Origin of the sequence: Rhizobium sp. BK591, from assembly GCF_014195045.1 — a bacterium.
Lineage (GTDB): Bacteria > Pseudomonadota > Alphaproteobacteria > Rhizobiales > Rhizobiaceae > Rhizobium > Rhizobium anhuiense.
The window spans coordinates 400,623-458,293 of sequence record NZ_JACIAZ010000002.1 but is presented as its reverse complement, the minus strand read 5'-3'; the positions used below and the strand labels follow the sequence as shown (position 1 = coordinate 458,293).

General features: G+C 62.0%; 50 protein-coding genes and 1 riboswitch (2 of these 51 cut by a window edge). Of the genes, 17 read left to right on the top strand and 33 right to left on the bottom strand.

Annotation, left to right across the window (positions count from 1 at the left end; translation table 11 throughout):
- The 6 genes in view from FHX10_RS09225 to atzF are tightly spaced (at most 12 nt apart) and all read left to right on the top strand, a layout consistent with a single transcriptional unit that may run on beyond the window.
- On the top strand, positions 1-616 hold the 3' portion of the coding sequence (locus FHX10_RS09225) for an ABC transporter permease (RefSeq protein WP_097544042.1). The gene continues 203 nt to the left of window position 1, outside the view; only the last 616 of its 819 coding nucleotides appear in the window; its start codon lies off the left edge, out of view; it ends in the stop codon at positions 614-616.
- A complete protein-coding gene (locus FHX10_RS09220) occupies positions 613-1,437 on the top strand; it encodes an ABC transporter ATP-binding protein (RefSeq protein WP_097594811.1) in 825 nt (274 codons plus the stop codon). Before FHX10_RS09225 ends, FHX10_RS09220 begins: the two co-directional genes overlap by 4 nt.
- A gap of 2 nt (positions 1,438-1,439) precedes the next feature.
- Positions 1,440-2,261 carry an urea amidolyase associated protein UAAP1 gene (locus FHX10_RS09215; protein WP_097594812.1) on the top strand — a complete coding sequence of 274 codons (822 nt, stop codon included), beginning with the start codon at positions 1,440-1,442 and terminating at the stop codon, positions 2,259-2,261.
- 12 nt (positions 2,262-2,273) lie between these two features.
- The gene (locus FHX10_RS09210) at positions 2,274-2,924 is read left to right on the top strand and encodes an urea amidolyase associated protein UAAP2 (RefSeq protein WP_063476078.1); all 651 of its coding nucleotides are present in this window, start codon (positions 2,274-2,276) and stop codon (positions 2,922-2,924) included.
- Positions 2,925-2,927: 3 nt separating this feature from the next.
- Complete coding sequence (uca, locus tag FHX10_RS09205; protein ID WP_097594813.1) at positions 2,928-6,467, top strand: urea carboxylase; 3,540 nt, start codon at positions 2,928-2,930, stop codon at positions 6,465-6,467.
- Position 6,468: 1 nt separating this feature from the next.
- On the top strand, positions 6,469-8,268 hold the full coding sequence (gene atzF / locus FHX10_RS09200) for an allophanate hydrolase (protein WP_097594814.1): 1,800 nt from the start codon (positions 6,469-6,471) through the stop codon (positions 8,266-8,268).
- A gap of 97 nt (positions 8,269-8,365) precedes the next feature.
- Here atzF and FHX10_RS09195 read toward each other — a convergent pair whose 3' ends face one another.
- The 4 genes from FHX10_RS09195 to FHX10_RS34855 form a co-directional block, all read right to left on the bottom strand.
- Complete coding sequence (locus FHX10_RS09195) at positions 8,366-8,776, bottom strand: VOC family protein (RefSeq protein ID WP_047613059.1); 411 nt, start codon at positions 8,774-8,776, stop codon at positions 8,366-8,368.
- A gap of 18 nt (positions 8,777-8,794) precedes the next feature.
- A complete protein-coding gene (locus tag FHX10_RS09190) occupies positions 8,795-9,892 on the bottom strand; it encodes a Gfo/Idh/MocA family protein (RefSeq protein ID WP_047613058.1) in 1,098 nt (365 codons plus the stop codon).
- Between the two features lie 10 nt (positions 9,893-9,902).
- Positions 9,903-10,913, bottom strand: coding sequence for a Gfo/Idh/MocA family protein (locus FHX10_RS09185; RefSeq protein WP_097594815.1), 1,011 nt, complete (start codon positions 10,911-10,913; stop codon positions 9,903-9,905).
- Between the two features lie 133 nt (positions 10,914-11,046).
- Positions 11,047-11,262, bottom strand: a complete 216-nt coding sequence (locus FHX10_RS34855; RefSeq protein WP_127430059.1) for a hypothetical protein — start codon at positions 11,260-11,262, stop codon at positions 11,047-11,049.
- Between the two features lie 17 nt (positions 11,263-11,279).
- Here FHX10_RS34855 and FHX10_RS09180 point away from each other — a divergent pair, with 17 nt between their 5' ends.
- The gene (locus FHX10_RS09180; RefSeq protein WP_097594816.1) at positions 11,280-12,440 is read left to right on the top strand and encodes a fumarylacetoacetate hydrolase family protein; all 1,161 of its coding nucleotides are present in this window, start codon (positions 11,280-11,282) and stop codon (positions 12,438-12,440) included.
- A 1-nt stretch (position 12,441) separates the two neighbouring features.
- Here the strand turns inward: FHX10_RS09180 and scpA are convergent, their stop codons facing one another.
- A complete protein-coding gene (scpA, locus tag FHX10_RS09175; RefSeq protein ID WP_097594817.1) occupies positions 12,442-14,580 on the bottom strand; it encodes a methylmalonyl-CoA mutase in 2,139 nt (712 codons plus the stop codon).
- A gap of 233 nt (positions 14,581-14,813) precedes the next feature.
- Here scpA and FHX10_RS09170 point away from each other — a divergent pair, with 233 nt between their 5' ends.
- Positions 14,814-16,172: an LLM class flavin-dependent oxidoreductase gene (locus FHX10_RS09170; protein WP_097594818.1), complete on the top strand. Its 1,359-nt coding sequence runs from the start codon at positions 14,814-14,816 to the stop codon at positions 16,170-16,172.
- On the opposite strand, the gene FHX10_RS09165 is transcribed toward FHX10_RS09170, so the two are convergent.
- The 5 genes from FHX10_RS09165 to FHX10_RS09145 all read right to left on the bottom strand — a co-directional run bounded on the left by FHX10_RS09165 (position 16,173) and on the right by FHX10_RS09145 (position 20,997).
- Complete coding sequence (locus FHX10_RS09165) at positions 16,173-16,826, bottom strand: methionine ABC transporter permease (RefSeq protein WP_097594819.1); 654 nt, start codon at positions 16,824-16,826, stop codon at positions 16,173-16,175.
- The gene (locus tag FHX10_RS09160) at positions 16,807-17,892 is read right to left on the bottom strand and encodes a methionine ABC transporter ATP-binding protein (RefSeq protein WP_184389263.1); all 1,086 of its coding nucleotides are present in this window, start codon (positions 17,890-17,892) and stop codon (positions 16,807-16,809) included. The genes FHX10_RS09165 and FHX10_RS09160 overlap by 20 nt, the downstream gene beginning before the upstream one ends.
- A gap of 90 nt (positions 17,893-17,982) precedes the next feature.
- A complete protein-coding gene (locus FHX10_RS09155; RefSeq protein WP_047613490.1) occupies positions 17,983-18,816 on the bottom strand; it encodes a MetQ/NlpA family lipoprotein in 834 nt (277 codons plus the stop codon).
- A gap of 243 nt (positions 18,817-19,059) precedes the next feature.
- Entirely contained in the window at positions 19,060-19,620 is a 561-nt protein-coding gene (gene msuE / locus FHX10_RS09150; RefSeq protein ID WP_047613488.1) for an FMN reductase, read from the bottom strand.
- Positions 19,621-19,794: 174 nt separating this feature from the next.
- Complete coding sequence (locus FHX10_RS09145) at positions 19,795-20,997, bottom strand: MFS transporter (protein ID WP_047614933.1); 1,203 nt, start codon at positions 20,995-20,997, stop codon at positions 19,795-19,797.
- A gap of 353 nt (positions 20,998-21,350) precedes the next feature.
- On the opposite strand from FHX10_RS09145, the gene FHX10_RS09140 reads away from it, so the two are divergent.
- Positions 21,351-21,809 (top strand): helix-turn-helix domain-containing protein, encoded by a 459-nt coding sequence (locus tag FHX10_RS09140; RefSeq protein WP_047613041.1) that lies wholly within the window; start codon positions 21,351-21,353, stop codon positions 21,807-21,809.
- A 40-nt stretch (positions 21,810-21,849) separates the two neighbouring features.
- Here FHX10_RS09140 and FHX10_RS09135 read toward each other — a convergent pair whose 3' ends face one another.
- Both FHX10_RS09135 and FHX10_RS09130 read right to left on the bottom strand, forming a co-directional pair.
- Complete coding sequence (locus tag FHX10_RS09135; RefSeq protein ID WP_047613040.1) at positions 21,850-22,290, bottom strand: DMT family transporter; 441 nt, start codon at positions 22,288-22,290, stop codon at positions 21,850-21,852.
- A complete protein-coding gene (locus FHX10_RS09130) occupies positions 22,287-22,772 on the bottom strand; it encodes a DMT family transporter (protein WP_063476070.1) in 486 nt (161 codons plus the stop codon). The genes FHX10_RS09135 and FHX10_RS09130 overlap by 4 nt, the downstream gene beginning before the upstream one ends.
- 181 nt (positions 22,773-22,953) lie before the next feature.
- Between FHX10_RS09130 and mug the strand changes: the two genes are divergently transcribed.
- The 3 genes from mug (at position 22,954) to FHX10_RS09115 (ending at position 24,723) form a co-directional block, all read left to right on the top strand.
- On the top strand, positions 22,954-23,517 hold the full coding sequence (gene mug, locus FHX10_RS09125; protein ID WP_047613036.1) for a G/U mismatch-specific DNA glycosylase: 564 nt from the start codon (positions 22,954-22,956) through the stop codon (positions 23,515-23,517).
- Positions 23,518-23,598: 81 nt separating this feature from the next.
- Positions 23,599-24,444: a pirin family protein gene (locus FHX10_RS09120; protein WP_047613487.1), complete on the top strand. Its 846-nt coding sequence runs from the start codon at positions 23,599-23,601 to the stop codon at positions 24,442-24,444.
- A 60-nt stretch (positions 24,445-24,504) separates the two neighbouring features.
- Complete coding sequence (locus tag FHX10_RS09115) at positions 24,505-24,723, top strand: hypothetical protein (RefSeq protein ID WP_047613034.1); 219 nt, start codon at positions 24,505-24,507, stop codon at positions 24,721-24,723.
- A 12-nt stretch (positions 24,724-24,735) separates the two neighbouring features.
- Here the strand turns inward: FHX10_RS09115 and FHX10_RS09110 are convergent, their stop codons facing one another.
- From FHX10_RS09110 to FHX10_RS09085, 6 genes are all read right to left on the bottom strand, one after another.
- Positions 24,736-25,872: an NAD(P)/FAD-dependent oxidoreductase gene (locus tag FHX10_RS09110; RefSeq protein WP_097594822.1), complete on the bottom strand. Its 1,137-nt coding sequence runs from the start codon at positions 25,870-25,872 to the stop codon at positions 24,736-24,738.
- Positions 25,865-27,361, bottom strand: a complete 1,497-nt coding sequence (locus FHX10_RS09105; RefSeq protein ID WP_097594823.1) for a M81 family metallopeptidase — start codon at positions 27,359-27,361, stop codon at positions 25,865-25,867. Before FHX10_RS09105 ends, FHX10_RS09110 begins: the two co-directional genes overlap by 8 nt.
- A gap of 1 nt (position 27,362) precedes the next feature.
- On the bottom strand, positions 27,363-28,328 hold the full coding sequence (gene speB / locus FHX10_RS09100) for an agmatinase (protein WP_097594824.1): 966 nt from the start codon (positions 28,326-28,328) through the stop codon (positions 27,363-27,365).
- Position 28,329: 1 nt separating this feature from the next.
- A complete protein-coding gene (locus tag FHX10_RS09095; RefSeq protein WP_047613028.1) occupies positions 28,330-29,019 on the bottom strand; it encodes an ABC transporter permease in 690 nt (229 codons plus the stop codon).
- Positions 29,020-29,022: 3 nt separating this feature from the next.
- Positions 29,023-29,733, bottom strand: a complete 711-nt coding sequence (locus FHX10_RS09090) for an ABC transporter permease (RefSeq protein WP_047613026.1) — start codon at positions 29,731-29,733, stop codon at positions 29,023-29,025.
- 71 nt (positions 29,734-29,804) lie between these two features.
- On the bottom strand, positions 29,805-30,593 hold the full coding sequence (locus FHX10_RS09085; RefSeq protein WP_047613024.1) for a transporter substrate-binding domain-containing protein: 789 nt from the start codon (positions 30,591-30,593) through the stop codon (positions 29,805-29,807).
- Positions 30,594-30,718: 125 nt separating this feature from the next.
- On the opposite strand from FHX10_RS09085, the gene FHX10_RS09080 reads away from it, so the two are divergent.
- The gene (locus tag FHX10_RS09080; protein ID WP_049809800.1) at positions 30,719-31,636 is read left to right on the top strand and encodes a LysR family transcriptional regulator; all 918 of its coding nucleotides are present in this window, start codon (positions 30,719-30,721) and stop codon (positions 31,634-31,636) included.
- A 102-nt stretch (positions 31,637-31,738) separates the two neighbouring features.
- Here the strand turns inward: FHX10_RS09080 and FHX10_RS09075 are convergent, their stop codons facing one another.
- From FHX10_RS09075 to FHX10_RS09040, 8 genes are all read right to left on the bottom strand, one after another.
- Positions 31,739-32,272: a GNAT family N-acetyltransferase gene (locus tag FHX10_RS09075; RefSeq protein WP_025554435.1), complete on the bottom strand. Its 534-nt coding sequence runs from the start codon at positions 32,270-32,272 to the stop codon at positions 31,739-31,741.
- Between the two features lie 19 nt (positions 32,273-32,291).
- Entirely contained in the window at positions 32,292-33,110 is an 819-nt protein-coding gene (locus FHX10_RS09070; RefSeq protein WP_025554437.1) for a bifunctional allantoicase/(S)-ureidoglycine aminohydrolase, read from the bottom strand.
- 124 nt (positions 33,111-33,234) lie between these two features.
- Positions 33,235-35,070, bottom strand: coding sequence for an ABC transporter ATP-binding protein (locus tag FHX10_RS09065; RefSeq protein WP_184389260.1), 1,836 nt, complete (start codon positions 35,068-35,070; stop codon positions 33,235-33,237).
- Between the two features lie 17 nt (positions 35,071-35,087).
- Positions 35,088-36,284, bottom strand: a complete 1,197-nt coding sequence (locus tag FHX10_RS09060; RefSeq protein WP_025554439.1) for an aminotransferase class V-fold PLP-dependent enzyme — start codon at positions 36,282-36,284, stop codon at positions 35,088-35,090.
- 70 nt (positions 36,285-36,354) lie between these two features.
- Complete coding sequence (locus FHX10_RS09055; RefSeq protein WP_029723068.1) at positions 36,355-36,867, bottom strand: RidA family protein; 513 nt, start codon at positions 36,865-36,867, stop codon at positions 36,355-36,357.
- 49 nt (positions 36,868-36,916) lie between these two features.
- Positions 36,917-37,789 (bottom strand): ABC transporter permease, encoded by an 873-nt coding sequence (locus FHX10_RS09050; protein ID WP_184389257.1) that lies wholly within the window; start codon positions 37,787-37,789, stop codon positions 36,917-36,919.
- A complete protein-coding gene (locus tag FHX10_RS09045; protein WP_025554445.1) occupies positions 37,789-38,730 on the bottom strand; it encodes an ABC transporter permease in 942 nt (313 codons plus the stop codon). Before FHX10_RS09045 ends, FHX10_RS09050 begins: the two co-directional genes overlap by 1 nt.
- Before the next feature lie 83 nt (positions 38,731-38,813).
- Complete coding sequence (locus FHX10_RS09040) at positions 38,814-40,340, bottom strand: ABC transporter substrate-binding protein (protein ID WP_025554447.1); 1,527 nt, start codon at positions 40,338-40,340, stop codon at positions 38,814-38,816.
- A gap of 229 nt (positions 40,341-40,569) precedes the next feature.
- On the opposite strand from FHX10_RS09040, the gene FHX10_RS09035 reads away from it, so the two are divergent.
- Positions 40,570-41,154 carry a DUF1349 domain-containing protein gene (locus tag FHX10_RS09035; protein WP_025554449.1) on the top strand — a complete coding sequence of 195 codons (585 nt, stop codon included), beginning with the start codon at positions 40,570-40,572 and terminating at the stop codon, positions 41,152-41,154.
- 34 nt (positions 41,155-41,188) lie between these two features.
- Here the strand turns inward: FHX10_RS09035 and FHX10_RS09030 are convergent, their stop codons facing one another.
- The 7 genes from FHX10_RS09030 to FHX10_RS09000 all read right to left on the bottom strand — a co-directional run bounded on the left by FHX10_RS09030 (position 41,189) and on the right by FHX10_RS09000 (position 55,548).
- Entirely contained in the window at positions 41,189-41,989 is an 801-nt protein-coding gene (locus tag FHX10_RS09030; protein WP_025554451.1) for a hypothetical protein, read from the bottom strand.
- On the bottom strand, positions 41,989-51,366 hold the full coding sequence (locus FHX10_RS09025; protein ID WP_246781218.1) for a hemagglutinin repeat-containing protein: 9,378 nt from the start codon (positions 51,364-51,366) through the stop codon (positions 41,989-41,991). The genes FHX10_RS09030 and FHX10_RS09025 overlap by 1 nt, the downstream gene beginning before the upstream one ends.
- A 98-nt stretch (positions 51,367-51,464) precedes the next feature.
- Positions 51,465-52,016 (bottom strand): hypothetical protein, encoded by a 552-nt coding sequence (locus FHX10_RS09020; RefSeq protein ID WP_063476049.1) that lies wholly within the window; start codon positions 52,014-52,016, stop codon positions 51,465-51,467.
- 45 nt (positions 52,017-52,061) lie between these two features.
- Positions 52,062-52,529: a hypothetical protein gene (locus tag FHX10_RS09015; protein WP_029868271.1), complete on the bottom strand. Its 468-nt coding sequence runs from the start codon at positions 52,527-52,529 to the stop codon at positions 52,062-52,064.
- Between the two features lie 13 nt (positions 52,530-52,542).
- Positions 52,543-54,264, bottom strand: a complete 1,722-nt coding sequence (locus tag FHX10_RS09010; RefSeq protein WP_097594827.1) for a ShlB/FhaC/HecB family hemolysin secretion/activation protein — start codon at positions 54,262-54,264, stop codon at positions 52,543-52,545.
- A 12-nt stretch (positions 54,265-54,276) separates the two neighbouring features.
- Positions 54,277-54,915: an invasion associated locus B family protein gene (locus tag FHX10_RS09005; RefSeq protein ID WP_184389254.1), complete on the bottom strand. Its 639-nt coding sequence runs from the start codon at positions 54,913-54,915 to the stop codon at positions 54,277-54,279.
- Between the two features lie 255 nt (positions 54,916-55,170).
- On the bottom strand, positions 55,171-55,548 hold the full coding sequence (locus FHX10_RS09000; protein WP_184389250.1) for a hypothetical protein: 378 nt from the start codon (positions 55,546-55,548) through the stop codon (positions 55,171-55,173).
- Positions 55,549-55,620: 72 nt separating this feature from the next.
- Positions 55,621-55,717: riboswitch (TPP riboswitch) on the top strand.
- A gap of 50 nt (positions 55,718-55,767) precedes the next feature.
- Between FHX10_RS09000 and thiM the strand changes: the two genes are divergently transcribed.
- The 3 genes in view from thiM to thiD are tightly spaced (each overlapping or abutting the next) and all read left to right on the top strand, a layout consistent with a single transcriptional unit that may run on beyond the window.
- On the top strand, positions 55,768-56,571 hold the full coding sequence (gene thiM, locus FHX10_RS08995; protein WP_029868275.1) for a hydroxyethylthiazole kinase: 804 nt from the start codon (positions 55,768-55,770) through the stop codon (positions 56,569-56,571).
- Entirely contained in the window at positions 56,568-57,203 is a 636-nt protein-coding gene (gene thiE, locus FHX10_RS08990; RefSeq protein WP_029868276.1) for a thiamine phosphate synthase, read from the top strand. The genes thiM and thiE overlap by 4 nt, the downstream gene beginning before the upstream one ends.
- A protein-coding gene (thiD, locus tag FHX10_RS08985) for a bifunctional hydroxymethylpyrimidine kinase/phosphomethylpyrimidine kinase (protein ID WP_029868277.1) crosses the window boundary here: on the top strand, positions 57,200-57,671 show its 5' portion. Its footprint extends 338 nt past the window's final position; only the first 472 of its 810 coding nucleotides appear in the window; it begins with the start codon at positions 57,200-57,202; its stop codon lies beyond the right edge, outside the window. Before thiE ends, thiD begins: the two co-directional genes overlap by 4 nt.

The window sequence follows — 57,671 nt, the reverse complement described above, 5'->3', positions numbered from 1 at the left end:
ATATCTGCTCTGGTCCGATACGGGGGCGAGCCTGATCCGCCTGCTTGCAGGTCTCGGCATCTCCACGATCACCGCGCTCGTCATCGGCATGCTGATCGGCATGCTGCCATATCTCCGGGCGCTGCTCTCCCCCTTCGTCGCCGTCATCTCGATGGTGCCGCCGCTGGCGCTGCTGCCGATCCTGTTCATTGCCATGGGGCTCGGCGAAGCCTCGAAGATCGCGCTCATTGTCATCGGCGTTGCGCCGACGATGATCCGCGACCTTGCGCTGAAGGCGCTGGAGCTGCCGCGTGAGCAGATCGTCAAAGCTGAAACGCTCGGCGGCTCCTCCTGGCAGATCGGCCTCCGTGTCGTGCTGCCGCAGATCCTGCCCCGGCTGATCACCTGCCTCCGGCTTCAGCTCGGCCCCGCCTGGCTGTTCCTGATTGCGGCCGAGGCGATCTCGTCGGATTCCGGCCTCGGTTACCGCATCTTCCTCGTGCGCCGCTACCTCTCGATGGACGTCATCTTTCCCTATGTCGTCTGGATCACGCTGCTCGCCGTGGTCATGAATTACATTCTCGATCGCATCCGCATTGCCGTCTTCCCCTGGTCGGAACTGGAGAAGCAGGCATGAGCGAGTTGGTGATCGAAAAGGTCTGGAAGGAATACGGCGACCAGATCGTCCTGGAAGATGTGTCGCTGACTGTCGCCTCGCGCGCCTTCGTCGCCCTCGTCGGTCCCTCCGGCTGCGGCAAGTCGACGTTCCTGCGCATGCTGCTCGGCCAGGAACGGCCAACGCGCGGCACGATCCTGCTGGACGGCGAAGCTCTGCCGCAGGAGCCAGGTCCGGATCGGGGCGTCGTCTTCCAGCGCTATTCGGTTTTCCCGCATCTGACTGTGCTCGGCAATGTGCTGCTGGGGCGGGAACTCTCGGGGTCTCGCTATAAGGCCAAGCTTTTCGGCGCTGCCCGTCGCAACGCCATTGACGAAGCCCGGCGGCTGATCGGTGAAGTCGGCCTTTCCGGCGCCGAGGACAAATATCCGGCGCAACTGTCAGGCGGCATGCAGCAGCGCCTGGCGCTGGCGCAGGCGCTGATCATGAAACCGAAGGTGTTGCTGCTCGATGAGCCCTTCGGCGCGCTCGACCCCGGCATCCGCGCCGAGATCCACACCTTGATGAAGCGGCTCTGGCACGAAACGCAGATGACCGTCGTCATGGTAACGCACGACATGCGCGAGGCCTTCACGCTGGCGACGCGCGTCGTCGCCTTCGAGCGTCGGCGTGACCGCCCGGAGGAAAAGGAGCGCTACGGCGCGACGATCACCAAGGACATTTCGATCTGGCCGCCCAGGCTTGCCGGCGCGCCCTCCGTCTTCAGCCCCGACCGGGACGGCCCGGTCATTTCTCTGGGCCCTCGCCGGGACGACCCGGCTTCCAGTCCGTCAGGAGAATAACCATGATGCATGTCAGACGTTCGCCCGAAGAGATCGCCGCCAACCGGCAGCGTTACGAAGAACATCAGAAGAAGGGGCTGGAATTTGCGCCGAAGGCCCTGCCGGCGCCGAGCCCCCTGCCCGCCCCCGCAATCGATGCGGCTGCGATCATCCATCAGGAAACCATCCCCGGCGGCTGGTATTGGTCGACTGCGGTCAAGCGCGGCGAAGCGCTCCGCATCGACCAGGGCGAAGGCGGATCGACCGTGGCGCTGGTTGCCTGGAACGCCGCTGACACCAGCGAACGGCTCAATCTCGTCGATACGGTCAAGGTGCAGTGGACAACCGCCCTCGGCAAGGGCCGCGTCATCTTCTCGGATATGGGCCGAGTGATGTTTTCGCTGATCGAGGACAGTTCGGGCGCCCATGACTGCCTGATGGGCGGATCGACGGCAGCTTCGAATGCCACAAAATATCCTCACGTCAGGACCCGCAACACCCGCGACAATCTCGTGCTCGTCGCCGGCAAGCTTGGTCTTGCCAGGCGTGACATCCCGGGGATTCTCAATCTCTTTGCGCCTGTCCGCGTCGACGACGCCGGCGGCTTCCACTGGCGCGGCAAGCTCTCCAACAGCGGCGATTATGCCGAGCTGCGCGCCGAAATGGACATGATCGTCGGCTTCTCGAATTGCCCGCATCCGCTCGATCCCGACCCGGTCTACGCGCCGAAGCCGGTGATCGTCACGCGCTATCGCGCGCCTTCGCCCGCAGCCGACGATCTCTCGCGCACGGCGACCGCTGAAGCCCTTCGCGGCTTTGAGAACAATGCCGCGATGCTGGCCTGAGGGAGGATTGTAATGACCGATTTCATCAAGACTTCAGCTTCGCGCAGCCTCGAAAACGCCGTGCAGGATCATTTCATTCCGGCCGAGGCGCCATGGTCCGGTATCATCCGCAAGGGCCAGACCATCCGCATCGAGGACAGCTACGGCCAGCAGGCGATCGACACGCTGTTTTATCGCGCCGACGATTTTGCCGAGCGTTATTCCAACCAGGATACGATGCGGGCGCAGGGTGGCGCCTATATCGGCACCGGCACGAAGATCATCTCGAACGAAGGCAACGTCATGTTGGTCATGACCGCCGACAGCTGCGGCCGCCATGACACATCAGCCGGCGCCTGCTCCTGCGAGAGCAACACCGTGCGCTTCGGCCACGGCACGAAATACCTGCATGCCTGCCGCGACAATTTCGTGCTCGAGGTGACCAAACACGGCATGAGCAAGCGCGACATCGTGCCGAACATCAATTTCTTCATGAACGTACCGATCAAGCCGAATGGCGAGATGACCATCGTCGACGGCATCTCGGCACCGGGTGACTATGTTGAGCTGGTGGCGGAAATGGACGTGCTCTGCGTCATCTCCAATTGCCCGCAAATCAACAATCCCTGCAACGGCTTCGATCCGACGCCGATCCGGGTGCTGATCTGGGACGGCGAGGACTGACCGATGTTCACCAAGGTCCTTATCGCCAATCGCGGCGAAATCGCCGTTCGAGTCATTCGCACATTGAAGCAGATGGGCATCGCCTCGGTCGCCGTCTATTCCGATGCCGACCGGTTCTCAAAGCCGGCGCTGACCGCCGACGAGGCCGTCCGCCTCGGCCCGGCGCCTGCCGGGGAAAGCTATCTGAACGTCGATGCCGTCATCGCCGCCTGCAAGGCGACGGGCGCTGAGGCCGTGCATCCGGGCTATGGGTTCCTGTCGGAGAATATCGGCTTTGCCGAGAGGCTCGCCGCCGAAGGTATCGCCTTCATCGGCCCGCGGCCGGAGCATTTGTCGGCCTTCGGCCTGAAGCACACGGCGCGCGAATTGGCGAAAGCGAGCGGCGTGCCGCTGCTGCCCGGCACCGATCTCTTGCAGAGCGTCGAAGAGGCGCTTTCGTCTGCCGAGACCGTCGGTTATCCCGTCATGCTGAAAAGCACGGCGGGCGGCGGCGGTATCGGCATGCAGCTCTGCACCGATGCGGCCGGCCTCAAGGCCTCTTTCGAAAGCGTGCAGCGGACCGCGCGCGCCAGCTTCGGCGACGCGCGGGTCTATATCGAGCGTTTCGTTGCCGAAGCGCGCCATGTCGAGGTGCAGATTTTCGGCGACGGCAAGGGCGGAGTGATTGCGCTCGGCGAACGCGACTGCTCGCTGCAGCGGCGGAACCAGAAGGTCGTCGAGGAGACGCCTGCGCCTGGCCTTTCCGCGGAGACAAGGGCGCGACTGCACAAGGCGGCGGTCGACTTGGGACGCTCGGTGTCCTACGAATCGGCCGGCACTGTCGAATTCATCTACGATCCCCAGCGCGAGGAATTCTATTTCCTCGAGGTCAATACCCGCCTGCAGGTCGAGCATCCCGTCACCGAAGCCGTCTTCGGCATCGACCTCGTCGAATGGATGATCCGTCAGGCGGCGGGCGAGGATGTGCTCTCGGCTGCTCGGGCCCTGACGCCGAAGGGTGCGGCGATCGAGATGCGGATCTATGCGGAGATGCCGCATGCCGATTTCCGCCCGAGCGCCGGCCTGCTGACCGAAGTCGTTTTCCCCAACAATGCCCGCGTCGACGGTTGGATCGAGACGGGAACCGAGGTCACGCCCTTCTATGACCCGATGCTCGCCAAGCTGATCGTGGCGGCGGAAGACCGGCCGGCGGCGATCGCGAAGCTGAAGGCAGCCCTCGCCGAAACATCGATATCCGGCATCGAGACCAATCTCGCCTATCTCAGGGCGATCGCCGCTTCCGAACTGCTTGCCGGCGCCAAGGTGGCGACGACGGCGCTGCGCGACTTCGCTTTCGTTCCCGATGTCGTCGAGGTTCTCGCGCCCGGCGCGCAATCGAGCATTCAGGAACTGCCGGGCCGGCTCGGCCTCTGGCATGTCGGCGTGCCGCCGAGCGGACCGATGGACGAGCGCTCCTTCCGCCATGCCAACCGCCTCGTCGGCAATGCCGATGTGACGGCTTCGCTGGAGTTGACGGTGTCCGGCCCGACACTGCGGTTTTATGCCGACCAGACGATCGCCCTTGCCGGCGCGCGGATGCCAATGACATGCGACGGCGTAAAATTGCCACATGACGCCCCGGTGACAATCCGGGCGGGTGAGGTTCTGTCGATCGGCTCTATCGAAGGACCGGGACAACGCGCCTATCTCGCCGTCGCCGGTGGTTTTGCCGCTCCCGTTGTGCTCGGCTCCCGCGCGACCTTCGGCCTCGGCCAGTTCGGCGGCAACGCCACTGGTACGCTGAAGACAGGGCATGTGCTGCATTTTGCGCGCCAGGCACCGGTCGAACCGGTAAGCCCTGCGACGGAGCCCGCCGCCTTGACGCGCGAATGGGATGTCGGCGTCGTCTATGGCCCGCATGGTGCGCCCGATTTCTTCGAGAACAGCGATATCGAGACGCTGTTCTCGACGGCCTATGAAGTGCATTTCAACAGCGCCCGCACCGGTGTGCGCCTCATCGGCCCGGCCCCGCTTTGGGCGCGCCGTGATGGCGGCGAAGCGGGTCTGCATCCCTCCAACCTGCACGACAATGCCTATGCGATCGGGGCGATCGATTTCACCGGCGACATGCCGATCATTCTTGGCCCTGATGGTCCAAGCCTTGGCGGCTTCGTTTGCCCGGCGGTGATTGCCCGCGACGAGCAGTGGAAGATGGGCCAGTTCAAGCCCGGCGACCGTATCCGTTTTCATGCCGCAGCGCGGCCGGAAGATCCGATCGCCGGTCCAGCGGTGCGGCGGGTCGCGGAAGAGATGGGTTCGCCGATCGTCGGCGCCAGCGAGGATGGCCCGGTTTCGGTCGTCTATCGCCGTCAGGGCGACGACAATCTGCTCGTCGAATACGGGCCAATGACGCTCGATATCGCGCTGCGGCTGCGGGTGCACCTATTGATGCAGGCGGTCGTGGAGGCCCGCCTCCCCGGCGTCATCGACCTCACCCCCGGTATCCGGTCGCTGCAGATCCATTATGACGGCACGCAGTTGACGCGCCGGCGCCTGCTCGGGCTGCTCTCCGAGATCGAGGCGACGCTTCCGGCGGCCCAGGAGGTCACGGTGCCGAGCCGCATCGTGCATCTGCCGCTTTCCTGGAACGATCCGGATGCGAAGCTTGCCATGAGCAAATATCAGGAGCTCGTGCGCCCGAATGCGCCCTGGTGCCCCTCGAATATCGAGTTCATCCGCCGCATCAATGGCCTTGCCGATGAACAGGCCGTTCGCGATATCGTCTTTGATGCCAGCTACTTGGTGCTGGGTCTCGGCGACGTCTATCTCGGCGCGCCGGTTGCGACCCCGACGGATCCGCGCCACCGCCTCGTGACGACGAAATATAATCCCGCCCGCACCTGGACGCCGGAAAATTCCGTCGGCATCGGCGGCGCCTATATGTGCATCTACGGCATGGAAGGACCGGGCGGCTACCAGCTCTTTGGCCGCACCATCCAGGTCTGGAACACGTGGCGGGAGACACCGGCTTTTGCCAGGGGCAAACCTTGGTTGCTGAATTTCTTCGACCAGATCCGTTTCTTCCCCGTGAGCAATCAGGAGCTGACGGAGGCGCGCGCCGCCTTCCCGCATGGCGGTTATCCGATCCGGATCGAGGAGACGGAATTCTCCTATGCCGCCTATGAGAAGGAATTGCAGGCGAATGCGGCGTCGATCGGCCGCTTCAAGGCAACGCAGCAGGCCGCCTTCGAGGCCGAACGCCAGCGCTGGAAGGACGCCGGTCTCGACAGCTTCGTCACCGATGAAGGCACAGGCGAAAGCCCAGATGGGGATATTCCCGACGGCTGCTTCGGAGTTGCCAGCGCCGTGCCCGGCAATATCTGGAAATTGCTGGTCGAGCCGGGCGCCCCGGTTGCGGCCGGCGATACACTCGCCATCATCGAATCGATGAAAATGGAAATCAACGTCACCGCCCATGCGGCAGGCCGCGTCCGCGACCTGCGCGCCGGGCCGGGAAGAAACGTCAAAGCGGGCGATATCATCGTCGTTCTGGAGGAATGCTGACATGCTGCCGACCATTCTCGATCTCTCAAGCCTTCGCGCCGCCTATCAATCCGGCCTGACGCCGCTCGACGCCATCGAAGAGGTGATTGCGCGGCGTGCCGCCTCGAAAGATCCGGCAATCTTCATCACCCCGGTGCCCGACGAAGAGCTGCGCGCCGCCGCCAAAGCCTTGATGGCACGTGCGCCCGAGGCAAACAGCCTGCCGCTCTGGGGCGTGCCCTTCGCGGTGAAAGACAATATCGATGCCGCCGGCCTGCCGACGACTGCTGCCTGCCCGGCCTATGCGTATCGGCCGGAGGCGGACTCCACCGTCGTTGCACGGTTGAAGGCCGCCGGCGCGCTCGTCATCGGCAAGACCAATCTCGACCAGTTCGCGACCGGCCTCAACGGCACGCGCTCGCCCTATGGCGCGCCGCGTTCGGTCTTCGATGCGGCCTATATCTCAGGCGGTTCGAGTTCCGGATCGGCGGTCACCGTGGCCTCCGGCCTCGCGGCCTTTGCGCTCGGCACCGATACGGCCGGCTCCGGCCGTGTGCCGGCTGCCTTCAACAATCTGGTCGGCATCAAGCCGACCCCGGGTCTCTTGCCGAATACCGGCGCCATACCGGCCTGCAAGAGCGTCGACTGCATCACGATCTTTGCCGCGACCGTCGGCGACGGTGTTGCGATCCGCAAGGTCGCCGAAGGCTTCGATGCCGCCGATGCTTTTTCCCGCCACGCCAAGCCGGCGAACCTGCCGGTATCGGGGTTGCGCATCGGCGTCCTTGCTGGCGCCGAGCGGGAATTCTTCGGCGACAAGGAGGTGGAGGCGCTCTACGATCAGGCGATCGAGCGGGCCAGAGCGCTCGGCGCGACCATCGTGCCGTTCGATTACGCGCCGTTCCGCGAGGCGGCTGCCCTTCTCTATGACGGGCCGTGGGTCGCCGAACGCCTGGCGGCGGTCGAGGCCTTCCTCGCCACGAACGCGGCCGATTTCGATCCGACGGTGCGCGGGATTATCGAAGGCGCCAGAGGCAAGACCGCGGTCGAGGCCTTCAACGGCCGATACCGGCTGGAAGAATTGCGCCGCAAGACCGAAGCCGAATGGGAAAAGGCCGATGTGCTTCTGCTGCCGACCGCACCGACCACCTATACGGTTGCCGACATGCAGGCCAATCCCGTCGTGCTCAACGGCCGCCTCGGCCGCTATACCAATTTCGTCAACCTGCTCGATTGCGCTGCGATCGCCGTTCCGGCCGGTTTCGGAAAGGGTGGCCTGCCAGGTGGGGTGACGGTGATCGCCCCCGCCTTCACCGACGATGCGCTGGCGCCGCTTGCCGATGCGCTGCACCGTGCCGCAGGTTTCGGCATGGGCATCGACCGGCAGGCGGCGATCCCCGAAGCCAGTCGTGTTGCGCCTGGCGATGACGGTTTCATCGAAATCGCGGTCGTCGGGGCGCATCTGACCGGCATGCCGCTCAATCACGAACTGGCCGGCGGGCGTCTGGTCAAGACCTGCCGCACATCAGGCGATTATCGCCTCTTCGTTCTGCCCAACACCACGCCGCCGAAACCGGGGCTGCTGCGCGAACCCGGCCATAAGGGTCAGGGGCTGGAGGTCGAGGTCTGGGCACTGCCGGCCGATGCTTTCGGCAGGTTCGTACAGAAGATTCCGGCACCCCTCGGCATCGGCAAGCTGGTGCTCGAAGATGGCTCCAGCGTCTCCGGTTTCGTCTGCGAAGCGCATGCGGTGAAGGGTGCCGAGGAAATCACCGCGCTTGGCGGCTGGCGCAACTATATCCGCGCCAAATTGGCGAGCTGAGGGGAGCCTTTCATGGCGGCAAAGCTCATCCGGCGCCTGATCGATCTGCTGCGGGACGGTCTGGCCGCCCGCAGCGAAGCGATCGGCAGCACCTGCGTCAACCCTGGCGGCTCTGGGAGCGTTCGGCAAGCTCGACGATGATGCCGTCGGGGTCGCGAACGAAGGCGATCTTGTTCAGCATCTCGGAGTGGACGGCGAAGCGCGGCCGCTCCTTGATCTCGACGCCCGCCTGTTCAAGGCGGGCGAAGGTCTCCTCGACATTGTCGAAATGGAAGGTGAGGTGCCGGACGCCGGCCGTATCTTCAGGCACGTCGACCGCCCGCGAAGCGCCGCCGGGCGGCGCGAAGATCTCCAGCATGCCGCCGCCTGCATCGAGGAACGCCACCTGCATGCCATTCGCCATCGTCTTGCGCAGCACGAGGCTGAGGCCAAGCAGGCCGCAGTAAAAATCGATAGCGCGGTCCATATCGCCGACCGTCATGCCGACATGCTCGAAGGATTTCAGCATGAGAGAGCCCTTCCCGATTCAGACCGTAGCGGCGCTGCGCCACTCCCCCGCCGGAAGCCAGGAGCGATAGAGCGGATGATCGGCGGCGATCGGCATCGGCGTCGGCCGGCCGGTGCGCTGCGAGAAATAGGCGGCTGTCACCAGCTCCAGCGAATTGCGGGCATCCTGCAGCGTCACCGGCGGCTCCTTGTCCTCAACGATCGCCTTATGAAAGAGCTCGAACTGACGGGTGTAGCCATCTTCGCCTGGCACATAGCCAGCGAGCGCCGCGTCGATCCGCGCCTGATGCTCCTCCGTTCCGGCGACGAACGTCCACGGATCACGGCCCATCGTATAGGGTTCGATGATGCTTTCGGCGACGAGGTCGTTGAAGCAGAAGCGCAGCCGCGAGATCTCCTTGCGCGAACCCAGCGTCATCGACAGCGTCGCCAGCGAGCCGTTCTGCATCTTCACCGAAAGGGCTGCCGTGTCCTCGACCTCGATCGGATTGACCAGTGTCGCGCCATAGGAAAACACTTCGGCGCAAGGGCCATGGACATAATTCAGCATGTCATGCGCGTGGATGGCGTGACCAAGAAGACCGCCACCGAGTTCGCTTGCCCATTTGCCGCGCCATGGCACGGCATAATAATCCGGGCCGCGCCACCAATGGGTTTCGATCGTCGTCAGGAACGGTTTGCCGGCAAGACCGCGCTCGATCAGCAGCTTCAGCTTCTGCAGGCCGGAGCCGTAGCGGTACTGGAAGATCGGCATCAGCTTCCTGCCGGGGAAACGAGCAAGGATGCGGCCCATCTCGTCGACCTCGGCAATCGAGCCGAAGAGCGGCTTCTCGCAGATCACGTGCTTGCCGGATTCGATGCCCTTGCGGCAGAGTTCGAAATGCGAGCTCGGCGGCGTCGAAATGTCGATGATGTCGAGATCGTCACGGGCAAACAGCGAATCGGCATCCTGGGTGTATTCGGCTATGCCGTACTCCTCGCACAGCGCCCTGCCGCGCTCCTCGTCGAGCGAGCAGAGCACGGGAACCTCGAAAAGCTCCTTGTTCCAGCCGAAGCCGGCCAGATGCCGCGCAGCGATGCCTGCGCCGATGACACCGACGCGCAATTTCCTGGTCATGATATCCTCCTCAGCGAGCGCCGATGCGCGCGGCTTTCGTCTGGGCTTCGAGCGAAAGACGGCAGACTTCGAAAACGTGATCCTGCGTCATCGCCGTCTGCGTGCGGTTGCCGACGTCGGTGGTGAAAGCGTCGAAATAATCGAGCTTTTCGCCGCTGCAATCGATATGGGTCATTTCCTTGCCGTTGACCAGGAAGAGATGATCCTTGCCCGGCCGGCCGGCAATATCGATATATTTGCGCAGCTCGATATAGCCTTCAGTGCCGAGAATGGTCAGGCGCCCGTCACCCCAGGTCGGCAGCGCCTCCGGCGTGAACCAGTCGACGCGGACATAACCCGCCGCCTTGTCGGAACGCAGAAGCACCTCGCCGAAATCCTCGAAGGCCGGCTTGTCGGGCATGCCGAAATTGCCGATCGAGCTGGCGATGACCTCGCCCGTGGTCGAGCCTGTATAGAACAGGAACTGGTCGACCTGGTGTGACGCGATATCGACGATGATGCCGCCGAAGGCTTCCGGATCGAAGAACCAGTTCGGCCGCGTCGGCAGTTGCAGCCGGTGGGGACCGACACCGAGCGTCTGGATGACCTTGCCGATCGCACCGTCGGCGACGAGCTTGCCGGCCTTGACGGCGGAGCGCACGCAATGGCGCTCGGAAAAGCAGATCGAGAAGATCTTGCCGGTCTCGGCGACGGTGCGCTTGATGTCCTCAAGCTGGGCGAAGGTCGTCACACCAGGCTTGTCGGTCATCACGTCCTTGCCCGATCTCATCGCGCGGATGGCAAGCCCGGCACGATCGCGCGGGATCGCTGAAATGCAGATGACATCGATCGACGGATCGTCGAACAGCTTTTCCCGGTCGATCTGCGGCGCATCGGGATAGGTCTTCTCGAAGGCCTCGCGCAATGCCGGCACCGAAGTCTGCGGGCAATAGCCGACGAACTCGCCGCCAGAGGCAAGCAATCCCTTCACATGATCGAACGTATGCCCATGGTCGATTCCGACGACGGCAAATCTCAACATCGCTGTAATATCCTCCCGGGATTCTCTGAGCGCCGGCTGACGCCAGCAGCCTCCATGTCGGGCAAAACAGATAACGAAAGCCGGCTCCTGTCAAGGCGAGATGAGGGGAAAAATCGCCGCACCATGTATTTAACTATTTGAAATAAAAGATGTATTTTGTATCTAAATAGTTATTTTGCGGGCTTTTGCGATTGGATTTACGGGAAAGACCACCGCTTGAGCCGATCGGGCAAAAGTCTTTTTCCCCAGTGCATCTTGCCCCGCCTTCATGAATGTGATCGATTTCGGCGGTCGCCGGGTCGGAGGGCGGCAACACCCCGCAATTCTCAAAAGAGCGCTTCTCGCTCACCTTGACGGAAGATCACCATGTCTCAAGCTCTTCTCGATGTCGCCGCTTCGGATGGTCTTTTCGTCGGCCGCGTCTGGAATCCCGACGTTGCCGGACCGAGCATTGTGACATCACGCGAGGGCGTGCTGGTCGACATCACCTCGCGCGAGGCGCCGACACTGAGCGCTCTCTTCGAGCGGCAGGACGCCGCCGGCTTCGTCCGCGCCGCAAGTGGCAAGGCGGTCGGTTCAGTGGAGCAGATCGTCGCCAACAGCACCGGCAAGCCGGACGAAGCGCGTCCCTATCTCCTGGCGCCCGTCGACCTGCAGGCCGTCAAGGCCTGCGGCGTCACCTTCGCCCAGTCGATGATCGAGCGCGTCATCGAGGAGAAGGCTGCCGGCAATCCGGAACGTGCCGCCGCCATCCGCGAACGTGTCAGCACGCTGATCGGCGGCAGCCTCACCAATCTGAAGGCGGGTTCGCCGGAGGCTGCCAAGGTCAAGCAGGCGCTGATCGACGAGGGCATGTGGTCGCAATATCTCGAAGTCGGCATCGGGCCGGATGCCGAAGTCTTCACCAAGGCCCCGGTGCTTTCCTCGGTCGGCTGGGGTGCGGATGTCGGCCTGCATCCGATCTCGACCTGGAACAATCCGGAGCCGGAAATCGTGCTCGCGGTCAATAGCCGCGGCGAAATCAAGGGCGCGACGCTCGGCAACGACGTCAATCTGCGCGACGTCGAGGGCCGCTCGGCACTGTTGCTCGGTAAAGCCAAGGACAACAATGCCTCCTGCTCGATCGGTCCTTTCATCCGCCTGTTCGATGCCGGCTACAGCCTGGATGATGTTCGCAAGGCCGAACTCGATCTGAAGGTCACCGGCCGGGACGGCTTCGTGCTGCGCGGCAAGAGTTCGATGTCGCAGATCAGCCGCGATCCGACCGATCTCGTTAAACAGACGGTCGGCGCGCATCACCAATATCCTGACGGCTTCATGCTTTTCCTCGGCACGCTGTTTGCGCCGACGCAGGATCGCGACGCGCCGAAGCAGGGCTTCACCCACAAGATCGGCGATGTCGTCGAGATTTCCTCGGCAGGGCTCGGCGCGCTTGTCAACACCGTTCGGCTCTCCACCGAATGCCCGCCCTGGACCTTCGGCATTTCGGCGCTGATGAGTAACCTCGCAAAGCGTGGATTGCTGTAAGCTACTGGTTTCGCCGCTTGCCCTCTAACAGGTCGAGAACGGAGTTTGCCGCCTCGAGAACGTTCGTGCCGGGCCCGAACACGGCTGCAACGCCGTGTTCGTGCAGGAAGTCATAGTCCTGCCGCGGGATGACACCGCCGCAGACGACGATGATATCGCCACCGCCCTTTTCCCTCAGCCTGTCGATCAGCTGCGGCAGCAGGGTCCTGTGGCCGGCCGCCAATGACGAGACGCCGACGACATTGACCTTTTCGCTGAGTGCGACGCCGGCGGCTTCGTCAGGGGTCTGGAACAGGGGACCGGCGAGCACATCGAAGCCGATGTCGCCGAAGGCCGAGGCGATCACCTTGGCGCCCCGATCGTGCCCGTCCTGGCCGAGCTTGGCGACCATGATTTTCGGCCGGCGGCCCATCGCTTCCGTCACCTCAGTCATGCGGGTCCGCAAGACGGCGAGTTCCGGTTCGTCGCTATAGGCCTCGCCGTAGACGCCTTTGATGACATTAGGGATCGCGGCATGATCGCCGAAGGCATCGCGCATCGCGTCCGATATCTCGCCGACCGTGGCACGAGCCCGGGCCGCCTCGATGGCGGCTTCCAGCAGGTTGCCCTTGCCGGTCCGGGCGATCTCCGCCAGGGCGGCCAGCGTCTCGCGCACGGCCCCGCCATCGCGGCGCCGTTTGGTTTCCTCGATCCGTTTGATCTGCGCGATCCGCACCGCACTGTTGTCGATCTCCAGAATGTCGATCGGCTGTTCGTTGTCGAGCCTGTAGCGGTTGACGCCGACGATGACCTCTTCGCCCTTGTCGACGGCCGCCTGGCGGCGCGCGGCCGCTTCCTCGATCAGCCGTTTCGGCAGGCCGTCATTGACGGCCTTGGTCATGCCGCCGAGCGCCTCCACCTCCTCGATCAGCGCCCAGGCCTTGTCGGCAAGCTCCTTCGTCAGGCTTTCGACGTAATAGGAGCCGGCGAGCGGATCGACCACCTTGGTGACGCCGGTCTCATGCTGGAGGATGAGCTGCGTGTTGCGGGCGATGCGGGCGGAAAATTCCGTCGGCAGCGCGATCGCCTCGTCGAAGGAATTGGTGTGCAGCGACTGCGTGCCGCCAAGCACGGCCGACATCGCCTCGAAGGCGGTGCGAATGATGTTGTTATAGGGGTCCTGTTCCTGCAGCGAGACGCCCGACGTCTGGCAATGGGTGCGCAGCATCAGCGAGGAAGTCTTCTTCGGCTGGAACTCTTCCATGATGCGGGTCCAGAGCAGCCGGGCGGCGCGAAGTTTGGCCGCCTCCATGAAGAAATTCATGCCGATCGCAAAGAAGAAGGAGAGCCTTCCGGCGAAATCGTCGACATTGAGACCCTTGGCGATCGCCGCCCTGACATATTCGCGGCCATCGGCAAGCGTGAAGGCGAGTTCCTGCACCAGCGTCGCGCCGGCCTCCTGCATGTGATAGCCGGAGATCGAGATCGAATTGAACTTCGGCATCTCCCTTGCGGTATATTCGATGATGTCGGCAACGATCCGCATGGAGGGTTCTGGCGGATAGATATAGGTGTTGCGGACCATGAACTCCTTGAGGATGTCGTTCTGAATGGTGCCGGAGAGCTCGGCCCGCGGCACCCCCTGCTCTTCGCCGGCCACGATGAAGGAGGCGAGGATCGGAATGACGGCGCCGTTCATGGTCATCGACACCGACATTTCTCCGAGCGGAATGCCGTCGAACAGGATTTTCATGTCCTCGACGCTGTCGATTGCCACACCTGCCTTGCCGACATCGCCTTCGACGCGGGGATGGTCGCTGTCGTAACCGCGATGGGTGGCAAGATCGAAGGCGACCGACAGGCCCTTCTGGCCGGCTGTCAGATTGCGGCGATAGAAGGCGTTCGATTCTTCTGCCGTCGAGAAGCCGGCATATTGGCGGATCGTCCAGGGCCGGCCGGCATACATCGTCGCGCGTGGGCCGCGGGTGAAAGGCGAAAAACCGGGAAGCGAGCCGAGATGCTCGGCACCGTCCAGATCCTCGGACGTATAGAGCGGCTTGACGGCGATGCCTTCCGGCGTCTGCCAGGTCAGCGTTTCAGGTGAAGCGCGCAGATCCTTTTGCGCAAGCTCCGCCCAATCCGACAGCGTCTTCTTCGTCATGCGTTTCCTCCGGCTTTTTTCATCCCAACCCTACCATTTCACAGGCTCTTCGTGCGATAGAGCCCGAACAGGATGATTTTGGGCCGAGCCGGCCTAAAATCTGAATCCTGTTCTACATTATATAGTTAGAGCATGATGTCGTGCGAAAACCGCACGCACTTTTCGGCATCATGCTCTAGGATAATTAATGCGGCAAATCCTTGATTTCTATTGCCGGTTTTGGGACCCGCCTCATGAAGACCATGCAGATCTATGCCTTTGACATGAACTGCGTCGGGCATATCAACCACGGCCTGTGGACGCATCCGCGCGACGGCTCAGCGCATTATACCGATCTCGACTATTGGACGGAGTTTGCCAAGACCGCCGAACGCGGCAAGCTGGACGGCATCTTCCTTGCCGATATTGTCGGCGTCTATGACATCTTCAGAGGAAGCCCGGCGCCGGTGATCACGACGGCGGCGCAGATCCCGGTCAATGATCCGCTCATTCCGATTTCGGCGATGGCCTATGTCACCAAACATCTGGGTTTTGGCGTCACCGTCAACACCACCTATGAGCCACCCTTCCTGCTGGCGCGGCGCATGTCGACGCTCGATCATCTGACCAAGGGACGGATCGGCTGGAACATCGTCACCGGTTATCTCGATAGTGCTGCCCGCAGCATGGGTTTCGACAGGCTGCCGGAACATGACGCGCGTTACGACGCAGCCGAGGAATATCTCGAGATCGTTTACAAGCTCTGGGAAGGCAGCTGGGATGACGATGCGGTGCTGCGCGACAAGGTGGGCGGCATCTATGCCGATCCCTCCAAAGTGCGCACTGTCCGTCATGACGGTCAATATTACCGGATGGAGGGCATCCATCTCTCCGAACCTTCTCCACAGCGCACGCCCCTGCTCTTCCAGGCCGGCGCCTCCGCACGCGGCCAGGACTTTGCCGCCCGGCACGCCGAATGCGTCTTCCTCGCCGGCTCAAACCCCAGGGCGATGCGGCCGACGGTGGATGCGCTGCGGGCGAAGGCCGAGGAATTCGGCCGCGGCGCCGACGCACTGAAGATCCTGAGCCTGATCACTGTTGTCGTCGGGCGGACGGAGAAGGAAGCACGGGACAGGCTGGAGGAGTATCGCCGCCATGCGAGCGTCGAGGCCTCGCTTGCGCATTACTCCGCCTCCGTAGGCATCGATTTTTCGAAATATGGGCTCGATGACGTCATCGATCAAAGCTCGACGAACGCCAATCAGTCGGCGCTTGCGGCCATCACGAAACAGGCGGCGAAGCCGGTGACGCTGCGCGACATCATCGACCAGATGATACTCGGCAGCCGGATGAAGCCGGTGGTGGGTTCGCCCGAGCAAATCGCCGATCATCTCGAGGCATGGATCGAGGAGGGCGGCATAGACGGCTTCAATCTGGCGCGGACCGTGGCGCCGGAAAGCCTGCGCGATTTCGTCGACCTGGTGGTGCCGGTGCTGCAGGAGCGCGGTCTCTTCAAGGCGGACTACGTGGAAGGACCTTTGCGGCAGAAGCTTTTCGGCGGCGGGGACGGCAGGTTGCCCGCCGCGCATCCCGCAGCCCAGTTCCGGCACTGACTATCGATGGTCCAGCTTGGCGACCAGCCGGTCGCCAAGCCACTGAATGCCGCAGACGAGGACGATGAGGACGGCCACCACCGCGATCATCACATTGGTTTCGAAGCGCTGATAGCCATAGCGGATGGCGAGATCGCCGAGACCGCCGGCGCCGATCGCGCCCGCCATCGCCGAGGCGCCGATCAGCGTCACCAGCGTGACGGTGAAGCCGGCGACGATGCCCGGCAAAGCTTCGGGCACCAGCACCTCACGGATGATCGTCCAGCGATTGCCGCCCATGGCGCGGACGGCATCGATCAGCCCGCGGTCGACCTCGCGCAACGACACTTCGGCGATGCGAGCGTAATAGGGCGTTGCGGCGATGGCGAGCGGCACGATGGCCGCCCAGGTGCCGAGCGCCGTGCCGACGATCAGCCGCGTCAGCGGGATCAGCGCCACCAGCAGGATGATGAAGGGCACCGAGCGGAAGCCGTTGATGATCCCACCGAGCACGCGATTGATCCACAGATTTTCGGCGATGCCGCCGCGCGCCGTCGCCACCAGGGCAAGGCCGAGCGGCAGGCCGGCGACGAGCGAGATCATTCCCGAGGCGACGGTCATCAGGACCGTCTCCCAAAGGGAGCGAAGAAGCAGTTCAAGCATGATCGGTGTCATAACCAAGCACGTCCACCCGGGCGGACCGGGCCGTCAGGAATTGTTCGACCTTTCCGGCAAGCGCGGGGTCGCGCATGGGAACGGCGATGAAGAACCGCGCCACCGGCTGGTTCTGGATGTGGTCGATGCCACCATGGACGAGGCGGAAGGAATGCGGCAGCGCCGCCGAGAGTTCGGCAAACAGCGCGCCCTGCGCCTGCGGCCCGGCGAGATCAACGCTGAGGATCGCCTCGCTCCCCGTCGTTGCCGACAGCCGACCGGCGATGTGATCCGGGAGCTGCGGGCGGATACCGCCGAGCAGGCTCCCGGTGATGTCAGCCTGCGGATTGGCGAAGACCGACCAGACCTGCCCTTCCTCCACGATCCGCCCGGCGTCGATGACTGCGACGCGATCGGCAATGCCGCGCACCACTTCCATCTCATGCGTGATCAGCAGAATGGTCAGCCCGAGCTTACGGTTGATATCCCTCAACAGCGCCAGGATCGACCGGGTCGTTTCCGGATCGAGTGCCGACGTCGCCTCGTCGGACAAAAGCAGTGCCGGGCGGGCCGCAAGCGCCCGAGCGATGCCGACGCGTTGTTTCTGCCCGCCGGAGAGCGATGAGGGATAGGCTTTCGCCTTGTCGGCAAGCCCGACCAGATCGAGCAGCTCATGCGCCCGTTTCAAGCGCTCGTTCTTTGCAACACCCTCGATCTTCAGCGGCAGCGCGACATTTTCCTCGACGGTCTTGGCGGAAAGCAGGTTGAAATGCTGGAAGATCATGCCGATGCGGCGGCGCAGCGGCTGCAGTTCCTGTTCTGAAAGTCCGGTGATTTCTCGGCCTTCGATGAGAATCTCGCCGCTATCGGCGCGCTCCAGGCCGTTGAGGCAACGGATCAGCGTCGATTTGCCGGCGCCGCTGCGGCCGATGATGCCGAGGATCTCACCTCTCTTCACCGTCAGCGAAATACCGTCGAGTGCTGCCGTGGTTCCGAACCGCCGCTTCACATTGGCAAGCCTCACCACGTCTTCGGCCGCCGCTTGCGGCTGTGTCTCGATCGCCGTGGTAGAAACAAAGGAATTCATGTGCTTTTCCTTACAAACACTGAAGGCGGCCCGGGCAAGGAACGCCTGGACCGCCTCTCGGCAGGGCTTAACCCCCCGCCCCGCTTCGGATCAATAGGCGCTGAGACCCGTTCCCTTGTAAACCTTGTCGAACTCGGCCTTGACGGTCTCGTTCTGATAGGAAGAGACAAGCGTCTTGACCCACTCGGCATCCTTATTGTCGGCCTTGACGGCAATGAAGTTGCGATATGGATTGTCGGCAATCGGCTCCTGCGCAATGCGCTCGGCCGGCGAAAGGCCGCTCTTCAGCGCCCAGTCGGTATTGACGACACCGGCATCCAGATCGTCGATCGAGCGGCCGACGATACCCGCGTCGAGTTCCTTGATTTCGATCTTCTTCGGATTGTCGGTGACGTCGGCGACAGTTGCGAGAATGCCGGTGCCGTCCTTCAGCTTGATCAGGCCTTCGTTCTGGAGAACGCGCAAAGCGCGGCCTTCGTTGGAGGGATCGTTCGGCACGCCGATGACGGCACCTTCCGGGATCTCGGCGACGGACTTGTACTTCTTGGTGTAGAGGCCGATCGGCCAGACGCCGGTATAACCGACGCGAGCGATGTGGTAGCCGTGCTGCTTGATCTGGTTGTCGAGATAGGGCTGGTGCTGGAAGGCGTTGGCGTCGATTTCGCCGCGCTCCAGTGCTTCATTCGGCTGCGTATAATCGTTGAAGGTGATCGTCTCGATCTTCAGGCCTTTCTTGGCCGCCTCGCTGGTGACGACGCGCCAGACGTCTTCATCCTCGCCGGCCATGATGCCGACCTTGATCGACTTGTCCTCGGCAAAGGAAGGAGCTGGTGCTGCAAAGGTGAAGAGCGCGGCAGCGGAAACGGCGACAAGAGCCGCCCGGCGCGAAAGGTGGAAGTCGTGAAGATTTTTATTCTTGGTCATTTTATATCCCGTCTGACTGAGTGAGGCCATGCGCCCCGACCAGGCCGATCATGGCAAATGCGCGCATCGGTAGCGAAGCACGATTGTCCGATGTGGAGGAAAGGTCGGAAAAACTCTTGCCCTGCCATTGGTATCGGCAGGATAAATTTCCATCAAATTTGTGGATTATGACGACGTGAGAAGGGTGGTCCAAAAACGAAAACGGCGCCTCCGCGGCGCCGTTTCAAGCCTATCCCTAACTCTTCATTCGGCGGCGATAAGCGCCTGATTCCGGCTGGGAAAGAAGGCCGAGAGCTCACCGATAACCTCCCCGATCCGCTTGGAAAGCGGTTCGGATGAGACACGGTAATCGGTGAAGTCACGGTCGGACGCGTAAACGGCGGTCGGCAGCGTGTGAGACATGAAGAAACCGAAGAGCGGACGGAGCTGGTGCTCGACCATCAGCGCATGCCGGTCGCCGCCGCCGGTCGCAGTGATGATGATCGGCTTGGCGCGCAGCTCATGCGGGTCGATCAGGTCGATCAGATGCTTGAAGAGGCCGGGATAGCTGCCCTTGTACGTTGGCGCTCCGATGACCAGCACGTCGGCATTGACGATGTCGTCTATGACCTCCTTGGCACGGCTGTCGAGATCGTCACGCCGCAGCGCCTGGCCAAGTGAGGGGCCGACATCGGTCAGGTCGTAGATGGTGTTGTCGAAGCCGTATTTCTCGCCGGCGAGGCCGGCAACGTTTTCGACGAGCGCGAAGGTCTTCGAGGGGCGGTTGAAGCTACCCGCAAGGCCGACCAGTTTGTGAGCAGACATGCCATTTCCTTCCAATATCGTGCCGAAACCGATGTCATTCTCCAACGAATATTATCTATAAAAATAGTGGATTAAAGGAATGGTGATCCCTCTTCCCCATATGAGGAGAAAAATACGTTCGTGCCTGTCGCGATAGCGACGTGTGAACCGCATGATGCGTCGAGCCGGAATACTCTAGGCCGATTTCTGCTTGGGTATGCGCGGAAGGAAGACCGTCAGGAGACCGAGCAGCGGCAGGTAGGAGCAGATCCGGTAGACGAAATCGATGCCGTGGGTATCGGCGAAATCGCCGAGCAGCGCAGCACCAAGCCCCCCCGCCCCGAAGGCGAAGCCGAAGAAGACGCCGGCAATCAGCCCGACGCGCCCGGGCACCAGTTCCTGCGCGAAGACGACGATCGCCGAGAAGGCCGAAGCGAAGATCAGGCCGATGACGATGCTGAGCACGCCCGTCCAGAGGAGATTCGCATAAGGAAGCAGGAGCGCGAAGGGAATGACGCCCAGGATCGAGAACCAGATGACGAACCGCGCACCGAAGCGATCGCCGATCGGCCCACCGAGGAATGTGCCGACGGCGACCGAGCCGAGGAACAGGAAGAGCATCAGCTGTGCCTGCTGCACGCTGAGCTCGAACTTGTCGATGACATAGAAGGTAAAGTAGCTCGACACGCTCGCCATGTAGACATTCTTCGTCGCCGTCAGCAGCACGAGGATCAGCAGCGCCCAGACGACCCTGTTCTGCGGCAGCGGCAGGGCCCGGCTCACCGCCGGTTTGCTGGCATTCTGACGTCGGTGGCTCATGTACCAGGTGCCCACCCAGCTCAGCACGACCATGCCGACCATGGCGATGGCGGCAAACCAGGAGACGCTGTGTTGCCCGAGCGGCAGCACGATGAAGGCGGCGAGCAGTGGACCGATCGCCTGGCCGGCATTGCCGCCGACCTGGAAGAAGGACTGCGCGAAACCGTGGCGACCGCCGGAGGCCAGACGGGCGACGCGCGAGGATTCCGGATGGAAGACGGCTGAGCCAAACCCGATCAGGCTTGCGGCAACCAGCAGCAGCGCGAAACTGCCGGCGTTGCCGAGCAGGATGAGGCCGCAGAAGGTGCTCGCCATGCCGACCGGCAGCGAATAGGGCATCGGCCAGCGGTCGGTGACAATGCCGACCAGCGGCTGCAACAGCGAAGCGGTGACCTGGAACGTCATGGTGAGGAGGCCGATCTGCACAAAATCGAGATCGTAATTCGCCTTGAACAGCGGATAGAGCGAGGCGAGCAGCGATTGCATGATGTCGTTCAGCATGTGGCAGAAGCTGACCGCCATGAGGATAGACATCGTTGTTTTTTCGAAACGGGGCGCGCCTTCGGCAACCGTTGCCATCAATATTCCTCCTGCACAGGCCGGTCGGTGCCGTGCCGCGTCTTTTTTCGATGGATTTTAGGCGATCGGGGCTGGGAAGACTATCGAGCGGCGGTCGCTGAATTGCATTTAGCGTAAGCTGGGCGGCAATCACAGCCCAGTTTTATCGGGATTGGTACGGCTTTTGTTTGATTTGCCCTTTTGTCGACCGATTCCAGCGTGGCTTTATGTCTTTCCGGACGGGGGCTTTCATATCACAGTCAGTCGCGATCATCGCATATTGGGTACGCTATATGAAAACAACCATGGAAAACCGAAGCGGGGAATACTACAGCTGCGCCGATTGAAAATGCGATCGAGGCTGAAAACACGCGATGAATGTCAAGACACCGAATGCAATAGACAGCTATGTCGGAGCGCGCATAAGAATGCGTCGGCAGTTGCTCGGGATGAGCCAGGAACGGCTTGCCGAGCAGATCGGCGTAACCTTTCAGCAGGTTCAGAAATACGAGAAGGGCATCAACCGCATCGGCGCGAGCCGCCTGCAGCGGATCGCCGATGTGCTCCACACCTCGGTAAGTTTCTTTTTCGAACAGGAGAATTCCGAGCCGTTGACGCTGCAAGGGCTGGATCTGTCGGCGAATTCCGATCCGGTCGCCGAATTCCTGCGAACGAAGGAAGGATTGGTGCTGAATCGCGCCTTTCTGAAGATCGCCGACCGCAATATCCGCGAAACGGTCATCGCATTGGTGAAGGCGATGGCGCAGGCAGAAAGTCACGGTGTGACATTGGGCGCCTCCATAGCGGACGTCACTCTTCCGCTCGGAGAATAGCTGGGCATATCGGCAGGCAATAACCGCATGAAGCGCTTGGTTATTGCGAGCCGTCGCCTTTGCGTCGCCTCCGGCTGACCATCATGCCGCCGACGATGAGGACGATTCCGGTCGCGTTCGCCCAAAACGACGTTGGAACGGCGCTGATATAATCAAGCGCCACCCCTGTCACCATCTGGCCACCGATGATCAGCAGAGCCGAATTGACCGCGCCTATGCGCGCAATCGCCCAACTGCCCGCCGCCACAAAAACAACACCGATGGAGCCGCCCAGATAGGCATACCAAGGCGCCTCGGCGGCGCCTGCAGGAAGCAGGCCCCCGACGAAGAGACCGAGGCATGTGAGAACGGCAAAGCCTATGGCATGATTCCAGAAGGATGCGATCAGCGGCGTGGTGGATATGCTCAACCGCCCATTGAGCTGGCGGCTGAGACCGACGAGCGCGCCGCCGAGGCACGCCAGGAGAATGAATAGTGTCACGCCGCACCTCGTCCAAACAGGATGATGAGCGCACCCCCGGTGACGACCAGGCCGAGTGCTACGATGTCTCGCATATCTGGACGCCGCTTCGGCAGACCGAACAGTCCCCAACTGTCGGCCGCAACGCTGAAGGCGACCTGGCCTGCCAAACCCAAGGCCAAGGTGCCGGAGAGCCCGAGCGGCGAGTTGACCGCGGTCGAGGTCAGAATGACCGTTGCCGCGCCGGATATCCCACCGAAGTAAGCCCACCAAGGCGCGTTGGGGGCTTTTCCCACCGTCGGCCTGCGCCGGCGGTGGACCAGCAAGAGAAGAATGACGGCTGCGATGATGCCTGTGCCATGAGCGGTCCAGGAGGAGAACAGGGGATTGCCATAATGGGCCAATTCCCCGTTGAAGTGCACCATGAACGTCAGGAGCCCACCCGTGGCAAAAGCACCGATGAAATAGATGGGATGCGAATTACGCGCTGCTTCGGTGGTCATTGCGGATCCTGTCAAAGAATCGATTGCGCCCGATATTTTTCAAATTGCCACTAAGGCCATTCATCGGCATTTTCAGCAAGATGATTAGCACCGTGTGTCTCTCGGATCGGCCCTCCTTGATGGCGCTGATGAAGCTCGTTTCGATCGACGCGACCCATTTAATCCGAACAATGGTTTTACAATGCCAGATGCCACGTCCGAGGACCTCGATGGTCCAGACGACCCTGCAATACCACGGACCGGATTGTCGGAAATCCTCGCGCCCGGCCTTTCCGTGGTTTTCTGCGGATTGAATCCGGCTCTGTCCGCAGTTCGCGACGGACATAATTTCTCGAACCCGAGCAACCGTTTTTGGCGGGTCTTGCATCTGGCTGGATTTACGCCGCGCTTGCTGCGAGCAGATGAAGAGCGCGCGTTGCTGCAATATGGCTGTGGCCTGACGTCCGCGGTTTCACGCCCGACGAAAAGCGCAGGCGAGCTTAAGAAGCAGGATTACCTCAGCGCAGCACCTGCTCTGGAAAGCAAGATACGAACGTTTGCGCCGGCCAATCTGGCCTTTCTTGGAAAGGCTGCATATGCGGCAATCAGTCTTCGAGCCAATGTCGAATGGGGTCGGCAAGCCGAGGAATTTGCCGGCGCCGTCGTCTGGTTGTTGCCAAATCCGAGTGGCCTCAACAGAGCCTTCACCTTGACGACATTGACCGAACGCTATCTCGAGCTGAGAGCGACGCTCAAGCCATCATAATGCCTGGACGAATGCGCTGACGCGCCCTTCCAGCAGATGGCTAATGGCCTAGTGTCATCATTGCCTTGCATGGAGGATGAGATGCTGCTCAAGGGCGAACGAACCTTCGTGGTGCGGGATGCGGGAGGTTTCGTCGCGCACGTCAACATGCCGGGCTGGTTGACGCCGAAGCCGACCGATCACGGCCATGGCCCCCTCGCCATGATCGTAGAATCCATCCTCGATCCCGGTCGCCTGATCGCGATGCATGAGCATAGAAATGACGAGATCATTTCCTGGGTGCCCGAAGGCGTCATGCGTCACGACGACAAGGCTGCAGGCCGACTGGTGATCGACCGCGACCATCTCATGGTGATGAATGCCGGAGCAAGCTTTTGGCATTCCGAAGAAACGCTGGCATCCGATCCGCCTCTGCGGATGCTGCAAATCCTCATTCGCCCTCGCGCCATCGACCTCGAACCGAAGGTCCAACACGGACCGGTGCCAGTTGCCGCGGCAAACACCTGGCGACACCTGGTCGGGCCGGAAGCGGAGGGCGCGCCCTTCTATGTCCGCAGCACGATCGACGTCTTCGATATGCGGCTGGACGCGGGCGCAAGGGTGGAATTTCCGCGCAAGCAAGGCCGAGACCTCTATTTCTATGTCTTCAGCGGTTGTGTCGTCGCCGATAAGCAGACATTCGCCGAAGGCGAGCAGGGGCTGCATTTATTGGATGACAAGCTCGAAGTAGAGGCGCAGAGTGCAAGCATGTTGGTCGCGTTTCTGCTCGATCCGAACGCAGCGATCACCAGGCAGGGAACTGTCGGCGACCACAAGAAGATCCCACCGGCAATCCTCATTCGCGCGTTCCTGCGATGGAGGAAATTCCGCCAGATGTGGCGTCGTCATCTTTCGCATCGCCGCTCGAACACCGAAAAGGCGATATAAATGGAACAAGGATGCCCCTAACGGGTTTCGAACCTTAGCGTTCAATAGGAGGAGCATTTCATGCCTACGGTTGCCGCGACACCCATCACCCCGCCTGACCAGCATGTTGTCACAGCGCGCGAAGCCATCGAGCCGCTTTATGAGAAGCTCGAGCTGCAAACCGAATCGCTGGTCCTCGCTGCGGCGCTGGAAGCGGGCTGGCCTCCCGAGGAGGCAACCGAGGCACTGGCAGCACTCAGGCTACAGGACGCACTTTCCACCCTTGGACGAACGACTTAGCCGATAAGCCCATTATTCAAAGCGGATCGGCGAGAAAGTTTCTGCAGTGATCCCCTCCTGACGCAGGGCTGCCGGAATCGGGGTTTCCAGAAGCAGCGACGACGCGAGCGCAGCGACCGCTGGCGAACTTTGAATACCGAACCCGCCGAGCCCGGCCAGCCAAAAGAAGCCCGGCGCCCGCTTTGAGGCACCGATGACCGGCAGCCGGTCCGGTGCGAAGGTGCGCAGGCCCGCCCAACTATGGGAGATCCGATGGATTTCGAGCTTGGTGCAGTCGCTCAGATACTGCGCCGCCTGGGCGATATCCAATTCTTCCGGCCAGGCGTCATGCGGGGTGACCGGCGTCTCATCCGCCGGACTAACCAGGAGGCGGCCCGCATCCGGTTTGAAGTAGAAATCCTCGTCGATTTCGTTGATTTCGGGCATGGCCGAAACATCGTAACCCTCAACTGGCACGGTGATGGCGGTTCGGCGATAAGGCACCAGGCCGAGAGGCGTCGCGCCGAAATGGAGCGCCACGGGATCGGCCCAGCCGCCCGCCGCGTTCACCACTGTCGTGGCCAGCAGATCGGCGCCGTTCGTCTCCAGCCGCCATGCCGATCCTTCCATTCGGGCGCCCGTCACCTCGGCGTTGCGGCGCAGGTCGGCCCCGGCGTGTCGCGCCGATTTCAGATAGGACTGCAGCAGGCTGTCGACCTCGATGTCCCAGCAATCCGGGTCATAGAGCGCAGCCGCGACCCAGTCGGGGTCGAGAAACGGGACCAGCGCCAGCGCATCGGCAACCGTGAGCAATTGAAGCGGCCGGGCCATGGGCGCGCTTTTGTTGCGCTCGGCTTCGAAGATGTGATGGAGATGCCCGGCCTTCTCGGCCTGGGCAATGCAGAGGTTTCCGCGCGGCCGGATGAGCGGCAGGTCGCAGAACCCATCCGGAGGCGTCTGGAGAAATCCGGCGCTCGCCCGGATCAGCCGCCCCGCGCCTTCGGACTGGAAGCGCAGCGAGAATTCCGCCGCCGAGCGGCCGGTGGAATGATAGCCCCATGCCTCCTCCCGCTCCAGCAGCACGACCGAACGGCGATTGCCGATGGTATGTGCCAGTGCGGCGCCGACGATGCCGCCGCCGATGATGGCAATGTCAAAATGTTCAGCCATTGATTGGATCCAGTGGAAAAATTGGGCGTCGAATATTGCGGTAGTTGCGGCGGGTGAGATCCGGCGAGCATAATCCGCCGGCATCGGTCACCAGGATCTCACTTGCGAGCGGGGCGAAGGCGCCGCGGAAATGATGCATGGATTTCACCGCCAGGACCGCCTTCGCCGTCGGTTCGATGCCGAGCGCGCGGAAGATGTTGGCGTCGAGCATCTGTTGGTTTTCAGATGCGATCAGCACCTCTATCCCGCCGACCCGGAAAGAAACGGAGCGGCCGATCGTGCCGGGAAGGCCGGTGAACATCGGTCCTTCAAAAGTAAAGGCCCCATCGGAGACGGCCGCAACAGTGCCAGTGACTTCGATCGGCCCACCGCCCATGCTCGGATCCGTCTTGCCGCCGAGCAATACCGTGCATTCTGCGTCGACACCTGCGGATGCCAGCAGGTCAGCCGCCTCCGGGTCGTAGAGCACACCGAGAGCAATATTGCCCAGCCCTGCGTCAAGCAGTGCAGACAACAATGTCGTGCTGTCGCCATAGCCGCCTGAGCCCGGGTTGTCGGAGAAGTCGGCCACCACGACCGGCTTGTCGGTGGATTTGTGCGCCTTCAGCCGGGCGATACACTCCCAGAGAGGGATCGGCCGGGCCCAGTCGTCGCGGAAGTCCCATATCCGCGCGCAGATCCTGTCGGCAGTTGCTTGAGCCGTGACGGCGGAGACGATCTTTGCGTCGTAATTTACGAGAACGCTCGGGCCTGCCGCCCAGACATCGGCATCGGTGAAACCGGCGTTGACGGAGACGTTGAGGATGCCCGGCGTCATCATTTCCAGCGCTGCATCTTCCAGCAGCCGGCACATCGGCCCGTCCTGCGTCGTTCGTCCGTCGTCACAGCCGACCAGCATCGCCGGCCGGGCGATGAGCAGGCGCGGCGCCGTCTCGCCTGCCATTGCCGCATGAAGCAGCGTGCAGGCCTCGCGTCCGCGCTCACGCATGTCGACATGAGGGTAGGTCCTGAAGCTTACCGCGATATCGGCAAGCCCTGCCATTGCATCGAAGATATTGGCATGCAGATCGAGCGTCACCGCAATCGGGAGATCGGCCCCTACCACCGAACGGATGGCGGCGAGAAACTGGCTCTCTCCATCCTCGGATGTCTCGGTGACCATCGCGCCGTGGAGTGCGACGAAAATCCCGTCGATCGGCCCGGCCGTTTCAAGGCCGTGAACGACATCTGCGGTAATCGTGCGGCGCGCGGCTTCGGTGACCGTGCCGCCCGGCTGAGCATGAGCGGCAAGAATCGGCACAACCTCCCAACCCCTCGCCTCGGCCAGATCGAGGGCGCCGCCAATCTCGGAATTGGTGCCGCGCATCTTCGTGACAATCTCGACACCTTGGAAATAGCGACTGGCATGGAAGGCCTCGATCGGGGTCGAGCGAATGGTGAAGGTGTTTCCTTCGTGAGAGAATTCGATCAGAGCGACGCGAAAGCCCATCTTATACTCCTTGCCGGCCTGCCGCGCGGGCGCAGATATATTCCAGGATCAGCGAGGCGCCCAGGAGCGCTGTCACGCCGGTCGGATCATAGGGTGGCGCCACCTCGACGAGGTCCATGCCGACGAAATTGACATCCGTCGTCCGGCGCAGGATCGAAAGGATCTCGTGCGGCGCCAGTCCGTCGACGACCGGGGTGCCTGTGCCGGGAGCAAAGGCAGGATCGAGGCAGTCGATGTCGATGCTCAGATAGGTGGGCCTGTCACCCACCACTTCGCGCAGGCGAGCAAGGGCACCCTGCCAACCATGTTCGTGCAGCCAGTCACGGTAGAGCACGGTGATCGAGTCGGTATGGTCGTAATGGGTGCGGATACCGATTTGGATTGCGTGAGCGGGGTCGATCAATCCATCGCACATTGCATGATGCACGAATGTGCCATGGTCGAATTCCTTGCTCGCCTGCGTGTCACGGTGGGCGTCGAACTGGACATAGGCGAGCTTCCCGTGCCGCTCGGCATGGGCCTTCAAGGCGGTGAAAGTGGTGCTGTGATCGCCGCCCAGCATGACCGTTCCGGCCCCCTCCTCGACGATCCGGCGGGCGAATTCCACCGCGTTTTCCAGCATCTTTTGTGGCTGCCCGCGCCGGAACGGCACGTCGCCAGCGTCCACCACCGAGAGCCGGTCGAAGGGGTCGAAACCCCAGGGCCAGACCTCGCCCCAGGCCAACTGGGTCGAGGCTTCGCGTAGCGCGGACGGGCCGAAGCGTGCACCCGAGCGGCCGGAGGTCGCCAGATCGAAGGGAATGCCATAGACGACAAGATCGACGCCGGTGAAATCCAGGCTGGGACGGCGCCGAAGGAAGGTGCGGATGCCGGAATAAGGCATTTCCACATAGGTCCCGTCCGGACCGGGCGCGGTCTGGAACACACCTTCATGGCCGAAGATGCTCTGATTGGATTGTATTTTCATTTCAAACTGTTCCTGCGAAATGTAGCCATCGGTTGCGACCCTCGAGGCGGCGCCAGAGCGCTTCGATCAGGAGGACGACGGCCAGATAGTTAAGCGCCGCCACGTAGAAGACGGTGAGGTCGAAGCTCTGGGCGTAAAGGGATCGCGCCTGGCCCATGATATCGGGCACGGTGATCACGCTGACGATGGCCGAGGCCTTGAGCAGCAGCACCAGTTCATTGCCGATGGTCGGCAGCATCCGTGCCGTGGCGATCGGCAGCACGATCTTGCGGAAAATCTGCACGGTCGAAAGGCCGAGCACCCGCCCTGCCTCGATCGTCCCTCGCGGCACGGCCTGGATACCGCCGCGCAAAATTTCCGCCTGATAGGCCGCGGAATTGAGCGCGAAGGCGAGGAGGCCGCAATAGAACGCATCGCGAAAGAACCACCAAAGGCCAATATCCCGCAGTTCGCGGCTGAAGGAGCCAAGGCCATAATAGATCAGAAAAACCTGAACCAGCAGCGGCGTGCCGCGCATGAGGTAGATATATCCATAGGCCATGCCGGAGATTGTCCGGTTGCGACTGAGCCGGGCCAGTGCGAGTGGCAGCGCCAAGCTGAAGCCCATGAGCGCGCTCAGCAATGTAAGCGTAACCGTATTCTGAAGCCCTTGCGCCCATAGGGCGAGATTGTCGGTGAGAAGCGTCAGCATCTTCTAACGCCCCCTACCGCGAGGAGCCGTGCGTCGTTCCAACAGCGCCTGACCGATGCCCGAGAGCAAAGCAAGCGCGACGTAGATCAGGGCGAGCACGGTATAGAAGAAGAACGGCTTCTTGGTCGTCGAGATCGCCATATTGGTGTAACGGACGAGGTCGTTCACCGCTATGATCGAAACCAGCGACGTATCCTTCAGAAGGATCAGCCACAGATTGCCGAAAGCGGGAATGCAATGCCGCCACATCTGGGGGAGGACGACCAGGAAGAAGGCCTGTCTCCGGTGCAGGCCCAGCGATGCCGCCGCCTCTGCCTGTCCCCTGCCGACCGCCTGATAGGCGGCACGGACGACTTCGCTGCCGAGTGCGCTGAAAACGAGCGTCAGCGCCACCACGCCAGCCGCAAAGGCATTGAGTGAAATGCTGGCGTTCGGGAAAGCGAGATGCACCACCCAGTCAATGAGCACTTGGAGCTGGTAGTAGATGATGACGAGGGTCAACAGCTCGGGCAGACTGCGAAAGACTGTCGTGCTGGCGAACGCCAACCAGCGGGCTATCGGGCTGCGGGCGTTTTTGCCCCAAGCCAGCAGGAAGGATAGGACCAGGGCCAGCGGAGCGGTGGCGAAGGCGAGTGCGAGTGTTACACTCAGGCCTCGCAGCAACTCGTCTCCCCAGCCCTCGTCGCTGAATAACAGCAGTGAGATGAACTCCATCGCGAATTATCTTCCGATTGCTTGGCGGGCTGGCTGGACGCTGACTGTGTGGCGTCCAACCTGGTTGCGGACTACCTGAAGATTTCGCCGGCGAGCTTCGGTTGTGTCATGATGTCGAATTTGAAGTAGCGCGCGCGAATCTTGCCATAGGTGCCGTTGGCCTGGATCTCGGCCAGCGCGTCGTTCAGCCGCTTCAGCAGCGCCTCATCGTCCTTGCGGACGGCAATCCCGGTGCCCTTCATGCCGTCATCGCCGAAGGCCTCTCCGACGAAATCACAGCAGGCGCCGCTGTCCTTGGCGAGCCAATCCGCCAGCACGAACTGGCTGGCCAGGACCAGATCAAGCCTTTGATTGTCGAGGTCGAGCAGAGCGTCATCGAGCTTGGGATAAAGCTTCACCTCTGCTTCGGGGAAATATTGCTTGAGGATCGCGACCTCGGTCGTGCCTGATTGGGTGCCGACCACCAGCCCTTTCAAATCGGCTGGCAGCGCGTTCTTCAGTCCCGAATCCTTGGAGGCGACGAAGCGGTCGGGGTTGAAATAGTAGGGAGCAGTGAAACTGATTACCTTCGCGCGTTCAGTGGTGATCGCCATCGAGGAGAGGATGGCGTCGAATTTCTTGGCATTCAGCGCCGGGATGATCCCATCCCAATCGGTGGACACCCATTCGCACTTCACCTTCATCGCCTCGCACAGCGCGTTGCCGATGTCGATATCGAAGCCGTTCAGATTGCCGGCGCTGTCAAAATACTCGAACGGTGGGTAATAGCCCTCAGTTCCCATTCGGACGACACCGTCTTCCGCCGCCGCATTGGTCGCGGCGGCAGCGGCAATCAGGGCGAGGATTCTAAGATATCGCATGGCGGTCTCCTGTTGATGGGTGCGGGCTTTGCTCCGAGGGCGGTTCAGGATTCCGGAAGATGGTGAATATTGAAAATTCTTATTTCTTCTTCTAGAAATAAATTTCGCTTATGGAGACATGCCAGATGGTCGACTTCGTCCGGCAACTTGACTGGAACCTGCTGCACACTTTCATGATCGTGGCGCAGGAACGGAGCATGACGCGGGCCGCCGACGTGATGCACCGCACCCAGCCGGCGATCAGCCAGGGGATCAAGCGGCTTGAGGAAACGGCCGGCACTAAGCTTCTGGAACGCAGTCGTACCGGCCTGATACCAACGCCCGCGGGCGAAATGCTGCTCGAACAGGTCCGATCGATTTTCGCTACGATTTCCCGCTTGCCGGTCGGTTTCGAAGCGGCGCCGGCGGCGTTGTCCGGCAGGTTGAAGATCGCCATGATCGACCAAGTGGTGAACGAGACCTTGGATCGTGCGCTGACGTCTTTCTTCGCACGGTATCCAGGCGTGGATCTGGAAATCACAGTGAGCACCACGGCGGCCATCATCCGTGCCGTAGAACTCGGCCATTGTACCTTCGGTATCTCGGACGGGGTGATTCCGGATTTCCTGGCTTCCCGCGAGTTGATGCGAGAGAGGTTCGGCCTGTTTTGCGGCGCAATCCACCGGCTGGCTGGCCGCAGGGACCTGACCGTCGCACAACTGCGTGCCGAACCATTTATCGGCTTCACCGCAGATGTGCTCGGCGGCACGCACATGGGCGATGTCACCGCCTACCGCGCCAGCGCCTCGATCGGTCAACGGGTACGGGGTCAGTCGAGCTATGTCAGCGAGATACGGCGGATGATCGAATGCGGCCTCGGAATAGGCTTCCTGCCGCTGCATCTCGCCGAACCGTATGTCGACCAGGGAAAGTTGTGGCGCCTGCCGCCCTATCGGGACGAGCCCTGCGCATCGGCCTATGTCGTCACCAATCCGCAAATCGGGCTCTCGGTGCCCGAGACGTTGTTCCTGAAGGAGCTTTCGAAGATCGATTTCGGACTCTGAGCTATGCTTTGCAATATATCGTTACAGCCATGAATTGATCATGAATTATCGTGCTCCATGGTTGCCGCGCCGTCGTGCCGGCACGAGCCCTGATATCCGCTTTCAAATACCGTTTGGTGATCGCAGTTCGTAGAGCACGTGAGGGCGCAACGGATGCCCTTCGGCCAAATTGGGATGATCGAAGTCACCGATCCGGTTCATTCCCAATCGCCTCATCAAACCCCAGGAACTGCTGTTTGCGGGCACCGTGAAGCTGACGATGCGGTCAAGTTTCAGATCGTTGAAGGCAAAATCCAGAGACCGTTCCGCGGCCTCGCGCGCGTATCCGGCGCCGTGCCGCGACGCTGAAAGCCGCCAGCCGATTTCGACTGCCGGGGCAAACGGCAAAGCCGGCGAAACATTGTTGAGGCCGCAGAGGCCGATCAATGCGCCGCCTGCCTTCTCCTCCAGCGCCCAGAACCCCCAGCCATGATCCTCGAAGTGACGGTCGATGCGGTCGAGCATCGCATCCGACTGTTCATCTGTCAGAGGATTGAGATATCGGACGACGTCGGGTTCGGCGTTGATCGCAGCAAAGGGTTTGCGATCCTCCTGCCGCCAGGGTCTCAAGATCAGTCGTTCGCTTTCGAGCCTCATCGTCCCTCCGCGACAGCTCCTACCAGAGCGTCATATGACGGTTGACGTCCTTGTAGAGCAGGTAGCGGAACCGGCCGGGCCCACCGGCGTAACATGCCTGCGGGCAGAAGGAGCGCAACCACATGAAGTCGCCGGCCTCGACCTCGACCCAATCCTGGTTCAAGCGATAGACCGCCTTGCCTTCCAGCACATAGAGACCATGCTCCATGACATGGGTTTCCATGAAGGGGATCACGGCACCCGGCTCCAACGTCACGATATTCACGTGCATGTCGTAGCGGACATCGGCCGGATCGATGAACCGGGTCGTCCCCCAGCGGCCATCGGTGTCGGGCATTGCCGAGATGGCGTGCTCGTCCTCATGCGTGAAGATCGCCGGCGGCGGTTCCAGCCCGTCGACCGCCTGAAAGGCCTTTCGAATCCAGTGGAATTTTGCCGCGGTCGAACCGTCGTTTTTCAGGCGCCAGACTGAACCTGCCGGAAGATAGGCGAACGAGCCGCTGCGAAGTGCATGGCTGACGCCGTCGAGTTCCACCGTGATGTCGCCCTCGACGACGAACAGAACCGCTTCGGCCCGCTTGTCGGGCTCCGGCCGATCGCTTCCGCCGCCCGGCTGGACCTCCATCACATATTGCGAAAAGGTCTCGGAGAAGCCGGAGAGCGGCCGGGAGAGAACCCATGCCCGCGTCCCCGTCCAATGGGGAAGGACGCTGGTGACGATGTCGGTCATGACGCTGCGCGGAATGACTGCATAGGCTGTGGTGAAGACGGCCTTGCTGGAAAGCAGCTCGGTTTGCGGCGGCAGTCCGCCGAGTTTGGAATAATAATCTCTGTTCATCGGTCCAGGCTTCGCGGCTTTTGATTGTGCATCTGCTTTATGCGCCGTTGCCGCGTTAGGCAACTCCCAATGGGTCGAGCGGCGCCCTCCGAGCTCGGGGCTCGAAAAGCGCGGGTGCTATAACCTACCGATCGGCCATCACCAGATGTCCCGGTCCGACCTCGCGATAGGAGGCGTTCGCCGGCTGATAGTCGACCGGGCGCATCGGGCTCTTGATCTCGTCATTCGCCACCATCCGCTTTTCATGGCGGCGGTCGGGATCGGGCACGGGCACCGCCGCAATGAGCTTTTTCGTATATGGATGCTGCGGATTTTCAAAGACCGCGGCCCGTGGGCCGATCTCGACGATCTCGCCGAGATACATCACCGCCACCCGGTGGCTGACGCGTTCGACGACCGCCATGTCGTGCGAGATGAACAGGAAGGCGAGGTTCAGGCTCTGCTGCAAATCGAGCATCAGGTTGATGACCTGCGCCTTGATCGAGACGTCGAGCGCCGAGACGCTTTCGTCGGCGACGATGACCTTCGGCCGCAAGGCGAGCGCGCGGGCGATGCAGATGCGCTGGCGTTGGCCGCCGGAAAACTCATGCGGATAACGCGCGGCCATATCCGCCGACAGACCGACCTTCATCAGCAGATCAGCGACGACGTCCTTTGCCTGTTTCGCATTGCCCATCTTATGTTCGAGGTAGGGTTCGGCGATCGCAGCACCGACTGTCATGCGCGGATTGAGGCTGGCAAAGGGATCCTGGAAGATCATCTGCACGGATTTGCGCATCTCGCGCAGATCCTTTTTGTCGAGGCCGAGCACCTCCCTGCCCTCGACGAGAACGGAACCGGCCTGCGGTTCGATGAGACGCATGATGGCGCGGCCGGTCGTCGATTTGCCGCAGCCGGATTCGCCGACGAGCGACAGCGTCTCGCCGGCATGAAGATCGAAGGAGACGTTTTCGACCGCGTGCACCCGGCTGGTCAACTGGCCGAACAGGCCGGTATGAATGTCGAAGCGCTTGGTGAGGTTCTTCACCTCAAGGACCGGCATTGCAGCGACGGTATCGGCGGCCTCGGCGGGAACGTCCGATTCTCCCGTTGCCGTGTTGACCACCGGAAAGCGCAGGGGCCTTTGCCTGCCTTGCATCGAGCCAAGCACCGGCACGGCGGATAGCAGCGCCCGGGTATAGGGGTGTTTGCCGCGGTGGAAGATATCGGCGGTGGCGCCGCTTTCGACTTGCTCGCCGCGATACATCACCACCGTCCTGTCGGCGATTTCGGCGACGACGCCCATGTCATGGGTGATGAACAGAACCGAGGTCCCCTCCTCGTCCTGCAGCATCTTGATGAGATCGAGGATCTGGCCCTGGATCGTCACGTCGAGCGCCGTCGTCGGCTCGTCGGCGATCAACAGTTTCGGCCGGCTGGCGAGCGCCATGGCGATCATCACCCGCTGGCGCATGCCGCCGGAGAAACGATGCGGATATTCGCCGAAGCGCGAGGCGGCCGAGGGAATGCGGACCTTTTCCAGCAGCCGGATGGTCTCGGCTTTGGCGTCCGCCTTGCTCATATCGGAATGGCAGAGCAGCGCCTCGGAAATCTGATCGCCGATGGTGAAAAGCGGATTGAGCGATGTCATCGGCTCCTGGAAGATCATCGCCACCTCATTGCCGCGCACCTGCCGCATGGCATTTTCCGGCAATGCCAGCAGGTCACGTCCGCCGAGCATGACCCGGCCCTCGACGCGGCTCGTCTCCGCCTGCAGCAGCCGCATGATCGAGAGCGAGGTGACGCTCTTGCCCGAGCCGGATTCGCCGACGATCGCCACCGTCTCACCCGGCGCCACGGTGAAGGAGACGTCGCGCACGACCGGTTTCCAGACGCCATCCACCAGAAAGGACGTCGTCAGCCTGTCGACGGCAAGAACGTCGGTCGTCGTCTGGATCGGTTGCGCTTGGACGTTGGCCATGTCTGCTCCTCTACGGTTCAATCCGGCCAGCGCAGCAGCCCGTCGAAGCGGTGCTTGCTGCGGTTTTCGATCGGCGTTGCGATGATCTCGTTGGAGGCGCGCGCCTTGTCGAGTTCCTGCGCCAGGCGCTCGGCGACGATCTTCTCCTCGCCCGGATGCAGATTGCACGGATCGAGGTAGAAATAGCGGTGCTCCACTTCGTGATCGCGCACGATGATCGGCGGGCTGCCCTTGGCAAGCGCATCGGCCAGATCCCAGGCAGTGATATGCGCCTGCTCGGGATCGATGATCAGGCGCAGCCGATCGAGCGGATTGTTGGTCGGGTCGGGTTCGATCAGCGTGGTGAGGCCAGGGCGGCCGTCGAGCGTGCGCTTCCACAGGTTGAGATAGCTGGTTTCGCGCTCCCGGATGCCGGCATGGTCGCGGTTCTCCCAGGCTTCGAGTGCCGCCATGACGCCGAAAATGCTCTCCTTGCCGACCTTCATGCCGCGGCCGATGCCCATGTTCTGCAGGAAGGCATGACGCACCAGCTCCTTCTTGCCGGCAACGATGCCCGTAGTCGGACCGCCGAGGAATTTGTGGCCGGAGTAAAGGGCGATATCGGCGCCCTGCTTCAGGAAAATCTTCAGATCATATTCCGAAGCCGCATCGACGATGACGGGCACGCCCTTGGCATGGGCGATCTCGACGAATTCCTTCAGGTTCAAAAGTCCGTAATCGACGACATGGTGCGAGACGACGTAGACGGCGGCTGCGGTCTTGTCGGTGATGGCGTTTTCCATGTGGAAACGATGTGTCGAGGTCGCCTGGCCGACAAGCACGACCTTGCCGCCGGCCAGCCGGATCGCCTGGTCGACGGGTGCGCCATAGCTGACCACATGGCCCATCTGCACCAGCACTTCGTTCTTCTCCGGTACGACATCCGGCAGCCTCTCGATCGCCAGCAGATTGTTGCCGGTGATTGCCCCGGCAACAGCCAGCGAAATGCCGGCCGAGCAGGAAGCGGTGACGAAGCCCGCCTCGCCGCCGGTCAGCCGGGCGATGACGCCGCTTGCCTTGCGCTGCAGGTCGTTGATCTCGACGAAGTGCGGCAGGATCGATGCCATCGCCTCGATCGCTTCCGGCACGACGATCGAGGCGCCGAGGCTCGTCATCGTGCCGGATACGTTGATGACAGGGCGAAGACCGATTGATGGTCTCATATCAGTGGACATGAAGTTCTCCAGAATTCTGGGGCGGGTAGCGGGATAAGATGGGACGCTACTCCAAATATGAAAGTTCTCGTCAGCCGTGCAAGGCGACGATCGCCTCGATCTCGACGGTGATGTTGCCGGGCAGCGAGCCGAAGCCGACGGCCGAGCGGGCATGTTCGCCGGCCGGCCCGAAGACTGCGATCAACAGATCCGAGCAGCCGTTGATGACGCTCGGATGATCCTCGAACTCGGGCACGGCATTGACCATGCCGAGCAGTTTGACCACCCGCTTGACACGGGAGAGATCACCCAGCGCCTCCTGCATGACGGCAAGCAGATTGATGCCGGTCAGCCGCGCATGGCCATAGGCCTCGTCGACACTGATGCCGCCGCCGACCTTGCCGGCATGCAGGAAACCGTCAGCCTCGCGCGGTCCCTGACCGGAGAGATAAAGCATATTACCTTCGAGCACATGCGTGACGAAATTGGCGATCGGCGGCGGTGGCGGCGGAAGCGTTATGCCGAGGGCGGCAAGCCGCTCGTAAGGCGAGTTCTCGACCTTGCCGGCGGCGGTGGGAAACTGATTCACGCAAACTCCTGTCATGCAATTTTCGATTTGGCGAATTGGAATAGGCCGACCCACGGTCGGCGGATTAGAGATCCTTGCGAAGTCTTGGATCGAGCATGTCCCTCAGGCCATCGCCAACCATCTGCAGCGACAGCACCGAGAGGATGATGGCGATGCCGGGAAACAGCGTCATCCAATCGGCCTGGCCGATATATTGCCGGCCGGCGGCGATCATCGTTCCCCAGGTCGGGATCTCAGGGCTGACGCCGAGGCCGAGGAAAGACAGGCCGGCTTCGGCAAGCATGGCGCTGGCGAAGAGGAATGTGGCCTGCACGAGGATCGGCGACAGCAGATTGCGCAGCACATGCCGCGTCATGATATGGAAGGTCGAAATGCCAAGCGCCCTCGCCGCCTCGACATAGGGCAGTTCGCGAATAACCAGCGTCGACGCGCGGACGATGCGGGCAAGGCGCGGCGCATAGACGATCGACAGCGCGATGATCACGGTTGTCAGAGAGGGACCGAGGGCTGCGACGAGCGCGATCGCCAGCAGAATATCCGGAAACGCCATCATCGCGTCGATCAGCCGGGCGATCGGTGTGTCGAGCTTCTGGAAGAAACCGGCCAGTAGCCCGAGCGTCACGCCGATCACGGCCGAGAGCGTCACGACCGCAACACCGACGAGCAGCGACAGGCGGCCGGCGAAGATCGTGCGCGAAAAGACATCGCGGCCGAACTCGTCCGTGCCGAAGAAGAACATGCCGCTCGGCGGCTTCAGCCGGTTGACGATGGAAAGCTTCGACGGCGAATAGGGCGCGACGACAGGTGCGAAGACCGCCAGAAGCACGAAGATCGTCAGGATCAAGAGGCCGCAGGCGACCGTCTTGCGTTTCAGCAGGCGCCGGAGGAATTTGCTGCGCTCGCCCGCGACGGCTGATTTGATTGCGATATCGGCCATCAGTAGCGCACCCTCGGATCGATCAGCAGATAGAGCATGTCGATCGCAAAATTGATCAGCACGTAGAGCGCGGCGATGACGAGCAGCGCGCCCTGGATGACCGGATAATCGCGGCGCAGCACCGCCGAGACGACGAGATTGCCGACACCCGGCAGGCCGAACACGGTCTCGGTGACGACGGCGCCCGAAATCAGCACCGCCGCCGTCAGGCCGATCACCGTCAGGATCGGGATCAGCGCATTTTTCAGCGCGTGCTTGAGGATCACCCGACGCTCGATCAGCCCCTTGGCGCGCGCCGTGCGGATATAATCGTCGCCGAGCACATCGAGCATCGAGGCGCGGGTGAAGCGCAGGATCAGCGCCGAGGAGACAATGCCGAGCGCGAAGGCCGGCAGCGTCAGATGATACATGCGGTCGAAGAAGGTCGAGCCGGGACCGCCATAACCTGAAACCGGGAAGAGGTTGAGCCGGACGGCGAAAAACTGCATCAGGATGAGGCCGAGCCAGAAGCTTGGAATGCTGGCGGCAAACATGGCGAGTGTCGTTGCCGCCTGGTCGACGAAGGAGCCGCGACGATAGGCGGCATAGATGCCGATCGGAAGGGCGATGACGCTGGCGATGGCAAGCGAGAACAGCGTCAGGAAGAAGGTCGGCTCGGCGCGGTCGAGCAGGGCCGAGGTGACAGGCATGTTGAGGAAGATCGACTGGCCGAGATCGCCCTTCAGCAGCTGGCCGATATAATAGACATATTGCAGGCCGAGCGATTGATCGAGGCCGAGCCGGGATCGGAGGTCGGCAATATCCTGCGGCGTTGCATCCGGCCCGAGCATGACGGCGGCCGGATCTCCCGGCGTCACGCGCACGATGACGAAGACGATCGTGACGACGAGAAACATCACGACGATCATGCCGAACAGGCGCTGGAGGATGTAGCGTATCATGAATGCCTGGCCTTAAGCCTTTGCGGATGCGGCAGAAAAGACGATCGGTACCGGCCGCGGAAGGCCGGTACCGGTGGCGATGTTTACTTCTTGATCGAAGCATTCCAGAAATACGGCCACGGCGCCGGATCGACGCCTTCGAGCTTGGTCGACTCGGCCGAGACGGCGTTGAAGTCGCCGATCTTCATGAAGGGTGCGTCGGCATAGACGGCTTTCTGGACATCGGCCCAGAGCGCCACGCGCTTCTTCGGATCGACTTCCGAGGTGAAGGCATCGACGGCGGCCTTGCGGGCCGGCGTATCCCACCAGCCGGGCGAGCTGGTCGAGAGCGAGCCGATGAGGGCCGGCTCCGGCAGGAAGGGGCTATGGGTGATGTAGATATCCCAGAGCTTCGGATCGGCGCGGCGCTGCGTCAGCGTCGCCCAGTCCACCACCTGCATATCGACGGTGAAGCCGGCAAGCTTCAGATATTCGGCGGCGACCTGCGCCATCTTGTAGTGGAACTCGTACTGGCGGCTGGTCAGGATGCGGATCGGTTCGCCATTGTAGCCGGCCTTCTTGGCGGCAGCCGCCGCCCCTTCCGGATCGGCGACGTTATAGGCGCCCTCGACGCCGGCATCCGTCGACCAGGCAAAGGTCTTCGGATAGATGGCGCCGTCGAGCGCGTAGAAATCCGTGCTGCCGAAAGCCGCGGCCAGCATGTCTTCCATGCTGAGCGCCTGGCGGATGGCCTTGCGCACTTCGACGTTCTTGTTGATGCCCTCGGCCGTGTTGAAGACGAAGACGGGATAACCGAAGGGCTTCAGGATGATCGGCTGCGAGGCGGTGGAGGCCTTCAGCTTGTCGTAGGATTCGACAGGGATCGAGTCGACATAATCATACTGGCCGGAAACGGCGGCCTCGACGCGGGTGTTCGGATCCGGCACCGGCACGAAGCGGATCTCATCGAGATATTGATGGCGGGCGCCGCCGTAACCATTGCTGTCGCCTTCGCGGGACTTGTAACCGTCGAAGCGGACGAGCTGGATATACTGGTCGGCCTTGCGCTCCTTCAGCATATAGGGACCGGTGCCGATGAATTCCTTCATCGGTTCGTCCTGCTTTTCGGCGGGGATGATGATCGCGGCCGAATTGTTGAAGGCGAGCAGCGAGGTCAGCGGCGCATAGGGCTGCTTCAGCGTGATCGTGACCGTCGCCGGATCGACGGCGGTGATCTTGTCGATGAAACCGGCCACCTGCTTGCCGCGCGAGGCGATCTTCATCCAGCGGCCAAGCGAGGCGACGACATCGTCCGAGGTCATGTCGCTATTGTCGTGGAACTTGATGCCGGTCCTGAGCTTGATCGTATAGGTTTTGCCGTCGGCGCTGATCTCGGGCAGGCTTTCGGCCAGCAGCGGCGTGACGTTCCAGCTCTTGTCGAACGTATAGAGCGTTTCGAAAATATGCTGCGTGACGATGCCGACCAGATCGGCCGTCGACGACATCGGATCGAGCGTCGGCGGCTCGCCGATCGTCGCGACGTTGATGACGCCGCCCTTTTCCTGAGCAAGGAGCGTCGAAGGCAGGGCGACGAGCGCAGTGCCGAGCAGGAATGCGACCAGTGTTTTCATGCGAGATCTCCCGATTTAGTTCCACAATTATGTAATTCATATTTTTGTAAGAGAATAAGAGATGCATCGATCCTGTCAAGCACGCGCGACGGATTATGCCCTCGCGGGTAGCACGACGCCGGAAAAACACCATCTTCGGCTGCGGCGCGCCCTCTGCACGACGGCCGGGCATTATGCCAAGGTAAGGCGATCGCCCTGCGGCAAGGCTTCAACGGAACGGGAGAACAGGATGAGCATCGATTTCAACGCCGGAAAATGGCTGAACGAGCCGGCCAACTGGCGGGCAGACGAAGCCGCCCTCACCCTGACGACCGATGAGAAAACCGATTTCTGGCGAGAGACCCATTACGGTTTCATCCGCGACAGCGGCCATTTCCTCGCCTTTCCGAGGGCCGACGGCTTCACCGCACAAATCCGCGTCCAGGGCGAATTCCGCACCCTCTACGACCAGGCCGGCCTGATGGTGCGCATCGATGAAAAACGCTGGGTGAAAACCGGCGTCGAATTCACCGACGGCGAAGCCTTCCTCAGCACCGTCGTCACCGACGGCAAATCCGACTGGTCGGTGGCGCAGCCCTTCAAGGAATTGGAGGATTTCCGCATCCGCGTGACCGTCAAAAACGGCGCGATGCGCATCCAGGCTTCACGTGATGGCAGCTTCTGGCCGCTGCTGCGGTTAGCGCCCTTTCCGGCAGCCATGCACTACGAGGTCGGACCGACCGCCTGCACGCCGGAGCGCAGCGGGTTGAGGGTGCGGTTTTCGGAGTTTTCGATTGGGGCGGCGATTACGACGGGGCTGCATGATTTGAGCTAGGAGGCAACTTCAGAAAATAGCGCGTGGGAAATGCCTATTTATACAAAACGTTGCGCAAGCGCTCCTGCAAATCACGAGTGGAATCGTCGGTAAAGCTGGTTTCAGAGACGATGATACGGACCACATCATCTGTTACCTGCTTGATCTTGGCTCCTGAAAACCCGGCCAGCCGCTCCTTGTGATCGACACCGACATAGCGCCAAAATAGTTCACTTAGCCACATGACTGCCCCTACCGCTTCCATATACCCCGAGCGAAATTGCCGACGACCAGGGTTCTGCGAGATGTCGATCACCATCTGTTCAAGCGGCGGTGGCAATCCATTAGAGCGCATGGGCAAGGAGGAGTAATCCCGCTTCTCGGCCTTGTAGAGGAGTGTGTCCTCAGCATTTTGCCATTCGTTATATTCAACGTCAGCAACCCATCCCTGAACGAAGTAAGGCGACACGACAAACGGCGACGTCCATCGCTCCCAATCGATTGACGCGCCTGGGACTTTCTCTGTTACTATGATGTGGCAAAGCTCAGCGTTTGCCACGGCGCCGTAATTAAAAATGAGCGTTGAAGTTTCGATTTCTCCGAGTCGACCAGTATTTCTAGCTGACGTTAGGAGTTTTTTGAGTTGCAGAGAGGCCCCGTGAGCTTGGAATTTTTCGTCGAGTTGAAGCGCACGCAGCACCGAGAGAATAGTCTCCAGCGCTTCAACCGCCGTTAGCGCGCCACGTCGCCGTTCACCCACTTCAATTCTCGGCTTTTCTGCGATGACGGTCGTTCGCCCACTATCGGGAAATAGGGTGAAAATCAGCTCTAATCGCTCTCGCCTAGTGCGTTCCACTATTGAAACTCCTTAATTATCACTGTAACGCCTTTATCTGTGCCGTACCGGACAAGGGCCTTCGCAGCGTCCGCGCCGCCTGGCTGAACTCGTATATCGAGCACTTTGGTCGCTAGGCTGCCATCGACCGTTATGGCGGCCTCATCAAGTTGGTCAATCGTATTTTTCATCCTGGCCATCCATGCCGATCCCGTAGTGTCGATGGTCTTCAGGCTGACTACCGTACTCCCCTTCTGGAAATCGATCAGCGGAAAATATCCATTATTCTCGGCACCGATATTGAACCAGCCATTCGTATTGCTGTACTCGGTTCGTGCGAGCGATGACTCGATTGATTTACCCCTGTCAATCGGATTGAGCGACCAAACACTCGACTGCGGATTTGTGGCAGCCCCGTTCGTCTTGGTAATCTCGCCCAGAGTTGAAGATCCGAAGATCTTGAGCTTGGTCGCCAACGCGACAACTTGAGCCATGGCAGCAGGATCGCCATTGTTTGCCTGCTGGATCATGTACGGGATACCCAAAACGCCGGCGGGATCTGTGACCAAGAGCCCGTAAATCGCTGGAAGGTCGCGCTTCTGTTCGGCCGTCAGATTCTCGACGCCATTGGGCGCGAGAATTTTCAGGATTTGATCAACCCCACCGGTGTTATTTAGCAGTTGCTTGGCGGCTTCCTGATCGTTTTGTGACGCCCAAAAAGAAATTGTACCTGCGTAGCTCGACAGCGATGCAACCACGTCACTCAAGACCGCAACGCATCCGGAACCACTGTAGCCGTTTGCTCGGCAAGCGACATAGGCGGCCTGCTGCTGTGTGTCTTTCTGTTCGAGTCGCGTTTGCTCTCCACAGTCTTTAGGATCACCCTTGCCCCCGTCACATGCGGCTTTCGCGGCGGCAAGAGCGTCGTTGTCGGCATGATTGAGATAGTTGTTTTGGTAGTTTGCGGCGCCGTAGGCCGCCCCTTCCCCGCCGCCAGCTACACCGCCGACAGCAGCGCTAAGGCTTGCGCCAATTAGCTTTGCGAGAGCGGCGCCTTCTTCTGTTCCTTCGTACTTGGTGCCTTTGAGCATGCCGTTGACAAGCCGCTCGATCGCCGGACCGAACAGCGTGGAGGCGGCGCCCCCGAGAGCGGCCTTAACAGCCCCTTCCCAGCCATTGACTCCACCGAGGATGCCGCCGCCGATCGCATGTAGGGCTGCGCGACCAAGACCGCCTTCACTCCAATAATCCATGCCTGCTTGATCGTGGTTGATGACGGCTTGTTTATACAATTCGGATGCAATGTCCCCGACCAATCCCGCCATGGTCTTCTGCGCCGCCTGAAGATCGGCTTGGGTCTTGTATTGATCCATTAGGATGTTCTGCAGGTCCGGCAGACCAGGCAGCGAGGTGTTGGTGTTATTTGTGTCGCGACGGATCGTGCCGAGATCCTGCGTCTGGTGCTCCGGATCGGTGATGATGATGCCAATGTTCGGACCGATGACCGAATAAGCCTTGCCGGTCTCGGTCTCCCCGGCCTTGACCGGCGGCGCGAGCGAAAGACCGCTCGTGCCGATCGAGCCGCCATAGGTGTCGGCCTTCCAGGTCGAATGCGTATCGATATCGGCGACCGTCAGCGTACCGGTGGAGAAGCTATTGCGCCCCTCAACCGCTTCGCTGGTGATCAAGCCGCCAACCAGCGAGGTCTGACCGCTCACGTCAATGGAAAGACCGCCGGTGCCGGCATGAATGCCGGATTGCTCCGAGACGACTATGGCATCGCCTTTAGCGCTCTGCGTGACGCCCGAGATGCCGGTGGAACCGAAACCGATCTGGCCCGAAAGGCTGAGCTGATCGGCATTAGCTGTGGCGCTATCAACCAGGCTCTCGATTGTCAGATTCCTGACGTTGGCCACGACGGAATTGCCCGTAACGGTCGCCCCTTTTAGGGCAAGGTCGTTAGTAAGAATGGTAACATCGCCGGTGCCGTTGAGATGGGTGTTGGTGTGGGTGACGGCGGTGGTGTCGGAGCCGCCTTTGCCGTAAGAGCCGCTGGCGCCGACACTGGCATCGCAGCCGATCTTCGTGTTGCAGCCAAAATTAACGCCGACGCCGGCGCTCCATGAGCTGTTCGAACTCGTCGAATCCGACGCGCCGGTGGCGGCATTGAGATTGATGTTGCCATTCCTCGCCGATAGGATGATGTCGCCGGCCAACGGATCGTCGGAGATGGTCGGCAGACCGAACTTGTCATAGCCAGCCGCTATCTGGGCGCCGTCGCTCGTAATGGAGCCGTTCTGCGCATCCATGGTGATGGAGCGGCCGGCGCGGATATCCGTGACGACAGGCGTAGACGTCGTCGTCGAGGACGCGCTCTGCTGATGGTTGACACCTGCGTTCAGGCCGATGCTAAAGGACAGGCCCTTACCGCTGACGAGGTCGTCGGAGACGCCCTTAAGGCCCTTGAGTCCCTCATAGAAGCCAAGCCCGGCAATCGCAGTGTTGGTCAGCGCATTGACGCCGCCCGGATCCGACAGCCGCTCCGCCGAGTTCACGATGCTCTGGGCGGCACTTCCGACCTGGCTGGAGACGCTGAGCGTCACGCCAGCGAACGTCCTCTCGTGCACCTCCTGATAATTGGTGACGTCATTGGCCGACAGAAGATTGATGTCTTTGGTGGCGAACAGGTTGACATCGCGCTCGGCCGAGGCCTGGGCGGCCTGCAGGTTGACATTGTTGCCGGCGGAGATGTTGAGGTCGCGGCCGGCCGAGAGCATGGACGTGGCGTTGGTGTCGGATTGCTGCGCCGAGCTGTCCTTGCTCGTCTGCGCGCCGATGCCGACCGAGAAGCCGCCATTGCCAGCGGAGAAGGACAGGCCGAAGCCGGACTTCTTCTCCTCTTCCGACTGCGAGAAGCTTTCCGCCCCTGGTGTGATGTTGACGTCGCGCGCGGCCGACAGATTGATGTCGCGCTCGGCATCGACCGAAGAGCCCATGATGTTCAGGTCGGTTGCCCGCGCCGTCAGGTTGACGTCCTCGCCGGCGGAAAGCGCCGAGCCGACATTCAGCGTCGAGGCCTGTGCGCCCTTGTTCTGCTGACTGCCGTAGATCGAAATAAACCCGCCGCCGGAACCGACGCCGATGCCGGATTTCTTGTGCTGCTCCTCGAGCTCGTGCGTCTCCTGCGCCCCGATGATAGAGACACTGTCGGCCGCGACGTTGATCGAGCCGTCGGCATCGACCTTTGAACCGGCGATTACAGCTGCCTTGCCCGCGTCAAGATTGACATCGCCGCTGGCGCTCAGCTGCGAGCCGACCGTCGTCTCGTCGTAGCTCTTGTGGCTGGATGAGCCTTTCGACAGGAAGCCGCTACGCGAGCCCTTGTCGTCCTTGGCGCTGGTATCCATTCCGGAGGCGATGATCAGGTCACCGCCGGCGTTGATGTTGAGGTCCGCCGGGTCGGTGCCGTCGTCCTTGCCGGCTTCGATCTTCGAGGCGGAAATGACCATGTCCTTGCCCGACTGAAGATCTACGCCTGCGCCGCCGCTAATCGACGAGCCGACGGCCGTCGTCGTTTCCAGATGCGTGGTCGTCTTCTCGCTCTTGCCGAGGAAACCGCCCTTGGTGCTAAGCTTGGTGTCGAGGGTCGCGGTGTCGGTGGCTTCGGCGATCGTCACGTCGCCGTCGGCATCGAGAGCGAGCTTGCCGTCGGCGGCGAGTTTGCTGCCAACGATGTTGAGGTCGTGATCGCCGCTGCCGTTGCCTGCGGTCACCGAGAGGTCGCCCCCGGCTGATATCTCCGAGCCGACATGGGTGATCGACGAGGAGGACTTCTTGCCGAAGGTGGATGCGGAATGCTCCTGCGCGGCGGTGATATCGATGTCGTCGTCGGCGCTGAGCGCGACATTGCCGCCGGCCTTGACGGAGGAGCCGGAGAGCAGGATGTCGTCGCCTGATTTGATCGTCGCATTCGTGCCGGCGGATAGCTGCGATTGCTGCTGGTCGGTGGAGAGGGTCCTGGTGTAGCCGGATTGGTTGTTGCGGGCGACATCGGTCGCCACCACGGCCACCGAGCCCTTGTCGGCGGTCACATCGAGCGTCGTGCCCGCTTTGGCGGAGCTGCCGATGACGTTGACGTTGTCGGTTGCCTTGATCGTCAGGGCTGCGCCGCTGGCAACTTGGCTGCCGGTGGCATTCTGCTGGCCTGAATTATCGACCTTGGCTGCAGCCAGCGTGACATTGTTGCCGGTGAGCGAGGCGTTGCCTGTGGCATTGACCTTGACGCCCTTCAGCGCCAGATCGCCGCTGCCGCCGGCGAGCTGCAGATTGCCGCCTGCCGTCACACCGGCATTGGTGTTGACGACGTTCTGGCCGCCGATCGTCATCGTCTGGGCGGCCAGCGTGATGCCGTTGGTGGCATTGAGCGCCGTGTCGCCGCGCGACAGGAAAGTGCCGCTGCCCTGGATGGAGCTGCCGGAGACGGTCAGGCCGCCAGCGGATGCGATCAGGCCGGAATTGTCGAGATTGCCGACATTCATATCGACCGAGCCGCCCGCCATGACGGCGCCGGCGCCGGTCAGCTTCTGCCGGTCGGCAGCGGCGACGTAGACGACGGGCGCGAGCACCTGCACGCCCTCGACGGTCTGCCACTGGTAAAGGACAATCGACTTGGTGAGGGCTGCCGCCTGCTCAGGCGTGAGCCCTTGGCCGATGGCCAGGCCGTGCTCCTTGGCATAGTTGGCACCCTCGTCGAGCAGCGTCTTCATCTGCTGGATGGCGTCATTGCCGGCGATAAAGGTGCTTCTGCCGAGGCCTTCGCCGACAAGCTGCCGCAACTGCGTGTCGATCAGTTGGTTCTCGAAATAGGCATCACCCAGGAACGGAACCGTCGTCTCCGGCACGTAGCCGATTTTGTTCATGAAATAGCCGGAGCCGTAGAACTTGCCGACGTCGAGGAATTCGGCGCGGGTTTCGAACAGGAAGATCTGTCCGCGTATGGTGCCGCCGAAGCCGCCCGATTGCGGCTTGGCGGCGGCCGCAAGGGCTGCGCCGTCGACGCGGATGCGCTCGGCAATATTGCCGAGCCCGGCAAGCAGGCTGCCGCCGTTGGCGGTGACGCCGCCGAGCGCCGCGTTGACGTTGAACAACGCGCCGCCGGCCGTCAGACCGGTGAGCGCCGAAAGCGGATCACCGGGGTTGCTTGTCGCCGCCACGCTGGCGCCGCCGGCCATCGAGCCGGCTGCGGACGTGTTGTTGACGCTGCCGAAATCGACGGAAAGCGCACCACCGGCCTTGATGTTGGCCGAGACGCCGCCGATCGCCTGGACGGAGCTGACGATCGTCGAGCCGTTGGCGATGTTCTTCGAGGGATTGGCGTTGCCATTGGCATCATAGGCCGTGCACGCGCCCTGCGCGTTGCAGGTCGTCGTCGTCGTGCGAAAGAGCGTGACGCCCGTATTGTTGAGTGTCGAGCCCTTCAGCGTCGCGTTGCCGCCGGCCTCGATCGAGCTGTAGGCATTGGTCAGATTCGTGGCGTCGATCGAAAGGTTGCGGCCCGCCCGGATCGTCGCTTCCGGGCTGAGCGTGCCGACCAAGCGGTCCTCATAGACCGACTGGCTGAGATTGGACGACCAATCCCAGGTATAGGTGGTGCTTTCGTCCGAGCCGCTGAAATTTACCTCGTCGACGATGAAATAACGCGACGGATTGTTGGGATCGACAACGGGATTGCCGTTCGCGTCCGTCGGCACCCGGTCCCTGATCCAGTCGATGATCGGCCCGACCTTTTCGGGTCCATCGGCCGAAATCCAGGTCCATGCATGATAGGTCGTGCCGTCGGCAAGCGTCGCCTTCGACCAGAGCAGCGGCTCATAATCCTGCCACAGCGCCGGATCGACGCCGGCGTAGAGTTGGTACATGTTCTGGTCTGCGGTCTCGAGATAGCCGAAAGGCAGGCCGGCGGCGACGGGATTCAGCGTGAAGCCGCTGACGACGCCTGAAGACACCAGCGTCCCGGTGGTCCATTGCGGTGTGGCGGCCCGCTGGTTGGTCAGGTTGCTGGTCAGGATCGACATGTCGTTTCCGGCCTGGATCATGCCGGAAATATTGGTGACGCCCGTGTTTCTCAGCCCGGCCGCCGCTCCGGCGATCTGAAGGTCGTGGTTGGCGAGGATGGCGCCTTGATTGTTGGTGAGCACGCCGCCGACGAAGAGGGTGGCGTCGTTGCCGGCATAGGCGAGGCCCGTGGCATTGTTGGTGAAGTTGCTGGAAATGTTGAATGTGAGATCGTTGCGGGCTGCCAATTGTCCGGCATTGGTCAGCGACGGCAGTGTCAACGTCAGGTCGTTGGCGGCGAGCAGCGCGGTGCCGGCCGTCGTGGTAAGACCGCCCGCCTTGATGGCGATATCGCCCGAACCGCCGGCACTGGTGACGGCATTGACCCGGGCGCCGCTGAGATCGGCCGTGCCGGAGAGATTGAGAGCCAGTCCGCCGAGAGTGAGGCTGCTGTTGGCAAGGTTGGCGCTCGCCGCATTGAGCGTCAGCGTACCGCCGGCGGCGAGGTTGCTCGCCCGGCCATTGGAGAGATCGATATTGGTCGTGCTGAGCGTCAGGTTGCCGGCAGTGCGGGTGGGATTGCCGTAGCTGATCTGGCCGCCCGACGCCGTGAGCGCAGCGCTGGCGAGGCTCTGGAGCTTGTTATAGGCAATATTCTGGCTGGCGCTGGCCGAAAGAGCGCCGCTGCTCAGCAGGGCGTTGCCGGCGGTGATCGAACCGCTTGTTGCGGCAAGGTTCATGCTGCCGGTCTGCTGGAGCTTCAGCGTGCCGGCGGATGCGGCGGTGGCGGCGAAGTCGAGGCCGGAAACGAGAGTATCGACGGTGATGTCCCGCGCCGAGAGGCTGGCGTTGCCGGCGGCAAGCGACTGGCCGGTAAGGTCGATCGTGCCGCCGGCAACGATCGTCATATCCTGATGGGCGACAACATTGGCGCTGACATCACCCGCTGCTCCGGCATCGACGCTTCCGGCGGCAAGCAGGTTGCCGGCGCTGATGTCGGTGCCCGTCGCCTCGAGCGTGAGATCGCCGGCCTGCCCCAGCGCGATGTCGCCATTGGCCGACTGGGCGGTGGCGGCAAAATCGACGCCGGAGACGATGGCGCCGGCCTGAATGGCGGGACCCGTGACCGAGACGTCGCCGGCGCCAAGGATCTGGCCGGTGACCGATGTATCGGCGTTGATGGCAACGGCACCGTGACCGCTGACATTGTCGGCCTGGAAACGGCCGGCATCGACGAGGAGCGCGCCTGCGGCAAGCAGCGTGTCGATATCGACGCTCCCGCTGCTACCGGCATCAAGCGTCAAGTCGCCGGCCGAGCCGACGGCGATGGCGCCACTCGGCGAGGCGGCGGTGGCGGCAAAGTCCATGCCGGCGACGATCGTGCCCGCCGCAATCGAGCCGCCGCTGATCGATATATCGCCGGCGCCAAGGAGCTGGCCGGTGACGTCGGTGTTGCCGGAAAGCGTGATCGCGCCATGACTGGTGATAGCAGCGGCACTGAGGTTGGCGGCGGAAGCCGAGAGATTGCCGGCCGCAAGCAGGGTGCCGGCATCGATGTCGCCGCTGGCGACAAGGGAGAGATCGCCGCTCTGCGTCAGCACGATATTACCGCCGGCCGCTTCCGTTCCCGCAAAGTCGATGCCGGCGATGATGGCGTCGGCCGAGATGGCCGAGCCGGTGATGTCGATGTTGCCGGCACTGAGGATCTGACCGCTTACATCTGTGGCCGCGTTGATCGCAATGGCGCCATGCGCGATGACGCTCTGGGCCGTCAGCACCGCTGATGTGACCGACGTATCGCCGGCCGACAGGAGTGCCTCGACATCGACGGCGCCGCCGCTGGCGGCAAGCTGGATGTCACCCGCGCCTGATAGAACCGTGCTGCCGTTTGCCGCATTGGTCGCAGCGATGTCGAGGCCGGAAACGACCGTATCGGCCGAGATCGAGCGGCCTGACGCCGTGACGTTGCCCTGCGCCAGAATATCGCCGGAGACGCCGATATCGGCGCCGGCGGAAAGCGCGATATTGTTGCTGCTGACGAGCGAGGCAGCCGAGATCGCGCCTGATGTGGCGGTGATGGAGAGCGCGCCGGTGCCCTTGACCGCACCGACAACCTGGATGTCGCCCGACGTAGCGGACAAAGAGAGCGCATTGCCGGCGGTAATGCTGCCGGCGGCAATGCCGGCCGCCGACGACATCAGCACGTTGGCGGCGCTGTTCACCTCGCCGCCGACACTCAACAGCCCGCTGCCGCTTGACAGCACGATGTCGCCATCGGCGGCGACCGTATCCAGCGTGATGCCCTGCCCCGCCTGAGCTGCGACCTTGGCTTTAGAGGCCACCTTGGCGGCCGTCACCTTCGCCTTCGAGGAGATCGAAACGCCCTGCTGGCCGGAGACGTTGCCGAGCGAGATCTTGCCGTCGGCCGACAGTGACAGCTCGTTGGTGTTGGCGGCAAGATTGCCGCTCATGCGCACACCGGCACCCTTTTCGGTGACGACGATCTTGATGCGGTCGGCCTGCATGGCGCCGAGTGCTGTGCCGTCGATCGCATATTCCGGCGTGCCTGATGTCGCGGCAAGTGCCGTGGCGTTGCCGGTGGCATAATCGAATTGATTGCGGCCAGCCGTGACGCGAAGATCCTTGCCATAGACAGGACCGTTGACGTGGACCGCCCGAGAAACGATGTCGAAGAGGTCGACGGCGCCAGACCCGGCGGAGAAATTGCCGCCGTTCGGCCCGATGGTGACGTCGCCGCCATTGACGGTAAAGCCGTTGAGCTTGCCATCGGCGCCGATTTGAGGCGCGCCCGTGGTCAGTGTCGCATGCGGCGTGTTGATGAAGCCGCAGCCGTCGCAGGTGATGCCGTTCGGATTGGCGATGACGACATCCGCCCGGCCGCCGAACACCTCGATCGGGCCGTTCAATCCCGAGCGGTTGCCGCTGGTGACCTCGTTGAGGATGACCGATGCGGGACCTGATGTGTTGAGATTGGGATTGCCCGGCGTCAAGCCGCCGAGATTGGAGGTGCCGACCTCGCCCTTGTAGTTGTTGAGGATGAGACCCGGTGTGCCGACGTTGAAATTGTCGTATTTGTTATGCGACAGGCCGCTCGCATTCGGGGTGACGATGTCGATGAGCGGCACGCCGTTCGGGGCGGTGCCGACGCCCGGCTGGTTGGCGACGGGCGCCGTGGTGCTCGCAGAAACCGATTGGGCATTGGCCAGCATCGGCTGAAAGACCAAGAGTGCGCTGAGCACGACGGCAAGCGAGCGATTGGCAAATCTGCCGAGCCGGCAGCCAAGACCCCTTGCTTCAGAACCAGGACCGGTTTTCTCACGCATCGTTTTGTCTTCCCAAACGCACAACTGGTTTTGTGTCTCGATATCAATCGTCGCTCGGCGCCGCCGCCACTGCGGCGGCACTGAGCCTCATCGCAGGCCTATTTCTGGGTGAGCCAGGTCTTCACATTGCGGGTAAAGGACTTGGACAGGCGCTGCGCCATAATGTCAGGCGCCCCTGACGTCGTTGCCGCGTTGATCGCGACAGCGACGATCACGCCGTAGCCGCTCCCGCGCATGGAGAGGTCTTCGCCATGAATGTTTTGCGCTTCGGCGATCAGTTGCCCTGTTTCGGCGTTCTCCAGCCGCACGGTCCCATCGATCATGCTGTCATGGCCGCCGATGATCCGGGCCTGCTTGGTGGTGACATCGAAGACGTGCAGCGTCACGACCAGCCTGCCGCGCGTGGGGCCGCCGGGCACGCCGATCAATTCCTTCGCCATCGTCGCCTGAAGCGTGCGAACCGCCTCCGGCACCTGCTGGTCCGCCTTGTCGCCGAAACCGAATGTCTTGACGTCGGGCGCCAACTCAACCCGGATTTCGCGCACAGAGGTTCGTTGGAGAGCCGCAATCAGCCGGGGATCGGTTGTCGTGACGCAGGACGCAAGCGTCGCCGCCAGAAGCAGAAGGGTTAGAAAACGCACGATACGCATACAGAAGCTCCGGGATTCAGGCATAAGGTTCGAATGTCAGCGAATTCAGTTCCTGTTGTCCGACGACGATGCAGGCTTGGCCTTGGCGTCGAGATGCTTGTAGAGCTCGGTCAACTGGGACTTGGGCGCGGGGCACCCTTTCGATTTGGCAATGCTGGTCAGGACATTGTTCCTGTTGCGCAATGCGTCGATCTCGACCTTCTCAGGCGATTTCGGATCCATGAAAAACAGCGCCGGCAGAAACAGGAGCACACCGGTCGCCCCAAGAACGATGTTCTTGCCTTGCGCATCGGTCCGCTCCTTCACCGTCGAGGTGATCTGCCGCTCGTTCGCCTCGAATTCACGGGTGATGCCGGCGCAATCGAAGGCGCTGTCGGTCGGGTTGGTCGAAGCGACCGGCCGCGCCTCCCGTCCGGCACAGCCGGCAAGCGCCATCGAAAAAGCAAGGATCAGCGCCGTCGATCTTGAAAGGGTTTTGACGGACTTGTTCGTCGAGATGCTGCGGATGATCATTTTCCTGCTTTCGTTACCAATGAGCCGATGCGCTGAAATAAAAGAGCCCGCCGTCGACCCCGTCGAGGCTGCTTGCAACAATGTCGGAATAGCCGAGGTCGGCGCTGAGATTGCCGCCGACGGTCCTGATGCCGGCCGTCCAGCTGGCGAGATCGCCGCCTGATATATCGAGGCGCTGTTGCGCGTAGATGTGGCCGTAATCGAAGCCGAGATAGGGGCGCAGCTCGCCGAATGCCTTCGCAGCCGCGCCGCCACCCTGGTTGGACCCCGTTCTCCAGACGATCTCGTTGTGGCTGAACATGCCGTTATTGCCGAAGAGCACGCTTTCGCGGGTGCCGCGGACATTGCTGTAGCTGCCAAGCGAGATCTGCTCGGCGCCGAGGAGATTGTCGGGGGAATATTGACCGCTGACCAGCGATGTCAGTTCGAACTGCCGGCCGGCGGCCTGGAATGGCTGCGTCACGCTGACCGTCGCGTTGAATTTGGAAAAACGTGGGTCTGCATTTCCGGCACCCGGATCTCCGGGGTCCACGGCATCGAAGAGACCGAGCCCTTTGTCATAGCTGACGTCGAACACCCAAATGCCGCCGAACATACGGCGGGAGTGGGAAATGCCGATATCGCCGACCGTATAGCGGCGGCTGCCGACCTCGATCAGATTGCCGAGCAGAAAGTTGTTGGTCTGCTTGTAGGTCAGGCTGCTGCGGACCGTCGTGATCGAATCCTTGTCGCGAAAGACGACGCGATCGAGGCCGAGGCCTGCCTGCCCTGAATTGCCCGAGGTATCGAGCGATGAGAAATTTCCTTCGACCGTGCTTTCATACTGGTACCAGGAGCCGTTCAGCGAAACCGTGGAATAGCCGTAGGGGACGCTGACATTGCCGGAATAGCTGTTGCCATATCCGTTTCCGTCGTTGCTCCACGGATAGTCCGGACCGCTATGCTCGTAGGAGAACGACCACTGATCGTTGATATCAAGCAGATCGTCGAAGCCGAGCGATGCCGAACTTCTGGAAAAGCCGGTGCTTTCCTGGCCCATATTGTTGTTGCCCAAGGAGACATGCCAGGGGCGGCGCGGGTGGTTTTCGATGTTCAGGATGGAGGTTCCGTCCTTGGGGCCGGGCAGCATGGCCGACTTGGCGTCGTTGGCCTGCAGCCGGTTCATCTGGTCGAGGCCCTGCTCGATATCGCGGATATTGACGACCCGGCCGATCAGCCCGGGAAAGGCTGTCGCCAGCGAACCGTTGCCGGTCACTTTCTGGCCATTGAGATAGATGTCGGAAAGCGTGCCCTCGACGACGAGCAGACGGAGGACCCTGGTCTTGGCGATATCCTGCTGCGGCACGTAGGCACGCGAGGTCACATAGCCATGATCGATATAGAGGTGCGTCACATCCCTGAGAACGGCATTGATCTCCGCCAGGCCGACGCATCGGTTGCCGTAAGGCGCCGTCACCTTGCCGATCTCCTGCGCCGATAGCAGATTTGCCCCATCGATCTCGACGCGAGTGATGTCGAAACAGGCCGCATTTGCCTGGCTGGCCGGCAAAGAGCCGTCTTCCGTATCCGCACCGCCACCCGGTGTGGCGCGGCGCAGGGCATCCAGCCGCTGCGTCTGCGACTGCTGCTCCTGGCGGCGGTTGAAATCATCGGCAGGCGACTGCGCGTAAGCGGGTGCGACACCCATCGCCAGGACGGCGCCAGCGACCAAGGAGTATCGAATTTCAGTGGTCATTTTGAAATTCGGCTACTTCGCGGCGATGGATTGAAGTTCGTCGAGGGCCGGTTGCAGCCCTTTCAGCGAGAAACGGATATTGACGTCCTGGCCGTTCATCAGCCGCACCAACCCTTCGGCGGTCGAGCCCTTCTTGAGCGCCGTCGCCGTCTTCGTATCCAGCGCCAGCTGCGCCCAGCATCCGGCCTGGTTGCAATTGCGGTAGTCAAGTTTCGCAACGGGCTTGCCGTCGGCCTTGATCGACAGGCCCGAGGGCAGGAAGACGTTGAGCGGCATCAGAGCGGTCAGCGTCAGCCCCGGCTTGCCTTTCTCGCCCTTGCCCTTCTCGCCCCTGCCCTTCTCGCCCTTGCCTTGGGACCCGGCCGGCGCAGCTGCGATCGCCAGCGTCAGCACATTGACGTTCTCGCCATCTTTGGCGACTTGCGCGATCTGGGCGACTTCGCAGGCCTCGGTGCCTTCAGAACCCGAGCAGCGATAATACCAGTCGTCGAATTTCTGGGATTTTATCGCCGGCGCCTGCACCTGCCCCGCTTCCTGATCGGCAGGAACAGCAGTTTGCGAAAAGGAAGGATTCGCCCAGGCGATGAATATCAGAACGGAGGCGACAGTCTGGAGGCCACACTTCGTATCGGCTTTCAAAAATTTTCTCATTGAAAATACAACTTCAGGAAGATTTTATTGGCGTGTAAAGTCATATCGCTACAATCCATCGTTTGGTCAACCTAAGCGTGTCAGCACGGTAAAGTTTCCGTTAGATATTTACTTCGCGTTCTGGGAGTTTGATTCCACGCCCTGGGAGAGGCTTACCGCAACGAAATCGCCACCAAATTTCGACAGCCGGAATAAAACTGAATGGCGAGGCGATGAGACGACACGCAACTTACGCGAAGCTGTTCTCGTGCTCGGCTACATTGAAAAATTCCATCGATGAACGGATAGGGTGAATAACTTCGCGCTATTCCAAATGCAGAAAAGTCTTGGGAAGATGAACTTCATTCTTTCAAAGAAAAGACTGCTTTCCCGCATCAGCACCCTCACCAATGCTGGCAGCCAACCCCTCACAAATACGAAGATGTATTTTAGAAATTGATTGCACCCACGGTTGCTGCGGTTATTCCTTTTGAAAAAGGGGAGGATAGCCGCATGGCGAAAAGGCAAGGACCCGGCCAACCCGGAAGAGAACCGGCAGACGACTTTCGGGAAAACCTGGTCAAGACCCGAATCGGCGGCGATCTCTCGTCCTTCATGAAAGGCGATCCCGACCCATAAATCATCCATAGCCATCGCGCGCCGCGTCGGTCGCATGATTGTCATTTTCGAGGTGACATCAGCCCCGTTCTCTGCGAAAAGAAACGCGATGAGAGACAGGGGCGTTCGTCGACAGACGGGCTGAGAAGCACCCTTCGAACCTGAACCGGATAATGCCGGCGGAGGGAGTCGCTCGGGGTCGCGGCATCGCCCGCACGAACCGCCCCGTGGCCGCCCCCGCCTGAAAGGGGCCATATGCAGACCAAGACCACACCCGGAGCGATGCTGAAGGCGATGCGCGAGAAGCCGCCGCTCGTTCAGTGCATCACCAATTACGTCGCCATGAACATCGCCGCAAATGTTCTGCTTGCCGCGGGCGCCTCGCCCGCCATGGTGCATGCCGCGGAAGAAGCCGGCGAATTCGCCGGGATCGCCAGTGCGCTGACCATCAATATCGGTACGCTGTCGACGCAATGGATCGACGGCATGCAGGCGGCGGCGAAGGCGGCGGCTTCAGCCGCCAAGCCCTGGGTGCTCGACCCGGTCGCTCATTATGCAACGGCCTTCCGCCGCAACGCCGTCGCCGATCTCCTGGCGCTGCATCCGACCATCATCCGCGGCAACGCTTCCGAAATCATCGCGCTGGCCGGCGGAGAGAGCCGCGGCCAGGGCGTCGACAGCCGCGACCCAGTCGAGCAGGCGGAAGGTTCGGCGCGATGGCTCGCCGAGCGTCAGCGGGCGGTCGTCGCCGTGACCGGCGCCATGGATTTCGTCACCGACGGCGAGCGGGCCGTGCGCATCGAAGGCGGATCGGCCTTGATGCCGCAAGTCACCGCGCTCGGCTGCTCGCTCACCTGCCTCGTCGGCGCCTTTGCGGCAACGGCGCCCGAGGACATTTTCGGCGCCACGGTCGCCGCCCTTTCGACCTTCGCCATCGCCGGCGAAGACGCGGCACTCGGCGCCGCCGGCCCCGGCTCCTTCTCCTGGCGCTTCCTCGATGCGCTGGCAGCGCTCGACGCCGAAACGCTTGACGCCAGGGCAAGGATATCGGCGGCATGAAGGCTTTCGACCTTTCGCTCTATCTCGTCCTCGACCCCGATCTCTGCGCGGGGATCGGCATGGTGGAAACGGCGCGCCTTGCCGTTGCCGGCGGCGCGACGATGGTGCAGTTGCGTGACAAACATGCCGGCACCGTCGGGATGATCGAGACCGGCCGCGCCTTGAAACAGGCGCTTGTCGGGACCGGCGCCCTGTTCATCGTCAACGACGATGTCGAGGCGGCAATCGCCATCGGCGCCGACGGTCTGCATATCGGCCAGGAGGATTTGGATGCGCGCACGGCGCGGACGATGATCGGCCCTGCCATGATCCTTGGCCTCTCGGTCGAGACCGCGGCGCTTGCCGCCGCCGTCGATCCGGATCTGGTCGATTATACCGGCGTCGGGCCGGTGTTTGCGACGCCGACCAAGGCCGATCACAAGCAGCCGATCGGTTTTGACGGTCTTGCCATGCTGGTAAAGGCCTCGCCGGTGCCGTCGGTTGCGATCGGCGGCCTCAAGGCGGATCATGTCGCCCAAGTATTTGCTGCGGGCGCCAAGGGCCTTGCCGTCGTCTCCGCCATCTGCGGTACGCCGGATCCCGAAGCGGCCACGCGCCGCATCGCCGCAGAAATTCGAAAGGCCCGCGCATGATCCGCAACGTTCTCTCCATCGCCGGCTCCGATCCCTCGGGCGGCGCCGGCATCCAGGCCGATCTCAAGGCCTTTTCCGCCCGCGGCGTCTACGGCATGGCGGTGCTGACCGCGCTGACGGCGCAGAACACCCAAGGCGTCAGCGGCGTGCATCTGGTGCCGCCGCAATTCGTCGCCGACCAAATCAATGCCGTCTTTGCCGATGTGCGCGTCGATGCCGTCAAGATCGGCATGATCGCCAATGCCGGCATCGCCGATGCCGTTGCCGGTGCACTGACTGACCACCGCGACATTCCGATCGTCATCGACCCGGTGATGATCGCCAAGGGTGGCGCCGCCTTGCTCGCGCCTGAGGCGGTCGACGTGCTGACCCGCCGGCTGCTGCCGCTTGCGACACTCCTGACCCCGAACTTGCCGGAAGCCGCCGCACTGCTGCACCAGCCGGTGGCGACAAACCGAGCCGAGATGG

Excerpts from the sequence above, each read along its gene's own strand:
- FHX10_RS09220 (WP_097594811.1), top strand. The coding sequence starts at position 613 with ATGAGCGAGTTGGTGATCGAAAAGGTCTGGAAGGAATACGGCGACCAG.
- FHX10_RS09215 (WP_097594812.1), top strand. The coding sequence starts at position 1,440 with ATGATGCATGTCAGACGTTCGCCCGAAGAGATCGCCGCCAACCGGCAG.
- FHX10_RS09210 (WP_063476078.1), top strand. The coding sequence starts at position 2,274 with ATGACCGATTTCATCAAGACTTCAGCTTCGCGCAGCCTCGAAAACGCC.
- uca (WP_097594813.1), top strand. The coding sequence starts at position 2,928 with ATGTTCACCAAGGTCCTTATCGCCAATCGCGGCGAAATCGCCGTTCGA.
- atzF (WP_097594814.1), top strand. The coding sequence starts at position 6,469 with ATGCTGCCGACCATTCTCGATCTCTCAAGCCTTCGCGCCGCCTATCAA.
- FHX10_RS09195 (WP_047613059.1), bottom strand. The coding sequence starts at position 8,776 with ATGCTGAAATCCTTCGAGCATGTCGGCATGACGGTCGGCGATATGGAC.
- FHX10_RS09190 (WP_047613058.1), bottom strand. The coding sequence starts at position 9,892 with ATGACCAGGAAATTGCGCGTCGGTGTCATCGGCGCAGGCATCGCTGCG.
- FHX10_RS09185 (WP_097594815.1), bottom strand. The coding sequence starts at position 10,913 with ATGTTGAGATTTGCCGTCGTCGGAATCGACCATGGGCATACGTTCGAT.
- FHX10_RS09180 (WP_097594816.1), top strand. The coding sequence starts at position 11,280 with ATGTCTCAAGCTCTTCTCGATGTCGCCGCTTCGGATGGTCTTTTCGTC.
- scpA (WP_097594817.1), bottom strand. The coding sequence starts at position 14,580 with ATGACGAAGAAGACGCTGTCGGATTGGGCGGAGCTTGCGCAAAAGGAT.
- FHX10_RS09170 (WP_097594818.1), top strand. The coding sequence starts at position 14,814 with ATGAAGACCATGCAGATCTATGCCTTTGACATGAACTGCGTCGGGCAT.
- FHX10_RS09165 (WP_097594819.1), bottom strand. The coding sequence starts at position 16,826 with ATGACACCGATCATGCTTGAACTGCTTCTTCGCTCCCTTTGGGAGACG.
- FHX10_RS09160 (WP_184389263.1), bottom strand. The coding sequence starts at position 17,892 with ATGAATTCCTTTGTTTCTACCACGGCGATCGAGACACAGCCGCAAGCG.
- FHX10_RS09155 (WP_047613490.1), bottom strand. The coding sequence starts at position 18,816 with ATGACCAAGAATAAAAATCTTCACGACTTCCACCTTTCGCGCCGGGCG.
- msuE (WP_047613488.1), bottom strand. The coding sequence starts at position 19,620 with ATGTCTGCTCACAAACTGGTCGGCCTTGCGGGTAGCTTCAACCGCCCC.
- FHX10_RS09145 (WP_047614933.1), bottom strand. The coding sequence starts at position 20,997 with ATGGCAACGGTTGCCGAAGGCGCGCCCCGTTTCGAAAAAACAACGATG.
- FHX10_RS09140 (WP_047613041.1), top strand. The coding sequence starts at position 21,351 with ATGAATGTCAAGACACCGAATGCAATAGACAGCTATGTCGGAGCGCGC.
- FHX10_RS09130 (WP_063476070.1), bottom strand. The coding sequence starts at position 22,772 with ATGACCACCGAAGCAGCGCGTAATTCGCATCCCATCTATTTCATCGGT.
- mug (WP_047613036.1), top strand. The coding sequence starts at position 22,954 with ATGCCAGATGCCACGTCCGAGGACCTCGATGGTCCAGACGACCCTGCA.
- FHX10_RS09120 (WP_047613487.1), top strand. The coding sequence starts at position 23,599 with ATGCTGCTCAAGGGCGAACGAACCTTCGTGGTGCGGGATGCGGGAGGT.
- FHX10_RS09115 (WP_047613034.1), top strand. The coding sequence starts at position 24,505 with ATGCCTACGGTTGCCGCGACACCCATCACCCCGCCTGACCAGCATGTT.
- FHX10_RS09110 (WP_097594822.1), bottom strand. The coding sequence starts at position 25,872 with ATGGCTGAACATTTTGACATTGCCATCATCGGCGGCGGCATCGTCGGC.
- FHX10_RS09105 (WP_097594823.1), bottom strand. The coding sequence starts at position 27,361 with ATGGGCTTTCGCGTCGCTCTGATCGAATTCTCTCACGAAGGAAACACC.
- speB (WP_097594824.1), bottom strand. The coding sequence starts at position 28,328 with ATGAAAATACAATCCAATCAGAGCATCTTCGGCCATGAAGGTGTGTTC.
- FHX10_RS09095 (WP_047613028.1), bottom strand. The coding sequence starts at position 29,019 with ATGCTGACGCTTCTCACCGACAATCTCGCCCTATGGGCGCAAGGGCTT.
- FHX10_RS09090 (WP_047613026.1), bottom strand. The coding sequence starts at position 29,733 with ATGGAGTTCATCTCACTGCTGTTATTCAGCGACGAGGGCTGGGGAGAC.
- FHX10_RS09085 (WP_047613024.1), bottom strand. The coding sequence starts at position 30,593 with ATGCGATATCTTAGAATCCTCGCCCTGATTGCCGCTGCCGCCGCGACC.
- FHX10_RS09080 (WP_049809800.1), top strand. The coding sequence starts at position 30,719 with ATGGTCGACTTCGTCCGGCAACTTGACTGGAACCTGCTGCACACTTTC.
- FHX10_RS09075 (WP_025554435.1), bottom strand. The coding sequence starts at position 32,272 with ATGAGGCTCGAAAGCGAACGACTGATCTTGAGACCCTGGCGGCAGGAG.
- FHX10_RS09070 (WP_025554437.1), bottom strand. The coding sequence starts at position 33,110 with ATGAACAGAGATTATTATTCCAAACTCGGCGGACTGCCGCCGCAAACC.
- FHX10_RS09065 (WP_184389260.1), bottom strand. The coding sequence starts at position 35,070 with ATGGCCAACGTCCAAGCGCAACCGATCCAGACGACGACCGACGTTCTT.
- FHX10_RS09060 (WP_025554439.1), bottom strand. The coding sequence starts at position 36,284 with ATGTCCACTGATATGAGACCATCAATCGGTCTTCGCCCTGTCATCAAC.
- FHX10_RS09055 (WP_029723068.1), bottom strand. The coding sequence starts at position 36,867 with ATGACAGGAGTTTGCGTGAATCAGTTTCCCACCGCCGCCGGCAAGGTC.
- FHX10_RS09050 (WP_184389257.1), bottom strand. The coding sequence starts at position 37,789 with ATGGCCGATATCGCAATCAAATCAGCCGTCGCGGGCGAGCGCAGCAAA.
- FHX10_RS09045 (WP_025554445.1), bottom strand. The coding sequence starts at position 38,730 with ATGATACGCTACATCCTCCAGCGCCTGTTCGGCATGATCGTCGTGATG.
- FHX10_RS09040 (WP_025554447.1), bottom strand. The coding sequence starts at position 40,340 with ATGAAAACACTGGTCGCATTCCTGCTCGGCACTGCGCTCGTCGCCCTG.
- FHX10_RS09035 (WP_025554449.1), top strand. The coding sequence starts at position 40,570 with ATGAGCATCGATTTCAACGCCGGAAAATGGCTGAACGAGCCGGCCAAC.
- FHX10_RS09025 (WP_246781218.1), bottom strand. The coding sequence starts at position 51,366 with ATGCGTGAGAAAACCGGTCCTGGTTCTGAAGCAAGGGGTCTTGGCTGC.
- FHX10_RS09020 (WP_063476049.1), bottom strand. The coding sequence starts at position 52,016 with ATGCGTATCGTGCGTTTTCTAACCCTTCTGCTTCTGGCGGCGACGCTT.
- FHX10_RS09015 (WP_029868271.1), bottom strand. The coding sequence starts at position 52,529 with ATGATCATCCGCAGCATCTCGACGAACAAGTCCGTCAAAACCCTTTCA.
- FHX10_RS09010 (WP_097594827.1), bottom strand. The coding sequence starts at position 54,264 with ATGACCACTGAAATTCGATACTCCTTGGTCGCTGGCGCCGTCCTGGCG.
- FHX10_RS09005 (WP_184389254.1), bottom strand. The coding sequence starts at position 54,915 with ATGAGAAAATTTTTGAAAGCCGATACGAAGTGTGGCCTCCAGACTGTC.
- FHX10_RS09000 (WP_184389250.1), bottom strand. The coding sequence starts at position 55,548 with ATGGCTATGGATGATTTATGGGTCGGGATCGCCTTTCATGAAGGACGA.
- thiM (WP_029868275.1), top strand. The coding sequence starts at position 55,768 with ATGCAGACCAAGACCACACCCGGAGCGATGCTGAAGGCGATGCGCGAG.
- thiE (WP_029868276.1), top strand. The coding sequence starts at position 56,568 with ATGAAGGCTTTCGACCTTTCGCTCTATCTCGTCCTCGACCCCGATCTC.